Origin of the sequence: uncultured Maribacter sp. (assembly GCF_947495965.1) — a bacterium.
Taxonomy (GTDB): domain Bacteria; phylum Bacteroidota; class Bacteroidia; order Flavobacteriales; family Flavobacteriaceae; genus Maribacter_B.
In genome coordinates, this window is the sequence record NZ_CANMBB010000006.1 from 173,015 (window position 1) to 215,763 (window position 42,749).

The 42,749-nt window shown below is 32.3% G+C and carries 41 protein-coding genes (1 of these 41 cut by a window edge); 14 read left to right on the forward strand and 27 right to left on the reverse strand.

Annotation, left to right across the window (positions count from 1 at the left end):
• From Q0820_RS12860 to Q0820_RS12870, 3 genes are all read left to right on the forward strand, one after another.
• Positions 1–339 carry the 3' end of an enoyl-CoA hydratase/isomerase family protein gene (locus tag Q0820_RS12860; protein ID WP_298488050.1) on the forward strand. 429 nt of this gene lie to the left of the window's left edge, so only the last 339 of its 768 coding nucleotides appear in the window; its start codon lies beyond the left edge, outside the window; its stop codon occupies positions 337–339.
• 228 nt (positions 340–567) lie between these two features.
• Positions 568–1,017 (forward strand): 6-carboxytetrahydropterin synthase, encoded by a 450-nt coding sequence (locus Q0820_RS12865; RefSeq protein ID WP_298488051.1) that lies wholly within the window; start codon positions 568–570, stop codon positions 1,015–1,017.
• Positions 1,018–1,025: 8 nt separating this feature from the next.
• Entirely contained in the window at positions 1,026–1,793 is a 768-nt protein-coding gene (locus Q0820_RS12870) for a UDP-2,3-diacylglucosamine diphosphatase (protein ID WP_298488052.1), read from the forward strand.
• Here the strand turns inward: Q0820_RS12870 and Q0820_RS12875 are convergent.
• The 8 genes from Q0820_RS12875 to Q0820_RS12910 all read right to left on the reverse strand — a co-directional run bounded on the left by Q0820_RS12875 (position 1,786) and on the right by Q0820_RS12910 (position 8,200).
• A complete protein-coding gene (locus Q0820_RS12875; RefSeq protein ID WP_298488053.1) occupies positions 1,786–3,057 on the reverse strand; it encodes an MFS transporter in 1,272 nt (423 codons plus the stop codon). The genes Q0820_RS12870 and Q0820_RS12875 overlap by 8 nt on opposite strands.
• 77 nt (positions 3,058–3,134) lie before the next feature.
• Positions 3,135–4,838, reverse strand: a complete 1,704-nt coding sequence (gene recJ, locus Q0820_RS12880; RefSeq protein WP_298488054.1) for a single-stranded-DNA-specific exonuclease RecJ — start codon at positions 4,836–4,838, stop codon at positions 3,135–3,137.
• Positions 4,839–4,949: 111 nt separating this feature from the next.
• The gene (locus Q0820_RS12885) at positions 4,950–5,378 is read right to left on the reverse strand and encodes an OsmC family protein (RefSeq protein ID WP_298488055.1); all 429 of its coding nucleotides are present in this window, start codon (positions 5,376–5,378) and stop codon (positions 4,950–4,952) included.
• Between the two features lie 59 nt (positions 5,379–5,437).
• Positions 5,438–6,010: a uracil-DNA glycosylase family protein gene (locus Q0820_RS12890; RefSeq protein ID WP_298488056.1), complete on the reverse strand. Its 573-nt coding sequence runs from the start codon at positions 6,008–6,010 to the stop codon at positions 5,438–5,440.
• A gap of 6 nt (positions 6,011–6,016) precedes the next feature.
• On the reverse strand, positions 6,017–6,358 hold the full coding sequence (locus tag Q0820_RS12895) for a HopJ type III effector protein (protein WP_298488057.1): 342 nt from the start codon (positions 6,356–6,358) through the stop codon (positions 6,017–6,019).
• Between the two features lie 13 nt (positions 6,359–6,371).
• Entirely contained in the window at positions 6,372–7,043 is a 672-nt protein-coding gene (rsmI, locus tag Q0820_RS12900) for a 16S rRNA (cytidine(1402)-2'-O)-methyltransferase (RefSeq protein ID WP_298488058.1), read from the reverse strand.
• A gap of 9 nt (positions 7,044–7,052) precedes the next feature.
• A complete protein-coding gene (locus tag Q0820_RS12905; protein ID WP_298488059.1) occupies positions 7,053–7,409 on the reverse strand; it encodes a DoxX family protein in 357 nt (118 codons plus the stop codon).
• Positions 7,410–7,516: 107 nt separating this feature from the next.
• Positions 7,517–8,200: a hypothetical protein gene (locus Q0820_RS12910; protein WP_298488060.1), complete on the reverse strand. Its 684-nt coding sequence runs from the start codon at positions 8,198–8,200 to the stop codon at positions 7,517–7,519.
• A 103-nt stretch (positions 8,201–8,303) separates the two neighbouring features.
• Here Q0820_RS12910 and Q0820_RS12915 point away from each other — a divergent pair, with 103 nt between their 5' ends.
• The 7 genes from Q0820_RS12915 to arfB all read left to right on the forward strand — a co-directional run bounded on the left by Q0820_RS12915 (position 8,304) and on the right by arfB (position 15,320).
• A complete protein-coding gene (locus tag Q0820_RS12915) occupies positions 8,304–8,948 on the forward strand; it encodes a thymidine kinase (protein WP_298488061.1) in 645 nt (214 codons plus the stop codon).
• Positions 8,941–10,047, forward strand: a complete 1,107-nt coding sequence (gene alr, locus Q0820_RS12920) for an alanine racemase (RefSeq protein WP_298488062.1) — start codon at positions 8,941–8,943, stop codon at positions 10,045–10,047. The genes Q0820_RS12915 and alr overlap by 8 nt, the downstream gene beginning before the upstream one ends.
• Before the next feature lie 81 nt (positions 10,048–10,128).
• Positions 10,129–10,533: a large conductance mechanosensitive channel protein MscL gene (gene mscL / locus Q0820_RS12925; RefSeq protein ID WP_298488063.1), complete on the forward strand. Its 405-nt coding sequence runs from the start codon at positions 10,129–10,131 to the stop codon at positions 10,531–10,533.
• Positions 10,534–10,709: 176 nt separating this feature from the next.
• The gene (locus Q0820_RS12930) at positions 10,710–11,699 is read left to right on the forward strand and encodes an aspartate-semialdehyde dehydrogenase (protein WP_298488064.1); all 990 of its coding nucleotides are present in this window, start codon (positions 10,710–10,712) and stop codon (positions 11,697–11,699) included.
• A gap of 104 nt (positions 11,700–11,803) precedes the next feature.
• Complete coding sequence (locus Q0820_RS12935; protein WP_298488065.1) at positions 11,804–13,936, forward strand: prolyl oligopeptidase family serine peptidase; 2,133 nt, start codon at positions 11,804–11,806, stop codon at positions 13,934–13,936.
• Positions 13,937–14,908: an ABC transporter ATP-binding protein gene (locus Q0820_RS12940; protein WP_298488066.1), complete on the forward strand. Its 972-nt coding sequence runs from the start codon at positions 13,937–13,939 to the stop codon at positions 14,906–14,908.
• Between the two features lie 7 nt (positions 14,909–14,915).
• Positions 14,916–15,320: an alternative ribosome rescue aminoacyl-tRNA hydrolase ArfB gene (arfB, locus tag Q0820_RS12945; protein WP_298488067.1), complete on the forward strand. Its 405-nt coding sequence runs from the start codon at positions 14,916–14,918 to the stop codon at positions 15,318–15,320.
• On the opposite strand, the gene Q0820_RS12950 is transcribed toward arfB, so the two are convergent.
• The 5 genes from Q0820_RS12950 to Q0820_RS12970 form a co-directional block, all read right to left on the reverse strand.
• Positions 15,312–16,448: a glycerate kinase gene (locus tag Q0820_RS12950; RefSeq protein ID WP_298488068.1), complete on the reverse strand. Its 1,137-nt coding sequence runs from the start codon at positions 16,446–16,448 to the stop codon at positions 15,312–15,314. The two genes, arfB and Q0820_RS12950, sit on opposite strands and share 9 nt — an antisense overlap.
• A 2-nt stretch (positions 16,449–16,450) precedes the next feature.
• A complete protein-coding gene (locus tag Q0820_RS12955; RefSeq protein ID WP_298488069.1) occupies positions 16,451–18,097 on the reverse strand; it encodes a sodium/solute symporter in 1,647 nt (548 codons plus the stop codon).
• Positions 18,098–18,120: 23 nt separating this feature from the next.
• A complete protein-coding gene (locus Q0820_RS12960) occupies positions 18,121–18,714 on the reverse strand; it encodes a GNAT family protein (RefSeq protein ID WP_298488070.1) in 594 nt (197 codons plus the stop codon).
• A gap of 19 nt (positions 18,715–18,733) precedes the next feature.
• Complete coding sequence (locus Q0820_RS12965) at positions 18,734–20,047, reverse strand: trehalase family glycosidase (protein ID WP_298488071.1); 1,314 nt, start codon at positions 20,045–20,047, stop codon at positions 18,734–18,736.
• 77 nt (positions 20,048–20,124) lie between these two features.
• The gene (locus Q0820_RS12970) at positions 20,125–22,803 is read right to left on the reverse strand and encodes a TonB-dependent siderophore receptor (RefSeq protein WP_298488072.1); all 2,679 of its coding nucleotides are present in this window, start codon (positions 22,801–22,803) and stop codon (positions 20,125–20,127) included.
• Between the two features lie 181 nt (positions 22,804–22,984).
• On the opposite strand from Q0820_RS12970, the gene Q0820_RS12975 reads away from it, so the two are divergent.
• Positions 22,985–24,010: a LacI family DNA-binding transcriptional regulator gene (locus Q0820_RS12975; protein WP_298488073.1), complete on the forward strand. Its 1,026-nt coding sequence runs from the start codon at positions 22,985–22,987 to the stop codon at positions 24,008–24,010.
• Between the two features lie 9 nt (positions 24,011–24,019).
• Here Q0820_RS12975 and Q0820_RS12980 read toward each other — a convergent pair whose 3' ends face one another.
• The 13 genes from Q0820_RS12980 to pdxA form a co-directional block, all read right to left on the reverse strand.
• Positions 24,020–24,478 carry a 3-oxoacyl-ACP synthase gene (locus Q0820_RS12980; RefSeq protein WP_298488074.1) on the reverse strand — a complete coding sequence of 153 codons (459 nt, stop codon included), beginning with the start codon at positions 24,476–24,478 and terminating at the stop codon, positions 24,020–24,022.
• A 38-nt stretch (positions 24,479–24,516) separates the two neighbouring features.
• Positions 24,517–25,146, reverse strand: a complete 630-nt coding sequence (locus Q0820_RS12985) for a hypothetical protein (protein ID WP_298488075.1) — start codon at positions 25,144–25,146, stop codon at positions 24,517–24,519.
• A 122-nt stretch (positions 25,147–25,268) separates the two neighbouring features.
• On the reverse strand, positions 25,269–26,390 hold the full coding sequence (locus Q0820_RS12990) for an FAD-dependent oxidoreductase (RefSeq protein ID WP_298488076.1): 1,122 nt from the start codon (positions 26,388–26,390) through the stop codon (positions 25,269–25,271).
• A gap of 192 nt (positions 26,391–26,582) precedes the next feature.
• Positions 26,583–27,971, reverse strand: a complete 1,389-nt coding sequence (locus Q0820_RS12995) for a hypothetical protein (RefSeq protein WP_298488077.1) — start codon at positions 27,969–27,971, stop codon at positions 26,583–26,585.
• 5 nt (positions 27,972–27,976) lie between these two features.
• The gene (locus Q0820_RS13000) at positions 27,977–29,791 is read right to left on the reverse strand and encodes a hypothetical protein (protein WP_298488078.1); all 1,815 of its coding nucleotides are present in this window, start codon (positions 29,789–29,791) and stop codon (positions 27,977–27,979) included.
• A gap of 8 nt (positions 29,792–29,799) precedes the next feature.
• Entirely contained in the window at positions 29,800–30,486 is a 687-nt protein-coding gene (locus Q0820_RS13005; RefSeq protein WP_298488079.1) for a hypothetical protein, read from the reverse strand.
• A 77-nt stretch (positions 30,487–30,563) separates the two neighbouring features.
• Positions 30,564–30,905 (reverse strand): hypothetical protein, encoded by a 342-nt coding sequence (locus Q0820_RS13010; protein ID WP_298488080.1) that lies wholly within the window; start codon positions 30,903–30,905, stop codon positions 30,564–30,566.
• Positions 30,906–31,062: 157 nt separating this feature from the next.
• Positions 31,063–32,412, reverse strand: a complete 1,350-nt coding sequence (gene accC, locus Q0820_RS13015; RefSeq protein ID WP_298488081.1) for an acetyl-CoA carboxylase biotin carboxylase subunit — start codon at positions 32,410–32,412, stop codon at positions 31,063–31,065.
• A 72-nt stretch (positions 32,413–32,484) separates the two neighbouring features.
• The gene (accB, locus tag Q0820_RS13020; protein ID WP_298488082.1) at positions 32,485–32,970 is read right to left on the reverse strand and encodes an acetyl-CoA carboxylase biotin carboxyl carrier protein; all 486 of its coding nucleotides are present in this window, start codon (positions 32,968–32,970) and stop codon (positions 32,485–32,487) included.
• A gap of 38 nt (positions 32,971–33,008) precedes the next feature.
• A complete protein-coding gene (locus Q0820_RS13025; RefSeq protein ID WP_298488083.1) occupies positions 33,009–34,001 on the reverse strand; it encodes a beta-ketoacyl-ACP synthase III in 993 nt (330 codons plus the stop codon).
• Between the two features lie 238 nt (positions 34,002–34,239).
• Complete coding sequence (gene rpmF / locus Q0820_RS13030; RefSeq protein ID WP_121064451.1) at positions 34,240–34,437, reverse strand: 50S ribosomal protein L32; 198 nt, start codon at positions 34,435–34,437, stop codon at positions 34,240–34,242.
• 6 nt (positions 34,438–34,443) lie between these two features.
• Positions 34,444–34,980 carry a DUF177 domain-containing protein gene (locus tag Q0820_RS13035; RefSeq protein WP_298488084.1) on the reverse strand — a complete coding sequence of 179 codons (537 nt, stop codon included), beginning with the start codon at positions 34,978–34,980 and terminating at the stop codon, positions 34,444–34,446.
• Positions 34,981–35,107: 127 nt separating this feature from the next.
• Positions 35,108–36,157, reverse strand: coding sequence for a 4-hydroxythreonine-4-phosphate dehydrogenase PdxA (pdxA, locus tag Q0820_RS13040; RefSeq protein WP_298488085.1), 1,050 nt, complete (start codon positions 36,155–36,157; stop codon positions 35,108–35,110).
• 58 nt (positions 36,158–36,215) lie between these two features.
• Here pdxA and Q0820_RS13045 point away from each other — a divergent pair, with 58 nt between their 5' ends.
• A complete protein-coding gene (locus Q0820_RS13045; protein WP_298488086.1) occupies positions 36,216–36,806 on the forward strand; it encodes a riboflavin synthase in 591 nt (196 codons plus the stop codon).
• On the opposite strand, the gene Q0820_RS13050 is transcribed toward Q0820_RS13045, so the two are convergent.
• Positions 36,807–38,618: a sodium:solute symporter family protein gene (locus Q0820_RS13050; RefSeq protein ID WP_298488087.1), complete on the reverse strand. Its 1,812-nt coding sequence runs from the start codon at positions 38,616–38,618 to the stop codon at positions 36,807–36,809. It lies immediately after the preceding gene.
• A 75-nt stretch (positions 38,619–38,693) separates the two neighbouring features.
• Between Q0820_RS13050 and Q0820_RS13055 the strand changes: the two genes are divergently transcribed.
• A complete protein-coding gene (locus tag Q0820_RS13055; RefSeq protein ID WP_298488088.1) occupies positions 38,694–39,449 on the forward strand; it encodes a sulfite exporter TauE/SafE family protein in 756 nt (251 codons plus the stop codon).
• Between the two features lie 281 nt (positions 39,450–39,730).
• Positions 39,731–42,655, forward strand: coding sequence for a glycoside hydrolase family 2 TIM barrel-domain containing protein (locus Q0820_RS13060; RefSeq protein WP_298488089.1), 2,925 nt, complete (start codon positions 39,731–39,733; stop codon positions 42,653–42,655).
• Positions 42,656–42,749: the final 94 nt, after the last annotated feature.

Sequence of the window (42,749 nt, forward strand, 5' to 3'; positions counted from 1 at the left end):
GCTCCTTTAGTAATTGCTCCTGCCGTTGCGCACAGAATAGGAAAAGCTGCTTTAGGAGAGCTTTCACTAGCACCTACAGAGTGGAAAAACGCTTATTGGGCTAAGGAAAAAGGACTTTTTGCTAAGGTTTTCGAAAACAGTAATGATTTAGATAAAGAATTAGATTTTTACACTAACCAATTATCCGAATATAACCCAGAAGCTTTAGAGGCTTGGAAAAAAGTACTTTGGGAAGGTACAGACCATTGGGACAAACTCCTTACCGATAGAGCTGCTATAACAGGAGAACTTGTGCTTTCTAACGCTACTAAGCAAGCGTTAAGTAAGTTTAAAAAATAATAATCGACTATTGTTATCGTTAAGATATCATAAAACAAATTAAATGAAAATTATTAACTTTTTAAACGGAGACCTTGTTTTTCCTTTTCTAGCTCTTTTTGTCCTAATAATCTATTTTGTAAATAGAGTTCGTACCAGAAAAAAATACAAAAGATAACAGCAATACTTTTGCTCTAGTAGTGTAAATAGGAATAAACCTTACCTTTGCATTGCAATATTCCTTAGACAATGAGCAACATTAGAATTACAAAACAATTTAACTTTGAAACTGGTCATGCCCTTTATGGTTATGATGGTAAGTGCAGAAATGTTCATGGCCATAGCTATAAACTTTCTGTAACCGTAATTGGAACTCCTATTACAGACAAAAGTCATGTAAAACTAGGCATGGTAATAGATTTTGGGGATTTAAAAAAAATAGTAAAAGAAGAGGTTGTAGACCAGTTTGATCATGCTACTGTTTTTAATAAAAACACCCCTCATGTAGAATTAGCAAAGGAGTTAACCGATAGAGGACACAATGTAATTCTCGCAGATTACCAACCTACTAGCGAGAATATGGTAATAGATTTTTCTGCAAAAATTAAAGCTCGTTTACCAAAAAATATTCAACTTCATTCTTTAAGATTACAAGAAACAGACACCTCTTTTGCGGAGTGGTATGCTTCTGATAATTAGTTTTTGTAATGAAAAACATTTCTATTCCAAAAGGTAAAAAAGTATACTTCGCAAGTGATAATCATTTGGGAGCGCCTACTATGGAACAAAGTATGCCCAGAGAAAAGAAATTTGTTGCTTGGTTAGATACTATAAAAGAAGATGCAGCAGCTATTTTTCTGTTAGGGGATATGTTCGATTTTTGGATGGAATACAAAACCGTAATTCCTAAAGGGTTTACAAGAACTCTTGGTAAACTAGCAGAATTGAGTGATGCCGGTATTCCTATATTCTATTTTGTTGGTAACCACGACCTTTGGATGAGTGGTTATTTTGAAGAAGAATTAAACATTCCTGTTTTTCATACCACACAACAATTTAAATTAAACGACACTTCCTTTTTTATTGGTCATGGAGATGGTCTTGGACCTGATGATAAAGGGTTTAAACGCATGAAAAAAGTATTTACGAATCCTTTTGCTAAATGGTTGTTTAGATGGTTGCATCCAGATATTGGAGTTCGACTAGGTCAATATCTTTCCGTGAAAAATAAATTAATTTCTGGGGACGATGATGTAAAATTTCTTGGCGAAGAAAAAGAATGGTTAGTGCAGTATGCTAAACGAAAATTAGAGACAAAACATTACGATTATTTTGTTTTTGGCCATAGACATTTGCCTCTAGAAATAGACCTCAACGGAAAATCTACCTATGTAAACCTTGGGGATTGGATTTCTTATTATACGTATGGTGTGTTTGATGGGACTGCACTTTCCTTAGAAAAGCTCTCTAAGTAGTTTTTGTTTCCTCTTCTTCATGTGCATCAATATCTTTTTGTAAATCTAATTTTCTAAAAGAAGGTAATGCTATAGCGGTAATACCAACTGTTAATAATGTCATAGTACCCCCAAAAACTACTGCAGTTACTGCTCCCATCCATTTAGCAGTTAAGCCACTTTCAAACGCTCCCAATTCATTAGAAGAACCAACAAAAATAGAATTTACAGATGCTACTCTACCTCGCATATGATCTGGCGTTTTTAATTGTAAAATAGTTTGTCTTATTATCATAGAAACCCCGTCAACAGCACCACTCATAAATAATGCAAATACAGATAACCAAAAGTAGGTAGACAAGCCAAACAAAATTATACAAAGTCCAAATCCAAAAATGGCATACAAGAGTTTTTTACCCGCATTTTTATGAAGTGGAAAACGAGTAGAGCCTAACATAGTTAAAAATGCTCCTACAGCAGGTGCTGCTCTAAGAATACCAAAACCTTCGGCTCCTACCTGTAAAATATCTTGCGCAAAAATAGGAAGTAGGGCTATTGCACCTCCAAAAAGTACCGCAATCATATCTAAGGTTAATGCTCCTAATACCGCTTTGGTACTAAAAACAAAATCTAATCCTTCTTTTAAACTTTGAAAAACAGGTTCTCCAATTTTAGGATTTAAAATAGGTTTCTTTTTAATCTGAGAAAGCGCTATTACTGCAAGTATAGAAAATCCAAAAATTACGCACATAGACCAGTGTACACCAATCCAACTTATAGAAAATCCTGCAAAAGCAGGCCCTAAAACCGATGCCATTTGCCAAGTAGAACTACTCCATGTTGCAGCATTTGGGTATATTTTTTTTGGTACAATCAATGCTATTAAAGAAAATATAGTTGGCCCAATAAAAGAACGTACTATGCCTCCTAAAAAAACCAAACAGTAAATAGCGTAAAGAATGGTTTTTGTACTATACTCTAATTGCACTTGCGGCATACTTAACATAAATAGCCCAAAGCTAATTATAGAAAACCCAAGAATACATTTAACTAACAAACTACGTTTTTCTTTTTGGTCTACTATATGGCCAGCAAAAAGCGCCATAAGTACCGCAGGAATAACTTCCATAAGCCCAATAATACCTAATGAGAACGGGTCCTTAGTCATAGTATACACTTGCCACTCTATTACAATAAACTGCATAGACCAAGCAAATACCATAGCAAAACGTACTACTAAAAATATATTAAATTCTTTATAACGGAGTGCTGCGTATGGATCCAAAAGAAAAGTACTAAAATTAGAGCCTCAAAAGTAAGACATTATATAATTAAAGAGGAAGTTCTCTTTTTAAAAATACTTTAATTTTCTTTTATATCTCTTATCCTCAACTGCAGAGATGTCTTTCCTTGCCACTCATTCTCATCCATAGAAAAAACAGCATTAAAAGTACCTTGGGTAACAATATCTAACTTGTTTCCTAAATTAAACCCTATAGCATTAATTCTTTCTTTACTTGTGGTATTGGGGGGCTGAAAAACAGCACATTTTAAATGGCTCTCTTCTGCTCCTACTCCTTTTGCATAACCAGAATCTTTTAAATTTTCTGCCATAAAAACAGGCGTCATATTTCCTGGTCCAAAAGGCTCAAACTGATTAATAATACGCATTAACTTAGGGGTTATGTCTGTAAAATTAATTATAGCATCTATACTTATTTCTGGAGTTAATAAGCGCTTGTCTATGGTTTGGGAAACTACCTCTTCAAACTTTGCTTTAAAATCTTCATATTGCGATTCTAAAAGGGTTAACCCTGCAGCATATTTATGGCCGCCAAATTGCTCTATAAATTCAGAACTGGCATCTAATGCATTATACACATCAAAACCTTTTACAGAACGTGCAGAAGCTGCTAATTTATTACCACTCTTAGTAAAAACTAATGTTGGTCTATAGTAGTTTTCTGTTAAACGAGATGCCACAATTCCTATGACTCCTTTATGCCAAGTATCTTTATAAACCACAGAAGTAAACTTCTCCTCTTCATTGTAATCTACTATTTGCTGTAAAGCTTCTTTGGTAATTTGCTTATCTAAATTTTTGCGGTCTAGGTTGTATTTTTCTATTTCGGAAGCAAACTTCTCTGCTTGCTCAATATCTGTTTCTGTTAATAAATTTACAGCATGTTGCCCATGTTTCATCCTACCAGCAGCATTAATTCTTGGTGCTATGGTAAAAACAACATCGGTAATACTTAATTTTTGCTTTTTTGTCTGTGCAATAATTGCTTTAAAACCTATTCTTGGGTTACTATTTATAACCTGTAAGCCGTAATATGCTAGCACTCTATTTTCTCCTGTTATGGGCACAATATCGGCCCCTATTGCAGTAGCAACCAAGTCTAAATACGGTACTAAATCTTCTATAGTTTGTTCGTTATTTACTGCTAGTGCTTGGATTAATTTAAAACCAACACCGCAACCACACAACTCATCATAAGGATACGAGCAATCCTCTCTTTTAGCATCTAAAACGGCAACTGCATTTGGTAATTCTTTTCCTGGTCTGTGGTGATCACAAATAATAAAATCTATTCCTTTTTCTTTGGCATAATTTACCTTCTCTATGGCTTTTACACCACAATCTAAGGTTATGATTAAACTAAAATCATTGTCTTCGGCAAAATCTATTCCTTGGTAAGAAACACCATATCCTTCGCCATATCTATCTGGAATATACGTTGCAACATTTGGGTAATAGCTTAGCAAATAGGAAGATAATAACGCAACGGATGTTGTGCCATCTACATCATAATCGCCATACACCAATATGTTTTCATTATTTACAATTGCTTTTTCAATACGATCTACAGCAATATTCATATCCTTCATTAAAAAAGGGTCATGCAAATCTGATAATTGCGGACGAAAAAAAGTTTTAGCCTCTGCGTAGGATGTAATTCCTCTTTGTAAAAGAAGTTGCGCAACTAAATTTTCTACGTTTAAAGCTTGCGCTAAAACAGTAATATCTTCTTGTTTGGGTTTTGCTTTAATTGTCCAGCGCATAGTTTAAGTTCAAATTTTAAGTGCAAGTAGCAAATGCAAAAAAGAAATTTAAAGAATAGGTTCTCGATACAATTTCTCCTACCGTCAAAATTACTCGAAGCGACGAATAATTTATTTATGATGAAAAACCGTTTTAATTTCCATAGAAGCAAACTGGCGGAACATCTCCATTACACCACAATACTTTTCTATAGACAAGTCTACTGCTCTTTGTAATTTTTTCTCATGTAAATTTGGTCCTGTAAAATGATATTCTACCGTAACTGCATTGTAAAATTTTGGATGCTCGTCTGTTAAATTTGCAATAGTTTCTATCGTAAATTCTTCTACCTCTAGCTTCATCTTTTTTATCATTGCTGCTACATCTAAGCCAGAACAACCTGCAAGAGAACTAAGCATTAAGGCTTTGGGTCTATACCCACTACCATCTCCGCCATCTTCTTTAGCAATATCTATTTTTAGGCTATGCCCAGATGGGTTATCGCTCTCAAAAGCCATATTACCCAACCATTTTGTAGTTACTTTATTTGTTGTACTCATAATTTATTTTCTGTGTTATTCAAAAATACAATTTCTAGACAGACAATGTATTTTTATAATTATTTTAAAGTGCTCTTAACCCTCTCCTTAAACACCGGCAAAACATCTCTATTAAACCAAGGATTTTTAGTAAGCCAAAATCTATTTCTAGGAGAAGGATGCGGTAAAGGAAAGTGCTTAGGAAGGTAATTCTCAAATACGCGAACAGTTTCTGTTAAGTTCTTTTCTGCCGTTTTTCCTAAATAATATTTTTGGGCGTAGATACCTATTAAAAGAACCAATTCTAATTTCGGAAGTTTATTAAACAACTGCTCATGCCATAAAGGAGCACATTCTGGTCTTGGTGGTAAATCTCCCGTTTTTCCTTTTCCAGGATAACAAAACCCCATAGGAATAATTGCTATTTGTTTTTCATCATAAAAAACTTCGTCTGTTATTCCCATCCATTTCCGAAGCTGCTTTCCGCTGGGATCATCCCATGGAATACCAGAAGCATGTACTTTGGTTCCTGGAGCTTGCCCTATAATTGCAATTTTAGCTTCCGGGTGCGCAACAACTACAGGCTTTGGGCCTAAAATTAAATGCTCCTTACAAATAGCACACGCTCGGATGTCGGAAAGGAGCTTTTCCATTATATCTTATTTAGTTTTTAATGCTTCTCCATCAAAAGAAATTCCATCAAAACCTGTTGCCATAAAATTTCTAATATTCTGGTGTCCCGTTCCCTCTATATCTTGTAAAACCTCTTCTGTATAGTACTTACCAAAGCAAGCTAAAGTATCTTCTTTAGATAACTTTTGTAAACTAGCAAATGCAAACAACTTACAAGAGCCTGAGTTTTCGCCAGCATTATTTTGCAATTTTCCATTAGTAAAAGCGGTTGGCCTAAATTCATAATTGGCTTCAATAACGGCCATGGTATCTGTAAATTCAACTTTACCTTCTGTACTTAATTTGTTTTTAAAATCTTCTATTTTCATACTTAAATATCTCTTATTTTTTTCCTCCTACAACAATTACTATTTCGCCTTTGGGAGGTTTTTCTGTAAAGTGTTTTAAAACTTCCTCAGCGGTTCCTCTTACGGTTTCTTCATACATTTTGGTAAGTTCTCTAGAAACAGAAACTGGCCTTTCGGCATCAAAATATTCTACAAACTGTCCTAATGTCTTTACTAGTTTATGAGGCGATTCATAAAAAATAATGGTTCTCGTTTCTTCGGAAAGTAGCTTTAATCGTGTTTGTCTTCCTTTTTTTACAGGTAAAAATCCTTCAAAAACAAACTTATCATTAGGCAACCCACTATTTACCAATGCAGGTACAAAAGCTGTTGCTCCAGGCAAACAGTCTACCTCAATATTTTCTGCAACACAAGCTCTAGTAAGTAAAAATCCAGGGTCTGATATTGCCGGTGTGCCTGCATCCGAAATTAAGGCAATAGTAGTTCCTGCTTGAATTTTATGTACCAAAGCGTCTACCATTTTATGCTCATTATGCATATGATGGCTTTGCATTGGTGTGCCAATTTCTAAATGTTTTAAAAGCTTACCACTAGTCCTAGTGTCTTCTGCCAAAATAAGGTCTGCATCCTTTAGTACACGTATAGCACGTAATGTAATATCTTCTAAATTACCTATTGGTGTTGGCACTAAATAGAGTTTTCCCATACTGCAAATTTACGGCCTTACTTTCTTTCCAAGAAAATACGAAGTCAATAAAACTACCAAACCTACAACTGCTAAGGCTTGTTGGCCATCATTAATCATATAATGTGCAAAAAAAGCGAGTACAAAATCGAAGAAAAAACCTGCATATGCCCATTCCTTTAAAGCTTTTCCTTTATTAGATAATAGTACTCCTAATCCTAATAATTTTGCCACAGCTAACGGATAAATTATGTAGGTAGGATACCCAAAAGATATAAACGCATCTTTAATCATTTCATGCTTAAAAAAATACATAGATGCAGAAAAAAGCATTAATACCGTTAATAAGCCTGTTGCAACCCAATACATTATTTTTTGTGTTTTCATTTTATACTTTTTTGATTTACTATAAATGCTTAGTCGTACAAATAGTCTTAAAACAACAATACCCTGCAAAAGCAAGGTATTGAAATTAAAAAAAATATTTTAAAGTTTTACGCAAACTTACGCTCAATAAGCTGCATAAAACGTTGCTCTAAATCTTCTTTTCCCTCCCAATTATTATAATCTGGTTTTACCATATTCACAATAAAAGAAACAGAACGTTCTTCTGAGTCTATGGTATTTAACTGTGATAATACACGGTTGTAATCTTCTGTACTATCATTAAAAAGGTGCTTTACAAACGCAAGTCTATTATTTAAATCTACCTTAATTTCCTTGTTACTTATTCTATCATTTACAGATTTTGTTTCTCTGGTAAGCAACTCATCCTCTTTTGGCATAAAAAGTTCTTTATCATTCTTAGCGTACTTAGGTTTTCCTAAAAATTCTGATAAAACGGCATCAACTTTTTTATCCTCTGGCATTTCTAAAACCATGTCTTTTATGGTATCCATACCAGGAATCATAATATCTTCTTCATGCGGATTGCTTTCTGGAACTAGTTTATTTTCATTTAAAACTGCATTCGCCATTTTTTCAAACTTAGCCGCTATAGGGCTTTTAGCAACATTTACTTCAACGTCATTTAAGTTATCATTTATGTATTTTAAAACTGCTAATTTCTCATACATCTCTTTACTTGCATCATATAGTGCCGTAATTTCTGTAAGGTCTTCTGCAGTAATAATTTGTGTTGCTAGTTTTACTAACTCTGCTTTTATTTTCTTTTTCATGACGCTATTTTTATCCTTTCAGAAAAGGTGTATTTTTTTCTTAAATTTATATCATCGCTAAATAAGAACGAAAAAACACCTTATTTTCGTCTAAAATTACAAAATGTTTCTTGAAAATACCGTTAATCATAAAGAACAATTTGGCTGGATTGAGGTTATTGCTGGATCTATGTTCTCTGGTAAAACAGAAGAATTAATTAGAAGGTTAAAACGTGCTCAATTTGCTAAATTAAATGTTGTCATTTTTAAACCCATGGTAGATACACGTTACGATAAAAGTAAAGTGGTTTCTCATGATTCTAATGAAATACATTCTACGCCTGTAGAATCTGCCGCTAAAATTAGAAAACTCGCAGAAAATTGTGACGTTATAGGCATTGATGAAGCGCAGTTTTTTGATGATGAAATTGTGGCTGTTTGTAATGATCTTGCAAACAAAGGTATTCGTGTTATTGTTGCTGGTTTAGATATGGATTTTAAAGGAAATCCTTTTGGGCCAATGCCTAATCTAATGGCCACTGCAGAATATGTAACTAAAGTTCATGCTATTTGTACACGATCTGGAAACTTAGCAAATTATAGTTTTAGAAAAGCTAATAGCGAGGATCTTGTTCTTTTAGGAGAAGTAGAAGCATACGAACCGCTAAGTAGAGGTTCTTTTTACAAAGCTCAATTAAAAGAAAAGGTAAAAGAATTTCCAGTAAAATCTCAAGAAATAGCACCTTCTAAAAAAAACGCTAATGGCTAAAACTCAAGAAACAGTTTTAGAGATTAGTATGTCTGCTCTAGAGCATAATTATAATTTTATAACCTCTAAAATAAAACCCACTACTAAATTCTTAGCGGTTACTAAAGCTTTTGCCTACGGCAGTGATGCCTGTAAGATTGCAAAAAAACTAGAAAGTTTAGGGGTAGACTATTTTGCAGTTGCGTATACAAAAGAAGGGGTAGAATTAAGAAATTCTGGAATTAAATCCCCTATCCTAGTTCTACACCCGCAAGCAGTAAATTTTAAAACTGTTCTAAAATATAACCTAGAGCCTAATTTATATTCTAAAAAAATTCTTGAAGAATTTTTAGAGGTAGCAAAACAAGAAAATAAAAGTAATTACCCTATTCATATAAAGTTTAATACAGGACTAAATAGATTAGGTTTTACCAAAGAAGCTATTCCTAAAATTATTTCTATTATAAAGAGCAATAGTACTTTACATGTACAAAGTATATTTTCTCATTTAGCTGCATCTGAAGATTTAAATGAAAAAAAGTTTACACAGGGTCAAATAAAACAATTCTGTGAAATTAAAGAAGAAATAGAAAAATTACTTTCGTACCCTATACTAACACATATGGCAAACACTTCTGGAATATTAAATTATCCTGAAGCACATTTTTCTATGGTTCGGAGTGGTATAGGACTATACGGTTATGGAAATAATCCTTATTTTGATAAAAAATTAAAGCCTGTAGCAACCTTAAAAACAATTATTTCTCAAAAACATATCTTAGAACCTGGAAAAAGTATAGGATATAACAGGGCTTTTATTGCAGATAAAACTATAGTTACAGCAACATTACCAATTGGTCATGCAGACGGTATTGGTAGGCAATACGGAAAAGGAAAAACATTTGTAGAAGTAAACGGAAAAAAAGCACTTATTATTGGTAATGTTTGTATGGATATGATTATGATTGATGTAACAAATATTGAATGTGAGGAAGGTGATGAAGTAATTATTTTTGGACCAGAACAATCTGCAGAAGATTTTGCAAAAACAGCAAATACTATTTCCTATGAACTATTAACAGGTATTGCATCTAGAGTTAAAAGAACATTTTTAATTTAATTTATGTTTTCTAAATTTAAAATGTGACTTTTTTTATTAAATTGCGTCTAAATACATGTAACCAATTAAACACTAAATATTATGTTAAAAGAATTTAAGAATTTCATCATGACCGGAAACGTGATTGATTTTGCAGTAGCAGTTATTATGGCAGGTGCACTTGGCGCAGTAATTACTGGTTTCGTTTCTAAAATTGCTATGCCACTTATTGGTCTAGTAACTGGTGGAGTAAGTTTTTCTGATAAATTTTGGACTCCAGGAGATGAAGTTTACAAAACAGTAGCAGCTGCTAAAGAAGCAGGAGTAGCAGCTGTAGAATACGGAGCATGGATTGACACCATTATTAGTTTAATTATAGTTGGTTTTGTTATGTTCTTAATTGTAAAAGCTTACAACAAAACAAAAGCTCCAGAACCAGAAGCTGCACCTGCAGGACCAACTGCAGAAGAATTGCTTACAGAGATTCGTGATGCTTTAAAAAAGTAATCATTATACTTTTTACACATAAAATAACCCTGTCTAAATAGATGGGGTTTTTTATTGACAGAAACATTTTGTTGCAAATAAAACATTTTGTTATATTTTAATTATTCTTTGTTTTAATACTTGTACAACTCCAAGTTATACTTAAATTTGCAGCTTAATCTTTAAATAAAGTAAAAGTGAAAATAGCAGTTGTAGGAGCTACAGGAATGGTAGGAGAGGTAATGCTAAAAGTTTTAGCAGAGCGTAATTTTCCTATTACAGAGTTATTATTAGTTGCCTCAGAACGTTCTGTAGGTAAAAAATTAGCATATAAAGGTGTAGATCACACAATTATTGGATTAGCAGATGCAGTAGCAGCTAAACCAGATATTGCTATTTTTTCGGCTGGTGGAGATACTTCATTAGAATGGGCTCCTAAGTTTGCAGAAGCAGGAACAACTGTTGTAGATAATTCATCTGCATGGCGTATGGATCCTACTAAAAAACTAGTAGTTCCTGAAATTAATGCAAATGAACTAACAGCAGAAGATAAAATTATTGCTAACCCTAATTGTTCTACAATACAATTGGTCATGGCATTATCTCCATTACACAATACATATAAAATGAAACGTGTGGTAGTATCTACGTACCAATCTGTTTCAGGTACAGGTGTTAAAGCTGTAAAACAGTTAGAAAATGAGGTTGCTGGCATAGAAGGAGAAATGGCATACCCTTACCCAATTGGGCGTAATGCATTACCTCATTGCGATGTTTTCTTAGAAAATGGTTACACTAAAGAGGAAATGAAATTAGCAAGAGAGCCTCAGAAAATTTTAAATGATAGAACTTTCTCTATTAGTGCTACCGCTGTTCGTATACCAACTGCAGGTGGCCACTCAGAATCTGTAAATGTAGAATTTGAAAACGATTTTGACTTAAATGAAGTTCGTAGCATATTAAACGATACTCCAGGAGTAACAGTGCAAGATAATCCAGATACGAATACCTATCCAATGCCAATTTATGCTCACGAAAAGGATGATGTTTTTGTTGGAAGAATTCGTAGAGATGAAACACAGCCTAATAGTTTAAATATGTGGATTGTTGCAGATAACCTTAGAAAAGGTGCTGCTACAAATGCTGTACAAATTGCAGAATATTTAGTAGACAAAAAATTGGTGTAAACTTTAAGGTAGACACAAATATTTTAATCCTCCTTTAAAAACCTTTGACCCTTTTAGTGTCAAAGGTTTTTTTGTGTTAATTTAGGGCTGATTAATTAAAAAAAATGAAAACCTCTACATTTTTAACCTTATTAGTACTAGTAAATACCCTTTGTATGGCGCAAGAGAAAGAAGCTCCTTCTATTACATATCCTATCACAAAAAAAGTTAACATTGAAGACTCCTTTTTTGGAACTACCGTAAAAGATCCTTATCGTTGGTTAGAAGATGATAGAAGTACCGAAACAGAAGATTGGGTAAAAGAACAAAATAAAGTCACTTTTAGTTACCTAGACAAAATTCCGTTTAAATCGAAATTAAAAAATAGACTAGAAAAACTGTGGAATTATGAAAAATTAACTTCCCCATTTAAAAAAGGAAATTACACCTATTATTATAAAAATGATGGTTTGCAAAACCAATATGTACTTTACAGAAAAAACTTGAAAGATGAGGAAGAAGTGTTTTTAAATCCAAATACCTTTTCTAAAGATGGAACAACATCTTTATCTGCAATAAAATTTTCTAAAGATGGCTCCCTTGCAGCCTACCTTATTTCTGAAGGGGGTAGTGATTGGAGAAAAGCTATAGTGTTAGATACTAAAACCAAAGAAATAATTGGAGACACTTTAGTAGACATAAAATTTAGTAGTATTTCTTGGAAAGGTAATGAAGGTTTTTACTATTCTAGTTATGACAAACCAGAAGGTAGTGAGCTTTCTGCAAAAACAGACCAACACAAAGTTTATTACCATAAACTTAAAACGCCACAGAGTTCTGATGACCTAATATATGGAGGCATTGAGACCGAAAAACATAGGTACGTTGGTGCTAGTGTAACAGAAGATAATACATACTTATTAATCTCTGCATCTACCTCAACATCTGGAAACAAGTTGTTTATTAAAGATTTAAGAATTCCAAACGCACCTCTTGTTACTATTCTAGACCACACAAATACAGATAGTCATGTTATTGAAAATGTAGGCTCCAAACTCTACATTGTTACCAATTTAAACGCTCCAAATAAAAAAATAGTTACCGTAGATGCTGCCAATCCTACACCCGATAAATGGATAGATTTTATTCCAGAAACTAAAAATGTTTTAAGCCCTAATACTGGCGGAGGTTATTTCTTTGCAGAATATATGGTAGATGCTATTTCTAAAGTATATCAATATAATTATAATGGTAAGCTTATAAGAGAAGTAAAACTTCCTGGAATAGGTAGTGCAGGTGGTTTTGGAGGAAAAAAAGAAGATAAAGATTTTTACTTTTCTTTTTCAAATTACAAAACACCAGGTTCTTATTATAAATACAATGTAGAAAGCGGGGAGTACAATTTATATTGGACTCCAGAAATTGATTTTAATTCAGATGAATATGAATCTAATCAGGTATTTTATATGTCTAAAGATGGCACCAAAATACCAATGCTAATTACGCATAAAAAAGGGGTTGAGTTAAACGGTAAAAACCCAACTATTCTATACGGCTATGGTGGATTTAATATTAGTTTAACGCCTTCTTTTAGCATTACCAATGCTGTTTGGATGGAACAAGGCGGAATTTATGCTGTGCCTAATCTTCGTGGTGGTGGCGAATATGGTAAAAAATGGCATGACGCTGGTACCAAAATGCAAAAACAAAATGTGTTTGATGATTTTATTGCAGCCGCAGAATATTTAATAGAAAACAAGTATACTTCTTCTAACTTTTTAGCACTTCGTGGTGGTAGTAATGGCGGGCTTTTAGTAGGCGCTACTATGACACAACGCCCAAATTTAGCTAAGGTAGCACTACCTGCTGTTGGTGTTTTAGACATGCTACGTTACCATACTTTTACTGCAGGTGCAGGTTGGGCTTACGATTACGGTACTGCAAACGATTCTAAAGAAATGTTTAACTATTTAAAAGGCTATTCTCCTGTCCATAATGTAACACAAGGAACAACTTACCCAGCTACTTTAATTACCACCGGAGACCATGATGACCGTGTTGTTCCTGCACATAGTTTTAAATTTGCCGCAGAATTGCAATCCAAACAAACAGGAGAAAATCCTACTTTAATTAGAATAGAAACTAATGCTGGCCATGGCGCGGGTACCCCTGTAAGTAAAACGATAGAACAATATGCCGATATATTTTCTTTTACTTTATTTAATATGGGATTTAAAACTCTCCCAAATAACAACTAAATGTTACGAATAAATAACCTAGACTTTTCTTACGACGAAACATCTATTTTAGAAAAAATTTCTTTCCACATAAAAAAAGGAGAACACGTATCTCTTATTGGGGAGAGCGGTTGTGGTAAAAGTACCTTATTAAAGCTTATTTACGGTATTTATGATTTAAATAATGGCACCATTTTTTGGAAAGAAAATCAAATTTTAGGGCCTGCTTTTAAATTAATTCCTGGTGAAAAATACATTAAGTTTTTAGCGCAAGATTATGACTTAATGCCGCATACAACAGTTTTTGAAAATGTGAGTCAGTATTTATCGGTATTTGAGCCAGAAGAGCTTAAAAAACGCACCCAAGAGCTTTTAGAAACTATTGAAATGACTTCTTTTGCGCACACAAAGGTAAAGTTTTTAAGTGGCGGACAACAACAAAGGGTAGCTTTAGCAAGAGTTTTGGCACAACAACCAGAACTTTTATTATTAGATGAACCTTTTAGTCATATTGATAATTATAGAAAAAATAGTCTTAGAAGAAATATTTTTAAGTATTTAAAAAAAGAAAAAGTTACTGTTTTAACGGCAACCCATGACCCCAGTGACGTATTACCTTATGCAGACCAAGTTATTGTAATAAAAAACAGAAAAATAATAGCGCAAGATTCTCCTGAAAAACTATACGAGCGCCCTACAAATTTATATGTTGCTTCTCTTTTAGGAGAAGCCAACCGTATTCCAGTAAATGTTGTAAAAACATATGCAAATACTAAAAGAAGAATAATTGTTTATGCTAATGAATTTAAAGTATCCGAAAAATCTGGGTTAAAAGTACAAGTAAAAAAGAATTACTATCAAGGTGTTAACTATTTAATAGAGGCGGTATATGAAAAGGAAAAAATATTTTTTTACCATACTACAGCTATAGAAAAAGGAAAAAAAGTGTATTTAAATATCTCTATTGAGACTATTAACCAAAGGCTATCTTAAGACCGTAATGAATAAAACGCTATTGGTTTCTGAATTACAATTTAAAGGCATTAGGAGTAGTGGTGCAGGTGGCCAGCATGTAAACAAGGTTTCTTCTAAGGTAGAATTAAGTTTTGAAATTAATAAAACCAATGCACTTACAACTTTTGAAAAAGAACGTATTCTTGAAAAATTATCTAATAAAATAAACAAAGAAAATGTTCTTATTTTGCAATGCGATGAGAGTAGAAGTCAACATAAAAACAAAGATTTAGTAATTAAGCGCTTTTTAAAATTAATAGAAAGTGCGCTACTAATTCCTAAAAAAAGAAAAGCTTCTAAGCCCAAAAAATCTGCTATAGAAAAACGTTTAAAATCTAAAAAAAGAGCCGCATTAAAAAAAGTAAATAGAAGAAAACCGGATCTAGATTAGTGTTTTTAAAAAATAATCTTCTATTAACTCTTCTATTAATTGAGATGCATTTTCCATGCTATATTTTACCCCTTTAGACGGGCTATAGGTTTGCATTACTTTTTGTACCCCTAACTTTTTTAGTTCATTAGCATCAGTATCTAACTTACCACAAATAGCAACTACGGGAATCTTGTATTTTCTTGCCATTTTTACCACTCCGTTTACCAATTTTCCGTGTATGGTTTGGCTATCAATTTTTCCTTCTCCTGTAACTATATAATTAATCTTTTGATTTTCAATAATTTTAGGCACCTCTGCCAGTTCTAAAAGAAAATCTACTCCGCTTACATAGGTTGCATCAAAAAAAGTTTTTAATCCATAAGCAGTGCCTCCGGCTGCTCCTGCGCCTGGAACTAATGCGAAATCTTTTTTAAGTTTTTCCTTAATAACTTTATTTATATGTACAAGTCCTTTATCTAAAAAGGCAATTTCTTCTTTACTAGCGCCTTTCTGTTCCCCATATACATGAGCTGCGCCGTTAATTCCAAAAAGCGGATTGTCTACATCATTAACAGCATAAAATTTAACGTCTTCATATTTTTTTAATGTTTCGCTTTTTTCAATCTTAAAAACTGTAGCTAAATTGGCTCCTATTGGTTTTACTTCCTCCCCGTTTTTATCCTTAAAAATATAACCTAAAGCACTTGCAATACCTATACCTGCATCATTTGTTGCACTACCTCCTAAGCCCAAATAAATTGTCTTTACTCCTCTAGAAACCGCATCTTTTATTTGTAACCCAGTACCATAGGTAGACATTTGCATTACATTACGTTCTTCTTCTTTTAAAAGTTCTAATCCAGAGGCTTTTGCTAACTCTATATATGCGGTATCATTTGTTGCATTTAACAAATACGTTGCCTTTAATGGCCTATCCATAGGGTCTATTGTAGCTATTTCTACTTCATTAGTTGGAATACTATTAGAAATGGCATCTAAAAAACCATCGCCACCATCGGAAGCAATTATGTTAAAAATAGTAGAGGTAACATCTGCCTTTTTTATTCCTTTAGAAATAGCATCAATAACTTCTGTTGCGGTTAATGAACCTTTAAATTTATCTGGAATTAATAAGTAATTCATCATAACTAACTATAAATCTGTGGTATAAAATAACTTAACACCAAAATGAATATAAAAAATGCTATAAGAATATAAACCTCTTTAATAAAGAAATCTTCTTTTTTAGGTAATACACTTATCATTAATTCTCCCTTTTCTTTTTGCCAACCAGTTAAATAACTAATACCATAAGAAAAAACTAGTGTAAGGATAACTCCTGTAAAGTTTAACCATATCCAAAACACGTGTATCCCTAAATCTACATGGAATATGTTTTGCATTGTTTTAGAAAAAATAAGGTTAATTAAGACTGCCAAAATTATGCCTGTATTCATTCCTATATAATTTACTTTTTTACTAAACATGGCTAATAAAAAAGTTACCAATACTGGCCCATAAAACACGGATCCAATAGCATTAATAATTTCTATTACTGCACTTTTACTTCCTCCAAAAAGAAAGGAACAAGACATGCAAACTACTCCCCAAAAAATTACAGAAAGCTTAGAGATTAACATATATTTTTTAGAAGATAGTTCCTTCTTACCTTTAGAGAAAAAGTCTTCTACCGTAACTGCAGATAAGGAGTTTACTGTAGAACTTAAAGAAGACATTGCGGCAGATAAAATACCAACCATTAGTAATCCTATTAATCCATGAGGCAAATATTTTATAATAAATATAGGCATCATTAAATCGGCCTTAACACCATTTTTAGCAAATTCCTCTGGAAAATATTTTTGCGTCATAAGTGCTATATCTTTTAAAAAATCTGGAGACATACTTACTAAACCACCTATTATTAAACCTATAGAACAATACAATAACACTACAGGAAAACGTAACAATCCGTTTGCTAATAATAATTTACGAATAGTACCCTCGTCTTTTGCAGATAGTAGTCTTTGCGCTTGTGTTTGATCACAACCGTAGTATGAAACATAAAGAAAAAATCCTCCAATTATCATTGGCCATAAACCATATTCTTGGTTGTTTCCTAATCCCAAATTAAAGTCTATAACTTGCAACCTTTCTGTTGGGAAGCCATTTTCTAATCCGCCTTGCCCTTGTAATAAATCCCAGCCATAAAATAAACAAACTAATAACCCAACAAATAATATTATCATTTGTATAGCATCTCCCCAAACAACAGCTTTCATACCGCCTTGCCATGAATAAATTATAGTAATTATACTTATAATTAGAACTGTATACACAAAATCTATGTCTAAAACTGCTTGCAATATAATAGCAACGGTATATACCATTACTCCTGTTGCTAAAGCTCTGCTTATTAAAAACACCACACTCAAAATAAGCCTTGTAGATGGATGAAAACGCCTTTCTACAAATTCATAAATACTTACCACTCCAGATCTAAAAAGTGGTGGCACAATAATTACCATAATAAAAATCATGGCTAACGGTACTGCAAATTCAAAAGTTAACCATTTCATACCGCCACCTAATTTTAAGCCAACAAAAGCAGGTGCTGAAATAAAACTTATTGCAGATAACTGTGTTGCCATTGTAGACAAACTTAGAGGAAACCATCCAAGGCTTTTTCCTCCTAAAAAGTAATCTTTAGAATCTTTATTTTCTTTAAAAAAGTAACCCATTCCTAAGAAACCTATTAGATAAGCTACAATTATGATATAATCTAAATAATTCATTTTGGTTTAGTTTTATCGAAGGGTTACAATTTGTGTTTTAAAATATCTTTTTCTTTTTTAATCCATTCTTCTTTAAGAATACTTAGCAAAACTATATCTGCCCTATTTGAATTTTTGGAGGATGGTAAAAAACTACGTAATACACCTTCCTTTTTACAGCCTACACTTTGCATTGCTGCAATGCTAATTTTATTGTCGCTACTTGCTCCAAAACCCATTCTTTCTAGCTCTAGAGTATCAAAAACAAATTGAAATAATAAATATTTACAATGTTTGTTTAAGCCTGTACCTCTAAATTCTTTTCCATACCATGTATGCCCTAATTTAATGTTTTTTAATTCTTGCGAATACTCATAAAAACGAGTAGTTCCTGCGTATTTTCCATTTTTTTTATCAAAAACTATAAAAGGATATTCTTTTTTTAATGTTCTATTTTTTATTGTTTTATTAATATACGCCTCTAAATTCTTTCTTCCATTACCCTTTTCAATAAAATGCGTCCATAAATCTGATTCTTCAGAAATACTGACAAGTTCATCTATATGAGTACTACGTAAAGGACTTAATTTAACTCTGTTATTTTCTAAAATATAATCCTCTAAAAAGTTAAATACCATCCTATTTTTATATTACATTTTACTCCTGATGTAAAAAATCTATTAACAGAGCTGCACTCCAAGAAAAATTATTACCTCCGTAACCTCCATTTTCTGTTTTCCTAATTTCTTTTCTAGAGTCAAAATATTCGTAAAAACCATCTTTCGCAATCAGCTCAATAGAATCTTGTTTTACTCTTTCCGAAATATCTGTATAACCATAGTCCTTAAGACCATAATACAACATCCAGTTAAGGTTTATCCAAACTGGGCCTCTCCAATATTTTCTAGGGTTAAAACGATTACTTGTAGGATCAAAAGAAGCGCAAAGGTATTTGTCTTCACCACCAAATTTATCCATCATTGTTTTTACCAATTTAGCCGCTCTTTCTTTACTTGGAATACCAGCATAAAGAGGAGAAAATGAAGAAGAAGATACAAAACGTATTGGTCTATTATTTCTTAAATCATAATGAACATAAGCTCCTAGCTCCTCGTCATATAATTTAGCGTTAAAACCAGAAATACTCTTTGTTTGCCACTCTTTTAATTGTGCAATTTTAATTTCATTATTTCCTATCTCTTCATATAAATCTATTAATGCAGCGTTAGATTTTATTAGCATGGCATTAAATAAAGGGTCTTGCACTAAAAAAGGAGATAGTTCCGCAATTTTAGCATCATTATAATTATGTTCTTTAGCAATTTCTATAATATGTAAATAATGATCATACTCTCTTTTAGATGGTCTTTGAGAAGCATCTACATGTGTAGTATCTCTTCTTTCAAAAGTATATTCTGGTGGGTTCATGGTTTCCCAAATATCATCCCAAATTGGAGAGTTGTCTGTTCCAGATTCCCAGTTATGATATATGTATACTAAACCTTCATTATGTATATCTCTATTGGAATAGAAATACTTGTGATTATCATATACTTTATCAATTTGAGATGCTATAAACCTTAGCATATCTTTTTTATCATCTGCTATTTTTAACATCTCTTGTAACACAAAACCTGTTACCGGAGGCTGCGTCATGCCTGTAGATCTATACTCTTTAGAAGCTAAAGGATGTAGTTTTGATAAGTGAAAATCTGCACCAGGAAAATACGTATCGCTCTCGTTATGAAAAACAATATGCGGTATAAATCCGTTTTCCCATTGTGCATTTAATAGAGTTTCTATTTCTGCCTTAGCATTTTTTACATTGTAATATGCTAGACCTATAGCAATAAATCCAGAATCCCATTTCCATTGAAAAGGGTACAAACCTTTACAAGGAATCGTAAATCCTCCTTCTTGAAAATTTGCATCTAATATTTCTTTTGCTTTTTCTACTAACTTCTCTTTCATATAAAATAAAATAAAAACACACTGGGGTAAAGTACCACCAGTGTGTGTTACTACTTAAAACTTAAACTAAACTGACTCTAAAAATTTAAGGTTGCTGTTGCAAAGAATCTTCTTGGTAAAATTGGTCTTCCAAAGAAAAACTCACCTTCTGTAGCTCCTGCAGCTCCTGCTCTGGGGTTACCTTCTGTAATACCATTACTATCAAATAAATTAAAAACTGAAACACCTAGTCTTAATGTTTCATTATTTTCTCCCATTGCAAATGTATATCCAGCTCCTATACGGGCAATAGTAATTGCATCTAACTCTATACCGTTAGTATCATCTGTAAATTTAGCTCCCGTATGTGTTCCTGAGAAACTAGCATCAAACATTTTATTGTCATAATAAACCCCTAAACTCCCTAAAAAATTTGGTTGTCTTGCTAACTCATTCCCTTCATTAGCAGCAGTAGAACCACCGTTTACTAAATCTTCATTTATGTTTTTAGTAATTTCATGATCTTGGTATGTAGCTGTTCCTCTAAGACTAAAATCTTGAGCAAATTTATAATCCCATGTTGCTTCTAAACCAACGGTTGCTGTATTTTGTGTAGATCTTGTTTCATCTACTAATTGACCGCCAACAATAGCCTGAGTAATTTTAATTCTATCATTTAAATTAACATAATACGCTGCTAAAGATCCTGATAGTTTTTCATTTCCAAATTTTGCACCAGCTTCAAACTGTATAATATTTTCTGCATCATAAGGGTTTTCACTAATACCAGCTACTGGAGCAAAACCCCTTAATTGTGGAAAGAAATATCCTTTAGAAAAGTTAACATATAAATTTGTTGCATCAGAAAGTTCATATAATGCTGCTAAAGATACTGCCCATGCAGAAGCACTTACTGTAGATCTTACAAAACTACCATCTGCAGATTGTACATCACTTAATCCTATAGTTATATCTGCATCGTCATAAACAGTTTCTGTTCTTAAACCTCCTTTAGCAAATTCACCATCTGTTTTTTCCCATCTAAAACCAACATCAAAACGCCATCTGTCAAAAATCATCTCATCAGTAAGGTATAATGCTGTTCTATTTTGAGATAAATAGTTATTAGATGTCATCCCAATACGGTTATATAATCCTCCTTGAGAGTATATTACATTTTCACCGGCTGCATCTGTATAATTAAGATTAACCAAACGTGGAGTATTATTAAATTCTGATAACGCTCTAAATTGATAGTTTACATCTTCCGCTTCTGTACGTGCTAAGAAAGTACCTACCGTAATATTGTGACTTCCTCCATTGGCAGTTTCAACGGTTTTAGTTAATGAAGCTTCTCCAGAATAATCAGTCATTGGTCTTAACCTATCAATATGTAAATTATCTACCACTAAATCTGAACCACTAACTTGTTGGTTTGGATCACCACTCTGGTATGTTGCTTGGTATCCTTGGTTTGCAGCGTCTAAACTTTCTACATAATTATCTAAAGTTATTGGGTTACTATTGTTTCCATTACCACCAACATATAAAGCAAAGTTATGCTTGTAATTTGCATATTTTATTTTAGACTTAAATCTTAAATCATCTTCAATATTATAATTAAAATCTGCTAAAAGATACCCTCCTTTTGTAGAAACACCATCTGCAATTGGGCTATTATAAACTCCGCCTGGTGTATTAAAAGAAGTATTTGCTAACTCTCCTGTACCTAATTGTTCTACAGGATTACCGTCATTACCATTTATTCTATCTCTAGAACCTCCTTGTAAAGGTAAAGGCATATAAAATTGTGCATTATCATTAATAAATTGTCCGTGAAGTGTAAAAGAACCTTTATCAAACTTCTTTTTAACATTACCTCTTAACTGAATACCTTTTGTTGGTAATCCTGTATTAATAGGCCCTTCATCATAACGTACAAAACCTGTTAAAGCATAGAAAGTATTAGACTCTTCACCACCTAATCTTCCTCCTGTATAAAACTCCGTTTTAATTCTGCCTTCATTAGCTACTTCTATATTAATAGTATTTCCAGGGTTTGTATCTCCTGTTTTACTAGTATAGTTAATAATACCTGCAACAGAACCTGCACCATATAATACTGCAGAACCACCACGAACAAATTCTACACCTTTAAAACCTAAATCCGGTCTTGCATAAACATCATGTGCAGAAGAGTTTAAACCAAATGTGCTCATTAATGGCATACCATCATACTGTAAAGGGTTAAATACATATTGCCCTCCAGAAGGTAAACCTCTTACAAAAATGTTACTTGCTGTTTCACCACCACCACCTTCTGCAGTAATACCGGGTACACTTCTTAAAATATCGGCCTGGCTATTTGCTGATAATTTTACTATTTCTGCTTGTTTTACAGATGTAATAGATAAAGGCGCTTGTTTCTGAGATCTAAATGTGCTAGAACCAGTAAGTACAACCTCATCTAATTGCTCTCCTCCTTCTAATAAAATAAAATCTATTTTTACCAGAGAACCATTTAGTTGCATTTCTTTTTCTTGAGAAGCAAAACCTAAATAGGAAACCTGTAATTTTTGTGTTCCTTCTAAATCTGATTCTATTGTAAAATTACCATCAAAATCTGTTACTGTTCCTGTTGTTGTTCCAGTAATTAAAACATTGGCTCCTATAATAGGATTACCAGAAAGGTCTTTAACGTGTCCTTGAATCTCTGTTTGCGCAAAGGCAAAAGTGATTCCAAAAACACAAATCATTGTAAAGAGTATTTTCTTCATAATACAGTTTTTAGTTAATTGTTTTTTGAGTTATTGTTAATTTTTTGATAAAATTATATTGACATTCCTAATTTTTATGCTGTTTTTTAACGAAAAACTTATGCAAACGTTTGCGGAAACGTTTGCAATTTAATTTTTTTTGTATCTTAATATGAAAATACCCTAAAAAAGGATTTAAATTTTGAGTAAACAAAGAAATATTACATTAAAAGATTTAGCAAAAGAGCTCAATTTATCTATCTCAACCGTTTCAAGAGCTTTAAACCAACATCCTGATATTAAACCAAGTACAGTAGAAAGAGTAACAACCTTAGCAAAACAACGCCATTATTCCCCTAATTTATTTGCAAAAAGTTTTAGATCCAGGAAAACTAATATTTTAGGGGTTATTGTCCCTAATATTACACATTACTTTACCTCTACTATTTTAAAAGGGATTTTAGAAAAAGCCGAAGAGAAGGGGTATAGGGTAATTATATCTGAATCTAAAAACAATGAAGCAAAACAAACCGAAATGTTGCAAACCATGACACAGTTTGGCGTAGATGGGGTATTGCTGGCATTGGCAAGAAAAACAACTTCTGTTACAGATGTTTTACAAATACTAAACCGTATACCATTAGTTATGTTTGATAAAGTGTCTGATAAAATTCCTTGTACCCAAATAGTTATAGACGATAAAGAAGCGGCATTTAATGCCGTAGAGCATCTAATTAATATTGGTAAAAAAAGAATCGCGATTATTAAAGAAACAGAGAACTCTTTTAATTCTGAAAAAAGATTTGCAGGCTATTTAAAAGCTCTTAAAGAACATAACTTGCCTGTAGATGAAAAAATAATTCTTAGTACCGAAGATATATCTTTAACAAACGGAAGAAGACTTACTAACATTCTTATTAGTATGAAAAATCCGCCCGACGCCATTTTTGCTATTACAGATAATGCTGCTATTGGTGCAATTAAAGCATTAAATAAATTTAAAATAAAAATACCCGAACAAATTGCAGTTGTAGGTTTTAGTAATTCTATGAACTCTACCATAATACAGCCAGCTCTTTCTACCGTAGATCAGCCAGGAAATAAAATTGGAAAAACTGCAGTAAAATATTTAATCCAAGAAATTGAAACCCCAAATGAAGATATTAGTATTAAAACCGTAAAAATTAAAACAAGCCTTATTATTAGAGATTCTTCTTTTACAACATAAGTACTTATCTTAAAGAATTTCCTTTATCATTGTCTCCACTTTGTTAAACGTTATGGAATCTCCAACACATTTGCCCATTAGTAACTTGGCAATTGGTGTAGCAGCAGAAATACAATATACAGAAGCATCTTTACCTTTATACTCGCCTGCAGAGATTGCTATAAAATAGGAAAGCTTGTTTGTTTTTATTAAACTTCCTAAACCAATTTTTTCCTGAGATTTTTCAATATCTATTTTACTAAGTAATTGGGCTACTTTTTCGGCTTCTGCTAATTGGGTACCTAATTTTTCTCTTTCTAGCTGTACCATTGCTCTGCCAGTTTCATGCTTATCACCAACACTACTTTTAGTTTCTGAACTTAATGCTGTTTGTATTTCTTGTATTTGTTTATGAAGACGCTTAAGGCGATTATCAATAAAATCTTTACAAAATTGAAAAGCATTTTCTTTTAAAGTCTTGTGTGGCATATAACAAAAGTAACTGTAAATACCATAAAAGAATAACCTTACTCCTCAAAATGGTATAAATCGGCTAATTTAAAAACAAGATAGTTTACCATAGCCTTTTCTTCTAAACCTTGAAGATACATTTTATGTATTGCTTCATCATTCTCTGCTTTAAAGTAGTCTAAATCTCCAGACCTATCTTCACTAAAAATATTCCAAGATTTTAAGCCAGAAAGCATATTTTTATGTGCTTCATACTTTTTAATCACTAAACCTACTCTTTTCTTTAATGCCTTATCCTTTTCTGTAGAAGCAGCCTCCTTAGTGGTCCAATACTCATAGTCTTCCTGTAATCTAGCGTCAGCTTTTTGTGCCTCAGAAATTATCTTAAAATATGCTCTAGATACTAAAGAAGCATATTTATCTTTAAACCAAGGGCTTTGTATTGTTTTAAAAGATCCCGGAGTACTTAAAATTAAAACTTCTTCTGAACTTGCATATAATTCATTAGAATTTGCATTACCTTTTGTAGAAACTAAAGCTTGTTTCCATGCTTCGGTTTTTATAAGCTCCTTCCAAACTTTAGCGTATTCCTTTTTATAATTAGACTTAGATGAAGAGCATGACTGAATAAGTACCACTACAATTAATGCAAAACTTACTCTAAAATATTTTGTAATTAGTATCATTCCTATTTTATAATACTAGCACGTATTATGATAGGCAAAGTTCTTAATAAGATAGTTATAGTTTTTTTTGGGGTTATCAATATAACAAATAATTTAAAAGAATAAGTCTTTTAAAAAGAAAACTATGATTTTAAATGTAAACACGCTAGTTCTTCTCCAATAACTGTTCCTATTGCTACTCCCATACCTCCTAACCTAACACCGCAAAAAACACGGTTAGAGATAGATTTAAGTATAGGTTTTTTTGTCTCTCCTACGCCCATTATACCACTCCAAGTATGTTCTATTGAAAATTCTTTATTTGGTAGTATTATCTCTTTTAAAAGCTGCTCTAATTTTTGTTGTATTAAAGAAGTTACTCCAAACTCTGTAGTTTCTTCCTTTTTAAAATCTAAATTTCTACCGCCGCCTAAAAGTATTCTATTCTCTATATTTCTAAAATAATAGTAACCTTCTTCTAAATGAAAAGTGCCTTTAATATGTAAATTTTTTATGGGTTTGGTTATTACTACTTGTGCTCTTGCTGGTTTTATTTTTTCTGGTATTAAATTAGCAGCAAAACCATTAGTTGCTATTAAAAGTTGTTGGGTGTTAAATTGAAATTTGTCTGTTTTTACTTCCACACTGCCTTGCATTTCCTGAAAATCTTGGACATGTATGCCGTTTAAGATAGATATATTGTTTTGCAACACTTTTTGTAATAAAGACTGCATCATAGTTCCCGTGTTTATTTGACCTTCAAACTTGTGGGTAATATATTTTTCTTTAATGTTTAAGAAATTAAAAATATTCTTATTTTCTTCAAAAGCATTCTCTTTAAAAACAGGAAACAATAATTTATTAACTTCTTCTATTTTAGATAGTGAAGTGTAGTATAGCTCTTTATCTTTTTCTAAAAAAAGTTCATGCCCGCCTAAATGCTGGTATCCAATTTTAGCATCGCCTAATTTTTCTCTTAACGCTTGTATACCATTAAATCTTTTTTGAACTAAGGAAACCACTTCTTCAGGAGTGTGCGTCTTTAAATCTGATAGTATTTCTGAAATACTTCCAAAACAGGCAAAACCTGCATTTTTAGTGCTTGCGCCTTGGGGTAAAATTCCTTTTTCTAAAATTAAAATACGGGCTTCTGGGTATTTTTCTCTAAGGTGTAATGCACAGTTTAATCCTACTATTCCGCTACCAATAATAGTAAAATCTATATTAGATAACCATGTTTTATATTCCCAATAACTAAGATTCATAACACTAAAATAAGTACAATTGCTTAAATACTAATTAAAAATACGTAACCAACTAATTAGTCTGTTTTAAATTTTAAAACTTTACCTTCTATTCCATTAAACATCGTTTAACAGCTAGTTTTATCGCTAATGAAAAGTTTTAAAGAATATAAAAGAATAACTTTTTAAAAAATAAACCTTGTAGTTTGTTAATTACTCTGATTTTAGCCCAAAAAACAACTGAGAAAGTATATTAATCTTATCTAATTTACCTTCAATACTACCTTTTAATACTACTTTGTTACTAGAAGATTGTTGGGCAGATATTTGCAAACTATTTAGTATATTAAAATACCGATTTGCTTGTGGTATTTGTATTGTTTCTTTTGCTCTATTAAAATCTATAGACAAATTCATAAAATTAGAACTAGTAATTTGTTCTGTACTCTCTTTTAATTTTTGGGTTTTAAAAATTGTTGCTGTAGCTTCTTCTTCCACATGAAACTGATATAAAGGAATGCTCTTAAAAACATCATCTTCAGTTAACAATTCTTGTTCTTTTAAGTAGTTTTTTAAAGGCTGTTTTTCTCTTCCTAAATTTAAAATAATAGAAGGCACTTCTTTTTCTTGTAACGTTTTTTGTTCAATTTTATTAAAATTGTCATCGTAACCATATGTTACAATAGTATCTGTTTGCATAGTTGTACCAGTAACACCTGCGTAGAAAAAACCATTGGTTAATTCTGTAATCTCTGGCACATTTATATTTACTTTTTTTAAGAACACATTCTTTTTCCAAGAGGCTATAAATTGTTCTCTATTTTTATTACGATTAAAATTACCATCCCAATAAAATTCTACTGCTGCATTCGAAAATCTATCATAAGATACTTTCTTGGGGTATGCATCTTCTTCTTTTGTTTCTAGGCTTCCCTCTAAAATAGCTTCGCCATCTTTAAACTGAAGTTTTGTTTCTCCCTTTTGGGTAATATACGTTACGTGGCTTTTACTTTTAGAAAGGGCGGTAATCCATTTATTATCTTTAGAAGTAATTACTTTACCTTCTTTTAAAACCTCTAAAAAAACACTCTTGCTATTTAGATAAGAATTATCAACTCCAAAAGAAATTACTAATTTTTTGGCGTTCCAGGCACAAACCCAATGTTGTTTTTTATGCTCTAACCAATGTATGTTGTGCTCCTTATCAATTTCCTGACGCAATCCCTTAGAATATTTTTTTATCTGATTTTTAAATGCATGATTATCATCAATAGTAAGAATAGAAAAAAAGGTATTTTGTACTTTAGGTACTGTAAATAATACCAAGTTATAAGGTGTAAAATTTACTCCTTTTGTATCTACAGTATCTTTCTCTTTTTTCTTTTGTTTAAAAGAGGCATTATTATAATAATAGCTTGGAGAAGCAATTGCATCTAAAACAAGTGTTTCTTTAATGTCCTGAATACCTATTTTAAGAACACTATCCGCATCTTTATGAATAACACCCAATAAAGAGGCTGTATTACAATACCATATATAACCCCAATAACCAATTAATGAAGTTATACTTAGTAATACAATTATTTTTAGTGCCCTTTTCATAGTCATTAATCCATGATAGCATCAATCATATTTATGAAATAGGCTAAACTATTTTTATGACCGTCTTCTGAAGTTTGCCAAATAAGTTCTCCTTTCATACTATTTCCTTTTATTTTTTGGAAATTGAATTTAATATCTTCTGTATTTGATGTTAGAAAATCTACCTTATTACGTAACTCTCTAGGAAAAGAATCTTCTGGTATTTCAGACATGATTTTTTTACCATTTACATATACGCTCGATGCATTTTTGGTAATATTCTTTTTGTGCTCACTAGACAATTTAGAAACATACGTTCCTTTTTGTATTGCTGTCATATCTTTTAAAGAACTACCAAAAATTACGGTATTGTCTTTATACATAACATACATGTTAAAAGGTGTAGATTTTGGCATATCTATAAATTGGAATAGACCATTCTTAGCTTCTAATTGCTTTTCTTTTATACCTATTCTCATTATTCTAGTAAAGATTTCTTTCTCTTCAGAAGTAAACATAAATAGGAAGTCTGGGACAGTTTCAGTTTTTGTTTTCTCTATTTCGGTATAATTAAAATCTTCATCATACTCATAATCTGTATACGTTACTTGCTTCTCAGATAAATTAGTAAGAGCTAAAAACATATCGCCTCTTAGAATTTTAGAAGTACCTTCTTCATCAATTAACAAAGAAAGAACCTTTGCTCCTAAAGCAACAGACTCACTAATAGTTTCTCCAGAACCTGTATCAAATAAACTTGAAGCCAAATTAGGATACGCTGTAAGTAGACCTTCTGTACTAAGGTTTAAAGACATATAACCCAACATATCATCTTCATTAATATATTTAGTAAAGTTTTTGTTCATCTTACCATTATACATAGGCTTATACAAATCTGCCATCTCATCGTTCATGGTATATTCAGTCTTTAGAACAACTTCATCTTCTTTAAAATCTAACTTAGCCATTACAGATAAGCCTCCGTACATCTTTTCTATATTCATAAAGCTATATGGATTAAAAGAATTTCCATACATATAACTTGGTAAAGCTTGCTGGTATATAGTTCCTAAATCATTTACCCAAACACTTGCCTCTTCATTACCTTTACCTAAGCTTTTTAAATATTCTTTATTCGTAAGTATACTTTTACTAGCATATGTTCCTGCAAGTATCTTCTTAGCATTTTCTAATGTGCTAATTTTAAAAGCCTCACGTTTTGCTAATCTTTTTTCTTCTCTTTCTAAACGAAGTTTTTCTTTCTCTTCTCTTTCTTTTTTATAAGCTGCCTCTTCTTCTTCAATAGAGTCATACACTTTTTCCTCAACACCTATTTCGCTTTGGTAATCATAACCATAATAATCCTCATCTATAGAATTATCTATAGCAATTACAAAAACTAACAACGTATCATTCCACATTAAAACTAGGTCATCTCGTTCTTCATGTAAATAAGAAAGACTCGCTTCTTTTACAATTTTAGCTTGGTCTCTTTCCGAAAACGAGTTTGCAATACCGTTAGAGTTTTGTAAAGGAATTAAAAAACAGTTGGTAAACACATTATCTTTCATTTCAAAAAAATAATGAGCCGTGTTATTGTAGTCTATTCCTATATCTTCTAGTGTTGTTAGCTTTCCATCTGTTTCTTTAGATAATTCTTTTTCCAAAAGAGAACCAAATTTAGAATCAGAGAACTCTTCTAAATTCATTAACTGCAACAAGTTTTCCCCTTTTATAGAAACTACTGCCGAAGCCGTTGAAGGCACTTTAGTAATTAAATCTTGTGCGCTAATTGTAAGGGTAATACAAAAAGCAGAAACTGCTATTACAAATTTTTTCATTTTAGGTATTATTCGGTTAATTGTATTTTATTCTCAACATTTTTTTCTCCTAGTATTAGAGAAAGGGCATCTATTTTTAAAAAAACAGCTGCTTTATTTGGTGCTATTTTAGCATCTATATTAGAAACACTTTTTACTTTGTCTTGAAACCTGTATATGCAAGTATAACTAGCACCGTCAAAAACTTTACGGTCTTCACTTTTTAAAGTGTTAAAGGATTTTTTTATAGCTGCATCATACTTAAAATGTCTTTTAAACACCTTATCAGATTGGCTAAAGGATAAATTAGTAGTCGTAAAATTGGTGTAGTTATTCTTATTCTGCTTATTGATTAAATCCTTAAAGATGTCGTTTACATTATCTACATCTTTAAAATCGCAGGAAACTGTAAAAATATAATTATCTAAATCTTTTGTTTTTTTAATGTTAGTTATTCCTTCTGTCTTTTCTAAATGATATATAACATCTTTAAAAGATTCCTCTATCTCATCTTCCGAAGGAATTTTATACCCATTTATGCTATCTAAAAGCATTATAGAGGCTAATTTAGACTTACTCTTACTCATGTTTAGAGTTACCATAATAGTACCGCTACCGTCTTTATTTAGCTTTATTTCTTCTAAAATTTCGAAACAACTAGTGCATAAAGAAATACAAACAAATAAACTGAAGTAAATAAATGCTTTTTTAATCATATTGGTTGCGTTAGTATAGTAATAGGTAACACTAATTTTAACTATAAATTGTATTTGTGCTTTTAAACTTTCTCTTCCTAAAATGGATGGCTATTTTTCCCCACTGGGACTAAAATTTCTTGTAACTTATTTACAATCTCATTTTCCATTGCCTTTTGCTTCTCCTTTTTAGCATAAATATAAATTCCTATTGGAAAAGAAATTATTAAGAATAAAATTAACATGTCGTAATTTGTTTGGGTCTTTATTTTTCCTTTAATACCATTAACATTGAGTTTTACATTGCCTGTTAGTGTAAAACCACTAGTTCTTACTTGTAAGTTGCCAAAAGTATTTTGAACTTTATATTGCGGAAACTTTTCTTGAAGCGTTTCAATTAACTGTGCTTTTTCAAATGGTTTAAATTGTAGTTCTTGCATTTTAATAATTTTTTAGTGTCCTTGTTTATTATTAAACAAAAGTAAATGCAATTTATACTCCTCACTAGACGGTTACTAGTGAATTTACTCCCCTGAAAACAGGGGTGCCCAAAACAAGGTTGCATAAAAAAACCCTAATTTTCATTAGGGTTTTTTCTTATTTATCTATCGGATTCATTTCAAAATCGTCCATAAATGCTGTTGTATAATTACCAGCTAAATAGTCTGGATGATCCATTAACTGTCTATGAAACGGAATAGTAGTTTTTATTCCTTCAATAACAAACTCATCTAAAGCTCTTTTCATTTTATTAATTGCCTCTTCACGTGTTTGCGCAGTAGTAATTAATTTAGCAATCATAGAATCATAGTTTGGCGGTATAGTATACCCACTATATACGTGTGTATCCATACGTACACCATGGCCTCCTGGAATATGTAATGTAGTAATTTTACCTGGAGAAGGTCTAAACCCATTATAAGGGTCTTCTGCATTTATTCTACATTCTATGGAGTGTAATTTTGGTAAATAATTTTTACCAGAAATTGGCACACCACCAGCAACTAATATTTGCTCTCTAATTAAATCGTAATCTATTACTTGTTCTGTAATTGGGTGCTCTACTTGAATACGAGTATTCATCTCCATAAAATAGAACTTTCTATGCTTGTCTACCAAAAATTCTATGGTACCTGCACCTTCATATTTTATATATTCTGCAGCTTTTACTGCAGCTTTACCCATAGCATCTCTAAGCTTATCTGTCATAAACGGAGATGGTGTTTCTTCCGTTAATTTTTGATGTCTTCTTTGTACAGAACAATCTCTTTCCGATAAGTGACATGCTTTACCGTATTGGTCACCAACTATCTGAATTTCTATATGTCTTGGCTCTTCAATAAGCTTTTCCATATACATACCTCCGTTACCAAAGGCTGCAGTAGCTTCTTGTACCGCGCTTTCAAAAAGGTCTGGCATTTCTTCTGCACTCCAAACAGCACGCATTCCTTTTCCGCCTCCGCCAGCTGTAGCTTTTATCATAACAGGGTATCCCATTTTTTCAGCTATTTCTAAGGCATCATCCACATCTTTTAATAATCCGTCTGAACCAGGAACTGTAGGTACCCCAGCTTCTTTCATGGTTAATTTAGCGCTAGCTTTATCTCCCATACGGTCTATGTGTTCCCCAGAAGCTCCAATAAATTTTATATCGTGCTCTGCACAAATTTTAGAAAACTTAGAATTCTCTGATAAAAATCCGTATCCTGGGTGTATTGCATCTGCATTTGTAATTTCTGCTGCTGCAATAATATTTGGAATTTTTAAATAAGACTCACTACTTGGAGCTGGTCCTATACAAACGGCCTCATCTGCAAATCTTACATGCAAACTTTCTTCATCTGCTTTGGAATAAACAGCTACTGTTTTTATTCCCATTTCTTTACAGGTTCTAATAACACGTAATGCTATTTCTCCTCTGTTGGCAATTAGTATTTTTTTAAACATCTTCTTTAAATTTTAAATATTAATTCTAATAGGTACTACTACTAAAAAAGCAGTATTTGCTACTTAAAATTATTAAGATGGGTCTACTAAGAATAATGGTTGGTCAAATTCTACTGGAGAAGAATCATCCACTAATATTTTTACAATTTTACCGGAAACTTCAGATTCAATGTCATTAAACAATTTCATTGCTTCTATAACACAAAGTACATCTCCTTCTGCAATGGTACTTCCTACCTCAACAAAAGATGGTTTGTCTGGAGATGGTTTTCTATAAAATGTACCTATTATTGGAGATTTAACTGTTATATATTTAGAATCGTCTTCTGCAGCAGGAGTAGCTGGCGCTGCTGGTGCATCTACTACAGGAGCTGCTACTGGTGCTGGTGCCATTGCTTGTTGTGCAACAGGAATTTGCTGTACATATGTTGTTTCTGGTGCTGCATTTAATGCGCCAGTTCTAATAGTAATTTTTAAATCATCTGTCTCTAGTTTTACTTCACTAGCTCCAGACTTTGCCACAAATTTAATTAGGCTTTGAATTTCTTTAACATCCATAATAAAAATACATTAAGTTGGTTATTTTCTTTAATAATTTAATAGGCCCATTTTAAATAAATAGAACCCCAAGTAAAGCCACCTCCAAAAGCGGCAAATACAAGATTATCTCCTTTTTTTAGTTGTTTTTCGTAATCCCATAATAGCAGTGGTAATGTTCCAGAAGTAGTGTTTCCATACTTTTGAATATTCATCATTACCTTACTTTCATCTAATCCCATTCTATTAGATGTTGCATCTATAATTCTTTTGTTTGCTTGGTGTGGCACTAACCAGTCTACATCTTTATCACTTAAGTTATTACGCTTCATGATTTCTGCAGCTGCATCTGCCATATTAGATACTGCAAATTTAAATACAGTTCTTCCCTCTTGAAAAATATAATGTTTTCTGTTTTTTACAGATTCTATAGTTGCTGGCATTAAAGATCCGCCACCTTCCATTCCTAAAAACTGTCTTCCTGTCCCGTCTGATCTTAAATACTCATCTTGTAGACCAAAACCTTCGGTGTTTGGTTCCATAAGTACTGCTCCAGCTCCGTCTCCAAAAATAATACAAGTAGTTCTATCTTCGTAATCTAAAATAGAAGACATTTTATCTGCTCCAATAAGTAATACTTTTTTATATCTGCCAGATTCAATATAACTAGCTACTGTAGACAAGCCAAAAAGAAAGCTAGAACATGCTGCTAATAAATCATATGCAAAAGCATTACTTGCTCCTATTTCTGAAGCAACAAATGCTGCCGTTGAAGCAACCATATTATCAGGAGTTGCAGTTGCTACAACTACTAAATCTATTTCTTTTGGATCTACACTTTTCTTAGCAATTAAATCTTCAGCTGCTTTTATTGCTAGATAAGAAGTACCCTCTCCTTCATCCTCTTTAAGAATTCTTCTTTCTTTAATACCAGTTCTAGTGGTAATCCACTCATCATTAGTATCTACAATTTCTTCCAACATTTTGTTGGTTAAAATATGTTTAGGGACATAGCCCCCAACAGCAGTAATAGCTGCGGTAAGTTTATTCATGTAGTAGTTGCTTTTGGGTAAAAAACTTCAAAAATGAATCAAAATCGTCGAAAAATAGTAATTTTTTGGGACTTTTTGATGAAAAACCGTCAATTTTTAACTTTTTTCTAAAAAAAGAATCCCTAGTCAGGGATTTTAAATTTTAGTACGAAAATAAAAGAATTTTATACCAAAAATGAAATAAAAAAAACTCTCGCCATTATAACAATGAGAGAGTTTTTTAAATATGTCTTCCTATTTAAGCTTCCGCTTCTACAGTTTTGTCAACTAAAACTTGACCTCTATAGTATAGTTTTCCTTCGTGCCAGTGTGCTCTATGGTATAAATGCATTTCACCAGTTGCTGAATCTGTTGCCAAAGTAGGAGCTACAGCTTTGTAATGTGTTCTTCTTTTGTCTCTCCTTGTTTTGGAAATTTTTCTCTTTGGATGTGCCATTAGTACTTATTTATCCGTTAATAGTTTTTTTAATTCGTCCCATCTGGGATCACTTTCTTCTTTATTTTCTTTTTCTTCTTTTGCTTTAGGCTGAAGCTCTTCTAATTTATCTAAAGCCTCCGATTTTAATGTGCCATCTGCTATTCCAGGATGCACTCTTTTTTGAGGCACTGCTAAAACAAGCATTTCATAAACGTACTGAGCAATATTCACTTCATATTCCCCATGAGGTAATATTAAAATTTCATCGTCTTCATTATTAAATGCTTCTCCAAACTTAACTATTAATTGCATATCAGAATCTACTGATTGATTATAAGGTTCGTTTGTAGTATCGCAGTTAACATTTACGCTACCTGATGCTATAAAATCAAGCTCCATCATAGTGCTCGTTTTATTTAATAGTACAGTTAAATTAACATCTGCGCTATTAAATTCATCATATTCAAAAGATTCAAAGAACTCGTTTTTAATTACGTACTTAAACTCATGTTTCCCTTGCTTCAATCCTGAGAAAGGAATAGTAAACTCCTTTTGCTTCATCGTATAAACACTTAAATTTAGAACGCCCACCCAATTATAGGGGGGTGCAAAGATACTATTATTTTAATAATACCCAATTTTTACTCATTAAAATTAAACAATAAATCATTGTGTTTTAATACAATACTTATTTTCTAGTAATTTTTTGCTTTTTTAATGGGTTTGCTGTTAGCTCTAAATACTCTTCTCTATTTCTAAAAATATGTATTGCAGAAAACACTGCTTCCTTAAAAGAACTATGGTCTGCCTTACCTTTTCCTGCTATTTCATAGGCAGTTCCATGGTCTGGAGAGGTTCTTACCTTGCTTAAACCTGCGGTATAATTTACACCTTTTCCAAAAGATAACGTTTTAAAAGGAATTAACCCTTGGTCATGATACGCCGCTAAAATAGCATCGAACTTTTTATACCCGTCTGACCCAAAAAAACTATCTGCAGCATAAGGACCGTAAACTAAATGTCCTTTATTTGCCAATTCTTTAATAACTGGCTTTAAAATTTTATCATCTTCTATGCCAATAACACCATTATCTCCGCTATGTGGATTTATTCCTAAAAGTGCAATCTTAGGCTTTGTAATTCCAAAGTCCATCTTTAAAGAATTCTCTATTACCTGAATCTTATCATTAATTAGTTTAGTAGTAATTGCAGCAGATACATCTTTAACGGCAACATGATCTGTTAAGAGACCAACTTTTAAATCATCGGTTACCATAAACATTAAACTCTGCCCGTTTAATTCCTTAGCCAAATAATCTGTATGTCCTGGAAAATTAAATTCTTTACTTTGTATGTTATTCTTATTAATAGGTGCAGTTACCAAAACATCTATCTTACCTTGTTTTAATGCTTCTACCGCCTTTTGTAGGGATCTAATAGCAAAATTACCCCCTTCTGGTGTTGCTTCTCCAAAATTTAACTTTGGAGTTTCTTTCCAAACATTTACCACATTAAATTTACCATCTAAAGCTTTAGACGCATCTGGTACACCGTTATAATTAATTGGTATTTTTAAATGATTTTTTTGTTGTGATATTGTTTTGTTTGATGCAAAAACAATTGGGGTACAAAAATCTAGCATTCTAGAGTCTGCAAAAGTTTTTAAAACAACTTCGCAACCTATACCGTTTAAATCTCCTATAGATATACCTAATTTAATTTTCGCTTTTTCCTGCATTATATCTTTACCTTTGTATCTAAATATATTGCGCAAAATTACTTAAATAAAACGACACATGTTTACAGGAATAATTGAAACACTAGGACAAATTACTAATTTAGAGAAAGAAGGAAGTAATTTGCATATTACAGTTGTATCTAACATTACTTCGGAATTAAAAATTGATCAGAGTGTTGCTCATAATGGCGTGTGTTTAACTGTTGTTACCATAAAAGACAAAGAATATACCGTTACAGCTATAGAGGAAACTTTAAAAAAAACAAGCTTAAATAACCTAGCTGTTGGAGAAAAAGTAAATCTAGAACGTGCCATGATTTTAGGTTCTAGGTTAGATGGTCACATAGTTCAAGGGCATGTAGACCAAACAGGTATATGTACTTCTATCTCCGAAAAAGATGGTAGTTGGTTTTTTTCTTTTGAATATGATGCCACTTTAAACAACCCAACTATAGAAAAAGGTTCTATTACTATTGATGGTACAAGTTTAACTGTAGTAAATTCTGGTAAAAACACCTTTAGCGTAGCTATTATTCCTTATACGTATGAACATACCCGTTTTGGTTCCTATAAAGTAGGAACTGTAGTTAATTTAGAATTTGATGTTATTGGTAAATATGTTTCTAAATTAATGGCAAACAGAGGGTAATTACAAAATATCTTCTTTAAGAGCTTTCCATAATTTTATAAGCACTAAGGCAGAAACAATTGCAATACCTGTTAAGGTTAGCGCCAAAGTTGTTTTACCATATATCCAATATCCTGTAGCAAACATACATGAATAAATAAGTGTACAACCCACAATCATTGCATATATACCCTTGGGCACACTCCACTTTTCATGATTGTTTTTAATAGATATATTGTTTTCTGATGCTTTAGCTACTACACTATTCCAACCTGGACCGCCTGGTTGTATTTTTTTATAAAAATTTTGTAAAACTTCTGGAGATTCTGGTTGTGTCATAAAAGTAGCTGCCAGCCATATAATGGTGGTTATTAATACAACAAATGGATACTCCATCCAATCTGAGAAAACACCTGTTTCTATAGCAAATAAGAAATCGCCAATAGGCGTAAATTTTAAAATAATAGCTATTAAACCCGAGGCAAACATTGCGGTAATTTCGCTCCAAGCGTTTATACGCCACCAAAACCATCGTAAAATAAATATAAGTCCAGTACCTGCTCCAAAGGTTAAAAGAACATCAAAAAGTTGTAGTGCATTTTGCAGAAGTAACGCTAAGCCTGCACTTAATATCATTAAAAAAACTGTTGATAATCTACCAATTGCTACTAACTTTTTTTCTGATGCATTTGGGTTAATTTGTTGTTTATAAAAATCGAAAACAATATAGGAAGAACCCCAATTTAATTGTGTAGAGATTGTACTCATATATGCAGCAATTAAAGAGGCTAACACTAACCCTAAAAGTCCGCTTGGAAGCTTCGTAAGCATTGCAGAGTACGCTAAATCATGCCCTAATTTGTCTTCAGAAATAGTAGGAAAAGCTTCTTGTATACTAGCAATATCTGGAAATACAACTAAAGATGCTAATGCCACCAAAATCCATGGCCAAGGTCTTAAAGCATAATGCATAATATTAAAAAAGAACGTTGCGCCAATGGCATGGTTTTCATCTTTTGCAGCTAACATTCTTTGGGCTATATACCCACCACCACCAGGCTCTGAACCAGGATACCATGAACTCCACCATTGTACAGCTAAAGGAATAATAAATAATGTTATAAGTGCTTTTTTATTACTAAAGTCTGGTAAAATAGATAGTTTATTACTAACATTTTCATTAGCCATTAAGGCTTTTATACCACCAACTTCTGGAATATTTACAAGAAAATACGCAGCACCAATAGAACCTGCCATTGCTACAAAGAATAACAAAAAATCAGTATACACAACACCTTTAAAACCACCTAAAGCACTAAAAATAACGGTTATTACTCCTCCACAAATAACGGTTTGCCAAGGTTCTAAACCAAGCATTATGCTTCCAATTTTTATAGCAGCAAGTGTTACTCCTGCCATAGTAATTACATTAAAGAAAACTCCTAAATAAACCGCTCTAAATTTTCGTAAAAAACTAGCAGGATTACCTCCATAACGTAATTCATAAAACTCTAAATCTGTTTTTACATTAGATTTTCTCCATAACTTAGCATATACAAATACAGTCAATAATCCTGTAATTAAAAATGCCCACCATACCCAATTACCAGAAACACCATTGGTTCTAACAATATCTGTTACTAAATTGGGGGTGTCTGTAGAAAAAGTAGTTGCAACCATAGAAAGGCCTAAAAGCCACCAAGGCATTGTTCTCCCCGATAAAAAAAACTCCGATGAATCCTTTCCAGATTTCTTAGAAACAAAAAAACCTACCCCTAAAACAATTAAAAAAAACCCAATTATAAGCGTATAATCTAATGCACTTAAATTCATATACTATTTTTGATTGGTTTTAAAGGTATTATATTTTTATATATACTTTTACTCATTCTTATATATTCATATTATATGTTATCATTACTTTCTTTAGAATTAACAAATATGCAATGGTTTTTGGCTTTACTGTCTGCCTTTATCATTGGTGTTTCTAAGTCCGGTATTAAAGGCATAGCAATATTAATAGTTACATTAATGGCTCTTGCTTTTGGAGCAAAAGAATCTACTGGTTTAATTGTCCCGTTACTTATAGTTGGAGATATTTTTGCGGTTATTTATTATAACAGACATGCCCAATGGAAATATATAGTACGCTTTTTACCTTGGATGATGCTAGGCGTACTAATTGGTGTTTTTATTGGAAAAGACTTAGATGAGTTAACCTTTAAAAATAGTATGGCTATTGTTATTCTAGGTAGTGTTATAATGATGTATTGGTGGGATCGCAAAAAGTCTAAAAATGTACCTACGCATTGGGCTTTTGCGGGTAGTATGGGTTTAATGGCAGGAATTACAACAATGATAGGTAACTTAGCTGGAGCTTTTAGTAATATCTTTTTTTTAGCAATGCGTTTACCAAAAAATGAATTCATTGGTACTGCAGCATGGTTGTTTTTTATTATCAATATTTTTAAACTTCCATTTCATGTTTTTGTGTGGAAGACCATTACTTTAGATTCTTTTATTTTAAACTTAAAATTAATTCCAGGTATACTTCTTGGTTTATTCTTTGGAGTCTTTTTAGTTACTAAAATTAAGGAGGGGTTTTATAGAAAAATGATTTTATTTTTAACTGCTTTAGGTGCCCTTTTAATTTTATTTAAATAATTATTATAAAATATATAACGTCTAAATAGTAAGTTACAATTGCTTCATACAAAGCCTTAAATAAAACTACTAGCATAAAATATACTATAATAACTATATTCAAAAATTTATAGAATATTGGAATTTAAAAAATACTATAAGTAACCTCTTTTAGTATTAAAAATTAGTGCACATATTTCTTATGTTTAAAAATGGATAACATATGATCCTATTTAAACGTAAATGAATATCACCTCAACTTGTTTTCTTAATTTGTAGTCATTCATTCAAAACTCTATAGTATGAAAAGAATTGTATTACTGTTATTGTTTATAAGTCTATTCGCTTTTCAAAAAATAAATAGTCAAAATTTACCGTATGGTTTTCCAAATACGGACCGAACAAAAATGAGCCTTAATCAAGGGTGGAAATTTCACTTAGGAAATCCGGAAGCTAAAAACTTTACAAAGGAATTAAAGGATTCTAATTGGCAAAACGTAAATGTTCCTCACACCCTAGAACTTACCTCTTTAGCTTTAGATGGTTTAGAGGATGAAAAAACACAACTCGTTTTTCATAGAAAAGTTGGTTGGTATCGTAAAAATATATCTGTAGGCAACTCTAACAAAAAAGTGTTTTTAGAGTTTGAAGGAGCACACCAAGTAACCAATTTGTGGGTAAATGGTAAACATGTAGGGCAACATGCTGTAGGTGGTTATACTCCTTTTCATTTTGATATTACCAATTTTGTAACCAAAGGGCAAGAAAACCAAATAACTCTTTTGGTAGACAACAGAAGAAACGAAATGATTCCGCCAGACCCAGGACCTTTTGATTATGTAAAGTTTAGTGGCTTATATAGAGATGTATATTTGGTAGAAACAAACCCTGTTCACGTAACTTTTAACTGGGAGACCTTAAACTCGGGGGTGCATATAACCACACCAACCATAGATCCTGTTAATAAAAACGCTACCATTAATATTAAAACAGCAGTTAAAAACGAAAATAAAGAAAAAGTAAACTGTGAAATAGTTACCCGCATCTTAAACAAAGAAGGAATTTCTGTTTTACGTTTAGTAGATACATCTACCATAAAACCCCAAGAAGAATATCAATTTAACCAAATAGGTAGTTTAGAAGATAATGTACACTTTTGGGGAATAGATACCCCTTATTTATATCGTGTAAATAGTGTTATAAAAATTGATGGTAAAGAAATAGACTTTGTAGAAACTAAAATTGGACTTCGAAAATTTGAACAAGACCCTGTTCGTGGCTTTCTATTAAATAACGAACCAATAGAGCTTATTGGAGCAAACAGACACCAACAGTATCCCTATTTAGGAGATGCCGTACCAAATTCGTTACACTATAAAGACATGTTACAGTTTAAAGAATATGGTTTTAATATTATGCGTACTGCACATTACCCGCAAGACAATGCTTTAATAGAAGCTTGTGATGAACTTGGTATTTTAGTATATGAAGAGGCTCCTACGTGGATCTCTATATCGGACAAAGACGAATGGTGGAATAACCTAGAAAAATCTGCCAGAACTATGATTCGTAACCATAGAAATCATGCTTCTATAATTATGTGGGGAGCCGGAGTAAATCATAGAGGTTATGTGCCACGTGTTCATAACACCATAAAACAAGAAGATCCTACAAGGCTTACTGCTTCTCAAGGGGCTAGATGGACAGGTTGGCAAACTTCTGGTTTAACCGATGTAAATGCGAACATGTTATACGGCCCTTTTATTTGGGACCGTTCCGAACCTATGTTTGCTATGGAAGGTAGAAAAGGCCCTGCTGCAGTAGCACCGTTTAAAAATGACCCTTTAATGACTGGTTTAATTTCATGGACTGCACATGCTTATTACACCTTTCATCCTACACATGATAAGGCTAAAGATAAAATAGACCGCACCCGTAGCGGAATGATGACTATTTTTAGATATCCACGCCCTGAGTTAGAATGGTACAAAGCGGAAATGCTAAAAACTCCGTTTGTAAATATTCTAGAAGAATGGCAACCAGAAACTAAAGAAATTACTGTTTACAGTAATGCAAATGCGGTAGAACTTTTATTAAACGGTAAATTATTAGAAAAAGCAACCCCAAGTAAAGACACTATTTATGACGGTTTAGAACATGCTCCTTTTCATTTTAAAAATATAAAATATGCTCCTGGAAAGTTAACTGCCAAGGCTTTATTTACTAATGGAAGCATTCTTGAAACCTCAAAACAAAATGCTGGAAAACCCTATGCTATTACTCTAAAATTAGATACAGAAGGACGACAATTTAAGGCAGATGGTTCTGATATTTTAATGGCTTACGCCACCGTTGTAGATAAAAACGGAACCACAGTTCCTAACACAAAGCACATAATAAAATTTGCGGTTAAAGGAGATGCCTCAGTTATTGGAGATAAAGCTACTATAAATGCTAACCCTATGTTTACAGAATATGGTGTTGCCCCTGCCTTAATTAGAGCAGGAAATACGGTTGGCAAAATAACAATTACCGCAAAAGCTAAAGGGTTAAAATCGGCCAGCGCTAGTACTAATCTAGTTTCTTTTAGTACTAATACCCTTATTAATAATGCTACTGCTATCTATGATTTTACCAAAGAGAGAGTAGATTTAGGTGCTAGCGACCAACTTTTACAATTTAACTGGAATCCTTGGTACGGTTCAGACGAAGCTAATAATAGTTATTCTTTTAAGTCATTCAAAGGTACTACTGCAACTATAGAAAAAGGTTCTGCAAATGGTATTAACCGTTGGTTAGGAGAAATGAATGTTATTGGTAAATATGGCTACGCCTATGGCGATGGTGTAATTGCTATAGATGATAAAGGAGTAAACTTAGTTTTTAAAAACCTTCCTAAAGGAACTTATAAACTTAAAACGTGGCACCATGCTCCAAGTAGTAATTCAGACCTAATGGATCCTAACAAGGATAAATTAAAGTCTGCTACCATTCATAAATTACCTTATGAAAATAATGTAATAATATATTCTGATGCGCTTATTGGTGATAAAACACTTACCGCAAAGATAACTTCTGGTAAAGAAATGCAATGGGAAGCTCCAGGAACAGGAGAAGTAATTTTTACATCAGATGGAAACAAGCCAGTAAAAATTAATTTTAATGGTAAAGGAAATAAGGGTGTTTGGTTAAATGCTTTTGAGCTAATTGAGTGGGGAGCGTTTTAGAATTATCTACAAAATCTTGTCCAGTCCTAAATAACCGATACAGATTATTAAAGGATTAAATTTATTACTTAAAGTTCAACGATGCTAGCATCGT

Coding starts and splice junctions, on each gene's coding strand:
- Q0820_RS12910 (WP_298488060.1), bottom strand. CDS start 8,200: ATGAAAAAGAAAATAAAAGCAGAGTTAGTAAAACTAGCAACACAAATT.
- Q0820_RS12895 (WP_298488057.1), bottom strand. CDS start 6,358: ATGAAAATAGAAGATTTTAAAAACAAATTAAGTACAGAAGGTAAAGTT.
- alr (WP_298488062.1), top strand. CDS start 8,941: ATGGCTAAAACTCAAGAAACAGTTTTAGAGATTAGTATGTCTGCTCTA.
- Q0820_RS13010 (WP_298488080.1), bottom strand. CDS start 30,905: ATGCAAGAACTACAATTTAAACCATTTGAAAAAGCACAGTTAATTGAA.
- Q0820_RS12905 (WP_298488059.1), bottom strand. CDS start 7,409: ATGAAAACACAAAAAATAATGTATTGGGTTGCAACAGGCTTATTAACG.
- Q0820_RS12985 (WP_298488075.1), bottom strand. CDS start 25,146: ATGATACTAATTACAAAATATTTTAGAGTAAGTTTTGCATTAATTGTA.
- Q0820_RS13045 (WP_298488086.1), top strand. CDS start 36,216: ATGTTTACAGGAATAATTGAAACACTAGGACAAATTACTAATTTAGAG.
- Q0820_RS13035 (WP_298488084.1), bottom strand. CDS start 34,980: ATGAAGCAAAAGGAGTTTACTATTCCTTTCTCAGGATTGAAGCAAGGG.
- Q0820_RS12890 (WP_298488056.1), bottom strand. CDS start 6,010: ATGGAAAAGCTCCTTTCCGACATCCGAGCGTGTGCTATTTGTAAGGAG.
- Q0820_RS12955 (WP_298488069.1), bottom strand. CDS start 18,097: ATGAATTATTTAGATTATATCATAATTGTAGCTTATCTAATAGGTTTC.
- Q0820_RS12965 (WP_298488071.1), bottom strand. CDS start 20,047: ATGAAAGAGAAGTTAGTAGAAAAAGCAAAAGAAATATTAGATGCAAAT.
- Q0820_RS13025 (WP_298488083.1), bottom strand. CDS start 34,001: ATGAATAAACTTACCGCAGCTATTACTGCTGTTGGGGGCTATGTCCCT.
- Q0820_RS12990 (WP_298488076.1), bottom strand. CDS start 26,390: ATGAATCTTAGTTATTGGGAATATAAAACATGGTTATCTAATATAGAT.
- Q0820_RS12995 (WP_298488077.1), bottom strand. CDS start 27,971: ATGAAAAGGGCACTAAAAATAATTGTATTACTAAGTATAACTTCATTA.
- recJ (WP_298488054.1), bottom strand. CDS start 4,838: ATGCGCTGGACAATTAAAGCAAAACCCAAACAAGAAGATATTACTGTT.
- Q0820_RS12935 (WP_298488065.1), top strand. CDS start 11,804: ATGAAAACCTCTACATTTTTAACCTTATTAGTACTAGTAAATACCCTT.
- Q0820_RS12915 (WP_298488061.1), top strand. CDS start 8,304: ATGTTTCTTGAAAATACCGTTAATCATAAAGAACAATTTGGCTGGATT.
- accB (WP_298488082.1), bottom strand. CDS start 32,970: ATGGATGTTAAAGAAATTCAAAGCCTAATTAAATTTGTGGCAAAGTCT.
- Q0820_RS13005 (WP_298488079.1), bottom strand. CDS start 30,486: ATGATTAAAAAAGCATTTATTTACTTCAGTTTATTTGTTTGTATTTCT.
- mscL (WP_298488063.1), top strand. CDS start 10,129: ATGTTAAAAGAATTTAAGAATTTCATCATGACCGGAAACGTGATTGAT.
- Q0820_RS13000 (WP_298488078.1), bottom strand. CDS start 29,791: ATGAAAAAATTTGTAATAGCAGTTTCTGCTTTTTGTATTACCCTTACA.
- Q0820_RS12960 (WP_298488070.1), bottom strand. CDS start 18,714: ATGGTATTTAACTTTTTAGAGGATTATATTTTAGAAAATAACAGAGTT.
- Q0820_RS12870 (WP_298488052.1), top strand. CDS start 1,026: ATGAAAAACATTTCTATTCCAAAAGGTAAAAAAGTATACTTCGCAAGT.
- pdxA (WP_298488085.1), bottom strand. CDS start 36,157: ATGCAGGAAAAAGCGAAAATTAAATTAGGTATATCTATAGGAGATTTA.
- rpmF (WP_121064451.1), bottom strand. CDS start 34,437: ATGGCACATCCAAAGAGAAAAATTTCCAAAACAAGGAGAGACAAAAGA.
- Q0820_RS13055 (WP_298488088.1), top strand. CDS start 38,694: ATGTTATCATTACTTTCTTTAGAATTAACAAATATGCAATGGTTTTTG.
- Q0820_RS12885 (WP_298488055.1), bottom strand. CDS start 5,378: ATGAGTACAACAAATAAAGTAACTACAAAATGGTTGGGTAATATGGCT.
- Q0820_RS13060 (WP_298488089.1), top strand. CDS start 39,731: ATGAAAAGAATTGTATTACTGTTATTGTTTATAAGTCTATTCGCTTTT.
- Q0820_RS12980 (WP_298488074.1), bottom strand. CDS start 24,478: ATGCCACACAAGACTTTAAAAGAAAATGCTTTTCAATTTTGTAAAGAT.
- rsmI (WP_298488058.1), bottom strand. CDS start 7,043: ATGGGAAAACTCTATTTAGTGCCAACACCAATAGGTAATTTAGAAGAT.
- Q0820_RS13050 (WP_298488087.1), bottom strand. CDS start 38,618: ATGAATTTAAGTGCATTAGATTATACGCTTATAATTGGGTTTTTTTTA.
- Q0820_RS12865 (WP_298488051.1), top strand. CDS start 568: ATGAGCAACATTAGAATTACAAAACAATTTAACTTTGAAACTGGTCAT.
- Q0820_RS12940 (WP_298488066.1), top strand. CDS start 13,937: ATGTTACGAATAAATAACCTAGACTTTTCTTACGACGAAACATCTATT.
- accC (WP_298488081.1), bottom strand. CDS start 32,412: ATGTTTAAAAAAATACTAATTGCCAACAGAGGAGAAATAGCATTACGT.
- arfB (WP_298488067.1), top strand. CDS start 14,916: ATGAATAAAACGCTATTGGTTTCTGAATTACAATTTAAAGGCATTAGG.
- Q0820_RS12970 (WP_298488072.1), bottom strand. CDS start 22,803: ATGAAGAAAATACTCTTTACAATGATTTGTGTTTTTGGAATCACTTTT.
- Q0820_RS12950 (WP_298488068.1), bottom strand. CDS start 16,448: ATGATGAATTACTTATTAATTCCAGATAAATTTAAAGGTTCATTAACC.